At 35.6% G+C, this 57671-nt stretch carries 29 protein-coding genes and 1 tRNA gene (1 of these 30 running past the window's edge); 23 read left to right on the top strand and 7 right to left on the bottom strand.

The genetic code is table 11. From position 1 onward, the window contains the following. The 13 genes from KZH69_RS11590 to KZH69_RS11530 all read left to right on the top strand — a co-directional run. On the top strand, positions 1-1950 hold the 3' portion of the coding sequence (locus tag KZH69_RS11590; RefSeq protein WP_219317610.1) for a TonB-dependent receptor. The gene continues 888 nt to the left of window position 1, outside the view; the window shows 1950 of its 2838 coding nt (coding positions 889-2838); its start codon lies beyond the left edge, outside the window; the stop codon is at positions 1948-1950. Positions 1951-1986: 36 nt separating this feature from the next. After that, positions 1987-3525 carry an SGNH/GDSL hydrolase family protein gene (locus tag KZH69_RS11585; protein ID WP_219317609.1) on the top strand — a complete coding sequence of 513 codons (1539 nt, stop codon included), beginning with the start codon at positions 1987-1989 and terminating at the stop codon, positions 3523-3525. Between the two features lie 272 nt (positions 3526-3797). After that, positions 3798-5309, top strand: a complete 1512-nt coding sequence (gene atpD, locus KZH69_RS11580) for a F0F1 ATP synthase subunit beta (RefSeq protein ID WP_219317608.1) — start codon at positions 3798-3800, stop codon at positions 5307-5309. 76 nt (positions 5310-5385) lie between these two features. Continuing rightward, a complete protein-coding gene (locus KZH69_RS11575; protein WP_219317607.1) occupies positions 5386-5667 on the top strand; it encodes a FoF1 ATP synthase subunit delta/epsilon in 282 nt (93 codons plus the stop codon). Between the two features lie 111 nt (positions 5668-5778). After that, entirely contained in the window at positions 5779-7230 is a 1452-nt protein-coding gene (locus KZH69_RS11570; RefSeq protein WP_219317606.1) for an MBOAT family O-acyltransferase, read from the top strand. A 5-nt stretch (positions 7231-7235) separates the two neighbouring features. Next, positions 7236-8150: a hypothetical protein gene (locus tag KZH69_RS11565; protein ID WP_219317605.1), complete on the top strand. Its 915-nt coding sequence runs from the start codon at positions 7236-7238 to the stop codon at positions 8148-8150. Positions 8151-8595: 445 nt separating this feature from the next. Beyond that, the gene (locus tag KZH69_RS11560) at positions 8596-9717 is read left to right on the top strand and encodes a hypothetical protein (RefSeq protein ID WP_219317604.1); all 1122 of its coding nucleotides are present in this window, start codon (positions 8596-8598) and stop codon (positions 9715-9717) included. Between the two features lie 59 nt (positions 9718-9776). Further along, positions 9777-10529, top strand: a complete 753-nt coding sequence (locus tag KZH69_RS11555; protein WP_219317603.1) for a porin family protein — start codon at positions 9777-9779, stop codon at positions 10527-10529. 24 nt (positions 10530-10553) lie between these two features. Further along, entirely contained in the window at positions 10554-11690 is a 1137-nt protein-coding gene (locus KZH69_RS11550; protein ID WP_219317602.1) for an aminotransferase class I/II-fold pyridoxal phosphate-dependent enzyme, read from the top strand. Between the two features lie 23 nt (positions 11691-11713). Beyond that, complete coding sequence (locus tag KZH69_RS11545) at positions 11714-12097, top strand: GxxExxY protein (protein WP_219317601.1); 384 nt, start codon at positions 11714-11716, stop codon at positions 12095-12097. Positions 12098-12151: 54 nt separating this feature from the next. Beyond that, positions 12152-12772 (top strand): dethiobiotin synthase, encoded by a 621-nt coding sequence (gene bioD / locus KZH69_RS11540; protein WP_219317600.1) that lies wholly within the window; start codon positions 12152-12154, stop codon positions 12770-12772. Between the two features lie 53 nt (positions 12773-12825). Beyond that, on the top strand, positions 12826-14097 hold the full coding sequence (bioA, locus tag KZH69_RS11535; protein ID WP_219317599.1) for an adenosylmethionine--8-amino-7-oxononanoate transaminase: 1272 nt from the start codon (positions 12826-12828) through the stop codon (positions 14095-14097). Positions 14098-14262: 165 nt separating this feature from the next. Continuing rightward, positions 14263-15417 carry a beta-ketoacyl synthase N-terminal-like domain-containing protein gene (locus KZH69_RS11530; RefSeq protein WP_219317598.1) on the top strand — a complete coding sequence of 385 codons (1155 nt, stop codon included), beginning with the start codon at positions 14263-14265 and terminating at the stop codon, positions 15415-15417. Positions 15418-15583: 166 nt separating this feature from the next. On the opposite strand, the gene KZH69_RS11525 is transcribed toward KZH69_RS11530, so the two are convergent. Further along, entirely contained in the window at positions 15584-16063 is a 480-nt protein-coding gene (locus KZH69_RS11525) for a regulatory protein RecX (protein WP_219317597.1), read from the bottom strand. A 733-nt stretch (positions 16064-16796) separates the two neighbouring features. Between KZH69_RS11525 and KZH69_RS11520 the strand changes: the two genes are divergently transcribed. From KZH69_RS11520 to KZH69_RS11495, 6 genes are all read left to right on the top strand, one after another. Next, a complete protein-coding gene (locus KZH69_RS11520; RefSeq protein WP_219317596.1) occupies positions 16797-21668 on the top strand; it encodes a RemA C-terminal-like gliding motility protein in 4872 nt (1623 codons plus the stop codon). 499 nt (positions 21669-22167) lie between these two features. Continuing rightward, positions 22168-23562, top strand: a complete 1395-nt coding sequence (locus KZH69_RS11515; RefSeq protein WP_219317595.1) for a RemA C-terminal-like gliding motility protein — start codon at positions 22168-22170, stop codon at positions 23560-23562. Between the two features lie 749 nt (positions 23563-24311). Beyond that, positions 24312-27575 carry a RemA C-terminal-like gliding motility protein gene (locus KZH69_RS11510; protein ID WP_219317594.1) on the top strand — a complete coding sequence of 1088 codons (3264 nt, stop codon included), beginning with the start codon at positions 24312-24314 and terminating at the stop codon, positions 27573-27575. A gap of 666 nt (positions 27576-28241) precedes the next feature. Next, positions 28242-32336, top strand: coding sequence for a RemA C-terminal-like gliding motility protein (locus tag KZH69_RS11505; RefSeq protein ID WP_219317593.1), 4095 nt, complete (start codon positions 28242-28244; stop codon positions 32334-32336). A 286-nt stretch (positions 32337-32622) separates the two neighbouring features. Continuing rightward, entirely contained in the window at positions 32623-37788 is a 5166-nt protein-coding gene (locus tag KZH69_RS11500; protein ID WP_219317592.1) for a RemA C-terminal-like gliding motility protein, read from the top strand. 312 nt (positions 37789-38100) lie between these two features. Continuing rightward, entirely contained in the window at positions 38101-40575 is a 2475-nt protein-coding gene (locus KZH69_RS11495) for a RemA C-terminal-like gliding motility protein (RefSeq protein ID WP_219317591.1), read from the top strand. A 98-nt stretch (positions 40576-40673) separates the two neighbouring features. Here the strand turns inward: KZH69_RS11495 and bioB are convergent, their stop codons facing one another. From bioB to KZH69_RS11480, 3 genes are all read right to left on the bottom strand, one after another. Beyond that, positions 40674-41759, bottom strand: coding sequence for a biotin synthase BioB (bioB, locus tag KZH69_RS11490; RefSeq protein ID WP_219317590.1), 1086 nt, complete (start codon positions 41757-41759; stop codon positions 40674-40676). 99 nt (positions 41760-41858) lie between these two features. Beyond that, positions 41859-42296: a hypothetical protein gene (locus tag KZH69_RS11485; protein WP_219317589.1), complete on the bottom strand. Its 438-nt coding sequence runs from the start codon at positions 42294-42296 to the stop codon at positions 41859-41861. Between the two features lie 375 nt (positions 42297-42671). After that, positions 42672-43616, bottom strand: coding sequence for a bifunctional riboflavin kinase/FAD synthetase (locus KZH69_RS11480; protein ID WP_219317588.1), 945 nt, complete (start codon positions 43614-43616; stop codon positions 42672-42674). A gap of 220 nt (positions 43617-43836) precedes the next feature. Here KZH69_RS11480 and KZH69_RS11475 point away from each other — a divergent pair, with 220 nt between their 5' ends. After that, positions 43837-46521 (top strand): zinc-dependent metalloprotease, encoded by a 2685-nt coding sequence (locus KZH69_RS11475; RefSeq protein ID WP_219317587.1) that lies wholly within the window; start codon positions 43837-43839, stop codon positions 46519-46521. A 50-nt stretch (positions 46522-46571) separates the two neighbouring features. Here the strand turns inward: KZH69_RS11475 and pth are convergent, their stop codons facing one another. From pth to KZH69_RS11460, 3 genes are all read right to left on the bottom strand, one after another. After that, entirely contained in the window at positions 46572-47141 is a 570-nt protein-coding gene (pth, locus tag KZH69_RS11470) for an aminoacyl-tRNA hydrolase (RefSeq protein ID WP_219317586.1), read from the bottom strand. 439 nt (positions 47142-47580) lie between these two features. Next, on the bottom strand, positions 47581-48189 hold the full coding sequence (locus KZH69_RS11465) for a 50S ribosomal protein L25/general stress protein Ctc (protein ID WP_219317585.1): 609 nt from the start codon (positions 48187-48189) through the stop codon (positions 47581-47583). A gap of 78 nt (positions 48190-48267) precedes the next feature. Continuing rightward, positions 48268-49209 (bottom strand): ribose-phosphate pyrophosphokinase, encoded by a 942-nt coding sequence (locus tag KZH69_RS11460; RefSeq protein WP_219317584.1) that lies wholly within the window; start codon positions 49207-49209, stop codon positions 48268-48270. Between the two features lie 290 nt (positions 49210-49499). Between KZH69_RS11460 and KZH69_RS11455 the strand changes: the two genes are divergently transcribed. The 3 genes from KZH69_RS11455 to KZH69_RS11445 form a co-directional block, all read left to right on the top strand. Continuing rightward, a tRNA-Leu gene (locus KZH69_RS11455) sits at positions 49500-49579 on the top strand. Positions 49580-49758: 179 nt separating this feature from the next. Beyond that, positions 49759-51678, top strand: a complete 1920-nt coding sequence (locus KZH69_RS11450) for a glycoside hydrolase family 97 protein (RefSeq protein ID WP_219317583.1) — start codon at positions 49759-49761, stop codon at positions 51676-51678. Between the two features lie 421 nt (positions 51679-52099). Continuing rightward, on the top strand, positions 52100-57671 hold a 5572-nt coding region (locus KZH69_RS11445; RefSeq protein ID WP_219317582.1), incomplete at its 3' end, for an Ig-like domain-containing protein.

Below are 57671 nucleotides of genomic sequence, written 5' to 3'. Positions count from 1 at the left end.
TCAATCGGTCATGATGGAAATCAAAACTATGATGGTTTAAATATTTATGGGGATGAGGTAACTACTTTTATAAACAATGTTGGGCAGGTAAGTAGAACGGGTTACCGTGAAAAAGATTTGAATGATAATAAAGTAAATAGTGTAAAAGCAGATTTCTCTTTGCATATTAGGCCTTGGGCAGATGATACTGAAATTATGCTTCAGTATAAATTAGGTCTAGGAAATACTATTTATCAAGGAGCTAATAGATATGCTTTGAATGATTTCTTTATGAGTCAAACAAAAATTGAAATAAAAGGGAAAAACTTTTTTGCAAGAGCTTACCAATCTTCTGAAGATGCAGGTAACTCTTATGATATGCGTTTTGCAGGCTGGAATGTACAAAGAGCGGCTAAGTCAGATACGAACTGGTTTACAGATTATGCTACATCATTTCAACTGTCTTCTGCAATGTTGGGGCTTGATGCCAATGAAGCGGGTAATTATGCAAGAACTTTTGCTGATACTAACGTTTCTCCGGGGTTGAACTTGGTTCCTAATACAGACCCTAATAATCCATCAGCTCCAAGAGAGGCTAGGTTCGAGCCAGGAACTCCAGAATTTACAAATGCATTAAATGCAGTTAAGAGCAATCCTGACTTTACGCAAGGAGCAAAATTTACAGATAAATCTAAAATATACCATTCAGATGTTAATTACAATTTTAAAGACTTAATTAAGTTTGCTGAAATTCAAGTAGGAGGTTCTGCTCGACAATATGAAATGAATTCTAGTGGATCTATTTTTACAGATTATGATGGGCCAATTCGTTATAATGAATATGGAGTTTATACGCAAGGTTCCAAAATGTTTATGGATGATCGTTTGAAGTTGGTTGCATCTATACGTTATGATAAAAGTCAAAATTTTGATGGGAATGTATCCCCAAGAGTATCTTTAGTGTATTCGGCGGGTGCTCAAAAAACGCACAATTTTAGAGCTTCCTATCAAACGGGTTTTAGAAACCCTACTACACAAGATCAATACATCGGACTTGACTTAGGGCCTTTCGCATTAATTGGTTCTGCGCCTGAAAATTTAGTTCGTTATTCTGAAATTAGAAATGTAAGTGCTGCGGGTCAAGCTGCGGGCGCTGCTGCCACCGTTCCAATGGATGGCACAAATGCTTATAATAATTCGTATACTTTAACTTCTGCACAGGCTTTTGGTGCTGCTTTGTCTGCAAATCCTTCTGACATAGCCGGAGCTGCTGCTTTATTGAAAGCAGCCAATATTCAGTTAGTTCGCCCTGAGGAAGTGAAAGCGTATGAATTAGGATATCGTACAGTGATTAATAATGATTTGTCTGTGGATATTAATGGTTATTATAATCAATACAATAATTTCTTGAATACTTCAAGAGTAGCTGGTGTTTATTATGGTGATGTAAATAAAACCTTTAATCCATTAGAGCCATTAAGCCCAGTATACGCTTTGGCAAGAGGTGATAGAAGAATTTATCAAGTGTATTCGAATACGACTGCGGATGTTGCTTCATTAGGATTTGGAGTTGGATTGTCTAAAAAGGTGTATAAAGATTTTGAATTAGGAGTGAATTATAATTATTCTCAATTGGATTTTGATCAATCTGAAGATCCAGGATTTGTTACTGGATTCAACACACCAAAACACAGAGTAAAAGCGTCATTAGGGAATACGAGATTGTTTAAAAACTTCGGATTTAATACAAATGTAAGATGGAACTCTGAATATTTATGGCAATCTTCATTTGCAGACGGAATGGTTCCGGAAACGACTGTGTTTGATGCTCAAATTAATTATGCTATTCCAGCATATAAATTATTGTTCAAATTAGGAGGAACTAATATTGGAGGAAAAGATTATATTCAAGTAATAGGTGCGGGTTCAATTGGGCAACAATGGTTTGCTTCATTAACGATCAATCCTTAATTAAAAAGACAAGACAAAAACTTAAAAATATAGAGTATGATAAAAAATTTCAAATGGCTACTGTTAGTTTCTTTAAGCTTTGTAGCATGTAATAATAATGATGAGGACTCGGCCCCAGTAGAAATTCCTATAACACCAGGGTCAGCTTCTTTTGCAAAATATGTAGCGTTAGGAGATTCTTTTGCTGCAGGATATAGTGATGGAGCTCTTTTTAAAGAAGGTCAAGCAAATTCGTATGTAAATATATTGGCGCAACAATTAGCTCCTGCGGGAGGAGGAGCTTTTACAACTCCTTTAATGGCTGATAATATTGGAGGATTATTGTTGGGTGGTAATGTAATTGCTGGACCGCGTTTGTATTTTAATGGTAAAGGACCGGTTCCTGTTTCAGGGACTCCAACTACCGAAGTGACGAATCATTTAACTGGTCCTTTTAATAATTTAGGAATTCCTGGTGCAAAAAGTTACCACTTAATTGCGGCTGGATATGGTAATACTGCTGGAGTGGCTATTGGTAAGGCAAATCCATATTATGCTCGTTTTGCTACTTCGGGAACAACCACGGTATTAGCAGATGCACTAGTGCAAGCACCAAGTTTCTTTTCTTTGTTTATTGGAGGAAATGATGTTTTAGGATATGCTACATCAGGCGGTATTGGTGTGAATCAAACAGGAAACCTAGATCCTTCAACTTATGGAGCGAATGATATCACTGATCCAAATGTTTTTGCAAATGTTTATAGCGCTCTAGCTACTAATTTGACAGCTACTGGAGCAAAGGGCGTGGTGGCTAATTTACCTTACGTAACTACTTTGCCTTATTTTACTACTATTCCTTTTAATCCACTTACGTCAAGTTTATTAGGTGGAGGAAGTATTCCAGTTGGAGATGCTACAATCGCGGCTTTAAATGCACAATTATACGGTCCTTTAAAACAAGCTTTGACAGCTTTCGGAGCTGGCGACAGAATTAATTTATTGTCGACAACAGCGGCTAATCCATTGTTGATATCAGATGAAAAACTACCAAATTTATCGGCACAATTAACTGCTGCATTTACACCTACATTAGGTGCTGCAAAAGCTGCTGCCTATGGTCAGGTTTTTGGGCAAGCTAGACAGGCTACTAAAGCTGATTTGGTGCTGTTGACGACAAGGGGTGTTATTGGAGGTGCTACAGGATATCCAGCTCCACTTGATAAATTTGGAATTACTTTTCCATTATTGGATAAGCACGTTTTAATCGCTTCTGAAATTGCAGAGGTTAAAGTGGCTACAGATGCTTATAATGTCACTATTGCTACAATAGCTGAATCTAAAGGTTTGGCCTTTGTAGATTCCAAATCAGCGATGACTCAATTAGCAACTACAGGAGTTCGTTTTGGAAATTATCATATGTCTGCTGCCTATGTTACAGGAGGTGCTTTCTCATTAGATGGAGTTCATCCAAGTCCGAGAGGATATGCGTATATTGCTAATCTTTTCGTGAATGCAATAAACACAAAATATGGTGCAACATTAAGGACTGTTGATTTGGCTAGTTATCAAATCCAATATCCAGCAACAATACAATAAATTTAATTTACAATTGTTATTGAAACCACCCGTTTATGACGTGGTGGTTTTTTTTTGTTTTTAATGACATTTATAGTATTCAAAGGTGTGTTTTGATAGTTTGAAACAGCTTAATAATCAATTCGATAAAATTTTAGCTTTTTTTATAAAAAAAAATATTGATTTTATATTTTAAAAAATTATCTTTGCACTCTGAAAAAAGTATCCAATCGAGCTATTTCGATGGGCTGTATTTCATAAACCTAAATAGCTATTTAATAAACACATAAGTAATGTCAAAAGTAATAGGAAAAGTTGCCCAAATCATTGGACCAGTAGTCGATGTAGTTTTCAACGGAAAAGATGTTGAACTTCCAAAAATTTATGATTCATTAGAAATCACAAGAAAGGACGGTACGTTATTAGTACTTGAAGTACAATCTCACATTGGTGAAAACACAGTTCGTACCATTTCGATGGACTCAACAGATGGTTTGAGCAGAGGTTATGAAGTAGTTGGAACAGGAAATCCTATCCAGATGCCAATCGGTGCCGATGTTTACGGTCGTTTGTTTAACGTAATTGGTGATGCTATTGACGGTTTGCCAGCTTTACCAAAAACAGGTGAAAATGGGACTTCAATTCACAAACAAGCTCCAAAATTTGAAGATTTATCTACATCTTCTGAAGTTTTATTTACTGGTATTAAAGTAATCGATTTGATTGAACCTTACTCAAAAGGGGGGAAAATTGGATTATTTGGTGGTGCTGGAGTAGGTAAAACAGTATTGATTCAGGAGTTGATTAACAATATTGCAAAAGGACACGGTGGACTTTCTGTATTCGCAGGAGTAGGGGAAAGAACACGTGAAGGGAATGACTTACTTCGTGAGATGTTGGAGTCAGGAATTATTAAATATGGTGAAGATTTCATGCACTCTATGGAAAATGGAGGATGGGATTTATCTAAAGTAGATATGCCAGGAATGAGAGAGTCTAAAGCTACTTTCGTTTTTGGACAAATGAATGAGCCTCCAGGAGCTCGTGCTCGTGTGGCACTTTCTGGATTATCTATCGCTGAGTATTTCCGTGATGGAGCTGGTTCTGATCAAGGAAAAGATGTATTGTTCTTCGTGGATAACATCTTCCGTTTTACGCAAGCAGGTTCTGAGGTATCAGCACTTTTAGGACGTATGCCATCTGCGGTAGGTTACCAACCAACATTGGCTACTGAGATGGGTGCGATGCAAGAGCGTATTACTTCTACAAACAAAGGTTCTATTACATCTGTACAAGCGGTTTACGTTCCTGCGGATGACTTAACTGACCCTGCGCCAGCAACAACTTTTGCTCACTTAGATGCTACAACAGTATTGTCTCGTAAAATTGCTGAGTTAGGTATTTATCCTGCGGTAGATCCATTGGATTCTACTTCAAGAATTTTAGCTCCACATATTATTGGTGACGAGCATTATGATTGTGCACAAAGGGTAAAAGAAATTCTTCAAAAATACAAACAATTGCAAGATATCATCGCGATTCTTGGTATGGAAGAGCTTTCAGAAGAAGATAAATTATCTGTTTCAAGAGCTAGACGTGTTCAACGTTTCTTGTCTCAACCTTTCCATGTTGCTGAGCAATTTACAGGATTAAAAGGAGTTTTAGTAGATATCAAAGATACTATCAAAGGATTTAATATGATTATTGATGGTGAATTAGATCACTTGCCAGAATCAGCTTTCAACCTTAAAGGTACTATTGAAGAAGCTATTGAGGCTGGAGAAAAAATGTTGGCAGAGGCGTAATTGGTTGTTAGTTGTTAGTTGTCAGTTGTTAGAAACAACCACCAACCATCAACGATCAACTATTAACTAAATAATTATGATTTTAGAAATAGTATCACCAGAAGCGAAATTATTTGCAGGAGAAATCACTTCTATTTCTGTTCCAGGAGTAGACGGACGTTTTCAAATGTTGAATAACCACGCTCCAATAGTTTCATTGTTGCAAAAAGGAACGATTAATATTACTGCTCCAAGTTTTGATTTAAACGAAGAAACTGCCAGTTTGTTTACCAAAGTAAATGATCAAAACTATACTTTAGAAATTGCCTCAGGTACTCTGGAGTTAAAAGATAATAAAGTAATTGTTTTAGCTGACTAAAAGGATTATTATAATTAGCAAAGGCCAGACTTATTGTTTGGCTTTTTTTTGCTATATTGTTTAAAGGAAGATACCATAAAGAATATTTTTTTAAATTAACGATACCTTAAAATGCTTTTCAATTCACTAAGTTTTGCCGTTTTTCTACCTATTGTGTTTTTTTTGTACTGGTCTGTTGCCCATAAAGAACTTAAGTATCAGAATATTCTACTCCTTCTTTCTAGTTACTTTTTTTATGCTTGCTGGGATTGGAGGTTTTTGTTTTTGCTAATATTTTCTACTTTGTTGGATTATTTTTCTGGAATTAAAATCGCTGAATCAAAAAATAACACAACAAAAAAATTTTGGTTTTGGTTGAGTATTGGCATTAATCTTGGTTTCTTAGCTGTTTTTAAATACTATAATTTTTTTATAGATTCAACTGCATTAGCTTTATCTAAATTGGGATTTGTTATAAATCCTTGGACACTAAACGTTATTTTGCCAGTTGGTATTTCTTTTTATACTTTTCATGGATTGTCTTATGTTATTGATATATATAAAGAAAGAATTAAAGCTGAAAAAAATTTTATAGATTATTCTGTCTTTGTCAGTTTTTTTCCTTTGTTAGTTGCAGGTCCGATAGAGCGTGCGACACACCTGCTTCCTCAAATTCAAAGAAAGCGTATTTTTGATTATGCGAAACTGGTAAACGGTTTAAAGCAAATATTATGGGGTTTGTTTAAAAAGATTGTGATAGCAGATCAGTGCGCTAAATATGCAAATGAAATTTTTAACAATTCTGGGGACTATTCAGGAGGTAGCTTATTTTTAGGAGCGTTGTTTTTTACATTTCAGATTTATGGGGATTTTTCAGGATATTCCGATATTGCATTAGGAACAGCAAGACTCTTTGGTATTGAGCTTTTAAAGAATTTTTCATTTCCATACTTTTCGCGAAATATCGCTGAATTTTGGAGACGTTGGCATATTTCGCTTTCATCTTGGTTTAGAGATTATTTGTATATACCCTTAGGAGGAAGTAAAGGTGGAATTTGGTCGAAAGTTAGAAATACATTTATTATCTTTTTGGTAAGTGGTTTTTGGCATGGTGCAAATTGGACTTTTATTGTATGGGGGTTTCTACATGCTTTATACATTATGCCATCTATTATTTTTAATACGAATCGAAAAAGTCTGGATACGGTAGCAAAAGGTAAATTGATTCCAAGTTTTAAAGAGCTTTTAGAAATGTTGCTTACTTTTAATTTAACAGTTATAGCTTGGATTTTTTTTAGAGCTAAGGATATCGAATCCGCTTTAAGCTATATTTCAAAAATCTTTTCTAAATCATTTTTTACAATATCAGGTCTTGTAGATAAAGGAGGAGTTTTGATTTGTATTGTTTTCATTTTTGCTTTTATGTTTATTGAATGGTTGGGAAGGGAGAAAGAGTTTGCAATAGCTGGTTTGGATACTAGTTGGAAAAAATCTTACAGATATGTGATGTATTATTCTTTAGTATTAATCATATTATGGTTTAGTGCTGGCGGGGAACAACAGTTTATATATTTTCAATTTTAATTCATATGAATATATTTGTACGTAAAGTAATCGGGTTTTTATTGCCTGTTTTCGGTTTTATAGTATTAGCAATATTATTGCCAGCTACACCAAGGGCTACTAAATCTTTGCTTTTTTCCAGCATTAAAAAAGATTCATTATTAAAGTATACCAAGTCTCCTAGAATAATTTTTGTAGGTGGATCTAATCTGAGCTTTGGATTGAATAGTCAATTGATTAAAGATTCTTTAAGAAAAAATCCGATAAACACTGCAATACATGCATCTTTAACGCTGAAATTTATGTTAGATAATAGCATAAAGTTTGTTAAAAAAGGTGATGTTGTTGTACTAGTTCCTGAGTACTCTCATTTTTATTCAGATTATGACCGCGGAAGTGAAGAGTTGTTAAGAATTATATTTGATGTGAATCTTTCAAAAATATCGTTGTTAAGTTCTAAACAGCTTTTCAATATTATTCCGTATATGCCTAAACTTGCCATTACCAAATTAAAGCCTTCAGAGTATTTAAATATTATAGACAGTAAAGTTTATAGTGTTAACTCATTTAATGATTATGGTGATACTTTTTCACACTGGGGGATGAAGAGGGAAAACTTCAAATCTAAAGCGGTTAAAGGGGAATACAATACAGTTGTTTTGGAGAATATCAAAGCGTATGCTCTGGAGATTGAAAAAAAGGGGGCGCAGTTGTTTGTTTCATTTCCAGGATATCAAGATGTTTCTTTTATGAAGTCTATCAATTCTATTCATAGAGTGGAGATGGAATATAGAAAAAACGATTTTATTGTTTTAGGAACTGCTGAAAGATATAAAATTCCAGATGCAATGATGTTTAATACTCCTTACCATTTGAATAAAGACGGGGTGGATTATAGAACTCAATTGTTAATTGAGGATTTAAAAAAAGTATTACAATAGATTAAAGCCCGACATAAGTGTTTTGCTTTTTATTTTAATTGTGTTTTGTACTCAAATAAGTTGATATAAAAGTTCACTTATTATTGAAACTAAGATGTTAAAAGTGCTTTAAAACGTAGTCAAAAAGATTACATCTTAGAATATTACTTCCCCCGGTTTTAATTTAAACGAAGAAACTGCCAGTTTGTTTACCAAAGTAAATGATCAAAACTATACTTTAGAAATTGCCTCAGGTACTCTTGAGTTAAAAGACAATAAAGTAATTGTTTTAGCGGACTAAGACAATTCTATTTTAAATAAAAAGGCCTGACTTTTGTCAGGCTTTTTTTATGCTTAAATTTTAACTGGTGATTAAAATATATAGAGATAACAAAATTTGGCAGATTATTTTTTTTAACTTTACCTTATGATTTTTAAAGCGTATAAATAATTTAAATTTTGTACAATGAAAAATAATAAATTTTTAATATTTCTTTTTTTGTTAATAAGCGCTATAGGTTTTTCTCAGGTTTACACTAATAAAGTGGTAGGCAAAAAAAACACAGCTCTCTTGGATAGTCTTAAAGTAGAGGAGTATCCTTATTCTTTGCCTATATGGGGAGAAAAAGCAACTCAAAAAGGATATCAATTGCCCTATTCTGCGGGTCTTTCGATAAATTACTTTTGGCAAGAATCCGATTTAACCATAAAAAATTTGGAAGTTGGTTTCAATAATGGGCCAATGTACGATTTGGATCAAATTATACGCTTTAATAGTGCCGTAGCATCGGGATATGCAGTCAATGTTAGACCAGATATTTGGTTGTTCCCTTTTTTGAATGTTTATGGTATTTTCGGAAAAACTAGAATGTCTACCACTATTGATGCAGGAGTTTGGATTCCGGATGCGGACAATAATTGGTCAGAAGTCACTTCATTTAAATCAAAGGCTGATTTTGAAGGGACAACTTTTGGATTGGGAATGACTCCTACGATTGGAATTGGCGGAGGTTGGTTAGCCCTTGACATGAATGTGGCATGGACTGACATAAATGCTCTCGACAAACCAGCTCTTAGTTTTGTTTTTGGTCCAAGACTAGGAAAAACATTTAAATTAAATAAACCTGATACCAATATTGCGGTTTGGGCAGGTGCATTTAGGGTACATTTAAAGAGTGGTACAAATGGTTCATTGGCTTTATCTGATGTATTGTCTCTTGATGGCGCTCAGGCCAATGTGGATCAGGGTTTGGCTACGGTAAATGACAAGCAAACGCAAGTGAACGATTGGTGGAATAGTTTATCTAGTGCCGAACAAGCAAAACCATCCAATAAAGCGAAATACGAAACGGCTAATAGAGCATTAGATACAGCTGGGAATCTTTTGAATGGGATTGATGGGGCATTGAGTACTGCCGAAACTTCTACAGTACAGTATTCCCTTGAAAAAGCGCCTAAAGATATGTGGAATTTCATTTTAGGAACTCAATATCAATTCAGCAGACACTTCATGTTACGAGCCGAATGTGGTTTTTTAGGAACCCGTACCCAGTTCATGACAAGTTTTCAATACCGTTTCGGATTGTAATTTAATGATTCAGAAAAAAAGTAGAATTGAGTTTTAATAAAATTGATAAATATCAAAACATGAAAAAAGTTCTATTCTTCGTTGCATTGTTTTTTAATTTTCATGCTGCTCAATCGCAAGTTTTAATTTCGCTTATTTTTGGTGATAAATTGAATTCACCCAATATTGAATTTGGTTTGGAGGGAGGTGCTAATTTTTCTACTATTTCAAATCTGGATAATGCAGATTATAGAACCGATTTTAATTTGGGCTTTTATTTTGATTTTAATTTGAAAAATCCCTCTTGGATTTTCAATACAGGAGTTATCGTAAAGTCGACAATGGGTGCAGAAGGGATTGCTGTTTATTCATTGAATGACGAAAAATTGGATGCCGTATTTGCCGAAGGATCCGTTAAAAGAAAAATAAATTACTTTAATGTTCCTTTAATGATAAAATACAAGTTTGATAATAATATTTATGTCAAGGCTGGAACTCAATTAGGTTTGTTGTCAAGAGCGTTTGATGAGTTCCATCAAAATTACGATGGCGAAGATGTAGTTTATAAAAACAATATACGAGATAAAATTCATGTTGTTGATGCTGGTCTGGCTGTTGGTCTTGGGTATCGATTAAAAGTTGGTAGTGGCATCAATCTAGGATTGCAATACTATTATGGATTAGTGCCTCTTTTGAAGGGAGATATTAATCAAGACCAATACAATCGTTCGTTATATGTAACTGCTGGACTTCCTATTGGGAAAGGCAAAGCAGCTAAAAAAGCAGCAGAAAAGAAAGCATTAGAAGAGAAAGGCACTTTGCCTAAAAGTTAAGTTCGTTTTTATAACTTTGCTTTTATGAATTTTCCAAAAAAACTTAGCGACAAACTCGAAACACGAAAGCAAAATAAATCATTACGATTACTTCCGAAACAGAATGATTTGATCGATTTTGCATCGAATGATTATATTGGTTTTTCAAAGTGCGAAGCGATTTTTAGCGAGACCCATCAATTTTTATTAGATCGAGGTATGAAAAGCAATGGGGCTACTGGATCGCGTTTACTTTCAGGAAATCACTCTTTATATACAGAAACAGAGAATTATATTGCTCAATTCCATCAATCTGATTCGGCATTGATATTCAATTCCGGTTATGATGCAAACGTAGGCTTCTTTAGTGCAGTTCCGCAAAAAGGTGATTTGATTTTGTATGATGAGCTTTGTCATGCTTCCATTCGGGACGGAATTCAATTATCTAATGCTAAGGCTTACAAATTCAAACACAATGATTTTGAGGATTTGGAATTGTTGATTCAACGGAATCCTAACTCTTTAATTTACATCGTAACCGAATCGGTTTTTTCTATGGACGGAGATTGTCCAAATATGGAAGAACTGGCTGCTGTTTCTGTAAAATACAATTGCTATTTAGTAGTTGATGAAGCACATGCTTTGGGAGTTTTTGGAGAAAAAGGGGAAGGTTTAATTCAGCATTTGCTATTGCAAGACAAAATATTTGCCCGAATTATGACTTTTGGTAAAGGCTTGGGCTGTCATGGAGCAGTGGTTTTGGGTTCGAATGAATTAAAGTCCTACCTCATTAATTTTGCCCGAAGTTTCATTTATACCACAGGACTTTCTCCACATTCAGTAGCTACTATTTTATTGGGTTATCGGCATTTAGAAAAAGATAAAAACACTCTCGAATCTCTTCGGGAGAATATTGTCTTTTTTAATCAGATAAAAAAGATGTTGTATTTGAATCCGCTTTTTGTTCGTAGTAAATCGGCTATCCAAAGTGTGATTATTCCTGGAAATGAGAAAGTAAAAAGTATTGCTGCTGCATTGCAAGAAAATGGATTTGATGTTAAAGCGATACTTTCGCCAACCGTTCCCGAAGGGCAGGAAAGGTTGCGTTTTTGTTTGCATAGCTATAATACTAAAGAAGATATAAGCAAAGTATTGACGTTGTTGAGTAGCTTTGTATATTAGCCCATGGTTGACACAGATTTATTATGGGAGACTTACTTTATAAAAATGTAACAGATTCAATTTTGAAAGCTTATTATGTGGTTTATAATCAACTCGGTTATGGTTTTTTGGAGAAGGTGTATCAAAATGCGATGTATTTTGAACTAAGATCCCTAGGCTATAAAGTTGAAGCTCAAAAGCAAATTAAAGTTTATTTTAAGAATCAATTAGTTGGTGAATATTATGCTGATTTGTTAATTGAAGACAAAGTCATAGTTGAACTTAAAGCTTGTGAATTGCTTATGAATGTTCATGTGGCACAATTAATGAATTATTTGAAGGCAACAGAAATTGAAGTTGGATTAGTCTTAAATTTCGGAGAAGATCCAGAATTCAAACGGATTATATATACAAATGACAAAAAATAACAATTAAATAATCAGTGATAATCTGTTAAATCAGTGTTATCCGTGGGCTAATATATGAAACTATTTATTACAGGAATTTCTACCGATGTGGGCAAAACCGTTGCCTCGGCTATTATTGTTGAAGCTCTTGAAGCTGATTATTGGAAACCCATTCAAGCTGGAGATGTTGACCATTCCGATAGCCATAAAGTTAAATCTTTTGTATCTAACGAAAGGACAATAATTCATCCCAATAGTTATTTGCTAAATACTCCTGCAAGTCCACATCTTGCCGCTGAAATTGATGGAGTTACCATTGATTTGAAGCAAATAAAAGAGCCACAAATCCAAAATCATTTGGTAATAGAAGGAGCGGGAGGTGTTTTTGTGCCTTTGAATGGTACGGATTGTGTTATCGATTTAATTCAGCCCGATTATAAAGTAATTGTGGTTTCCAGACATTATTTGGGAAGTATTAATCATACGTTGCTTACCATTGAAGCCTTGATTAATCGCAAAATGATGATTGGAGGAATTATCTTTTCGGGCAATAAAAATCCTTCGACGGAATCTATTATTTTGAATAAGACAGGAATAAAGTGCATTGGACGAATCGATCAAGAGCCTTATTTTGACCAAAATGTAATCAAAGAATATGCAGATTTATTTCGAGAAAATCTGCTGGAACTTCAATAGCAATTTCAATATCAAAAATTAATTTCAATTTGGAATTTAAAAGTAAGAATCAAATGAGTTTAATAGAAAGAGACGGGCAACATCTTTGGCACCCTTATACACAACATAAAACAGCAGCGCTTCCTATAGCAATCACAAAAGGCGAAGGCGCTTTGCTTTGGGATGAAAATCAAAAAGAATACATAGATGCCATCGCCTCTTGGTGGGTCAATCCTTATGGCCATTCTAATAAATTTATAGCCGATGCCATTTATAAACAATTGACAACATTGGAGCATGTTCTTTTTGGAGGATTTACTCATGAACCTGCTATTATTTTGGCCGAAAAACTATTGGCTATTTTACCTGATAATCAAAAGAAAGTGTTCTTTTCGGATAATGGCTCGACTTCGGTTGAAGTGGCAATTAAAGTAGCTTTGCAGTATTTTTATAATAAAGGGGAAAAGAGAACCACCATTATTGCTTTTGAAAATGCTTTTCACGGCGATACTTTTGCCGCGATGGCAGCTAGTGGAATTTCGTTTTATACACAAGCTTTTCAAGGAATGTTTATTGATGTAGTTCGGATTCCTGTTCCTGTTAATGGAAAGGAGCAAGCTAGTTTTGATGCATTGCACGAAGTTATTAAAAACAATAATTGCGCTGGTTTTATATTTGAACCTTTGGTGCAAGGAGCCGCCGGAATGGTGATGTATGAACCTGAAGCGTTGGATCAATTGCTTCAAATTTGTCATGATAATAATGTACTCACCATCGCTGATGAAGTGATGACGGGCTTTGGAAAAACAGGTAAAGCATTTGCCTGCGATTATTTGACGCAAAAACCTGATATGATGTGTTTGTCTAAAGCGCTAACGGGAGGAACAATTCCTATGGCGATTACGACTTTTACCCAAGACCTTTTTGATGCTTTTTATGATGAGGATATCAATAAAGCACTTTTCCACGGCCATACCTTTACGGCTAATCCTACGGGTTGCGCAGCTGCATTGGCTAGTTTGACTTTGTTGGAAACATCAGCAATGCAGCATAATCTGATCCGAATCAATAAAAGCCATTTGGATTTCAAAAAACGTGTTGAAAATCATCCTATGGTTATAACAACTAGAGTTTTGGGCGTAATTTTTGCTTTGGAAATAAAAACTGAAACCTCTGCTAGCTATTACGGGACTTTACGAAATAGACTTTATGATTTTTTTATTGAAAAGGGAGTGATTCTGCGTCCTGTTGGGAATATCGTTTACATTTTGCCTCCTTATGTGATTACCGATGCACAATTGCAAAAAGTGTATGAAGTAGTGGAAAGCGCTTTGGAAATAGTTTAAAAGTTATTGCGCAAAGATTCTTGGAGAAAGCGCAAAGAACTGCAAAGGATTTTTTAGATTTATAATTATAACAATTCGTTCGTTTCTGTTGTTATAAAATTAAGATCCGTTGTGAACTTTGCGTAAAACTTTGCGACCTTTGCGGTTAAACCAGAATTGAATATTTTGTCACAAACAATCTCCATAACAGCCATAGCTTCGATTTCTTCATTAGGGAATTCACCTCAAACGATTTGGGAAAATTACCTTTCGGACATTCCTTGTTTCTCCAAACAATTTTTAGATCATAGTACTACCTTAGTGGCTGCTCTTGATAGTAATTCCAAAAATGAAGTTGAGGCTTTAAGGCAATCGGATATAAAGTACAAATCGTTGGATAAATCAGTTTTGTATGCGATGGTAGCTTCTCGCAAAGCAGTTCAAAAGGCGAGTTGGACAAAAGGAGATGAATTTGGAATCAACATTGGTTCCTCTCGTGGGGCAACCGATTTATTTGAAAAACATTTTCAGGAATACTTAGAAACAGGCAAAGCACAAACCTTGGCTTCGCCAACCACCACTTTGGGCAATATTTCCTCTTGGGTCGGTCATGATTTGCAAAGTACGGGACCCGAAATTTCACATTCCATAACCTGTTCAACAGCTTTGCATGCAGTACTTAATGGTGTGGCATGGTTGAGAGCAGGTATGGCCGATAAATTTCTCGTTGGTGGCAGTGAAGCACCTTTGACCGATTTTACGATTGGGCAAATGCGAGCTTTGAAAATTTATTCCAAAAGCGAAGAGCAATATCCTAATAGAGCTTTGGATTTGGATAAAAAGCAAAATACCATGATTTTGGGTGAAGGAGCAGGAGTGTGTTGCCTCGAAATGGGAAAGAAAGAAAATGCACTAGCTTTTATCGAAGGTGTTGGTTATGCTACTGAGATTTTAGAACACAATATTTCTATTTCGGCAGAAGCGACTTGTTTTCAGAAATCGATGAAAATGGCTTTGCAGAATATTGATATTTCCGATGTAGATGCCATCGTAATGCATGCTCCAGGAACTATAAAAGGTGATTTAACCGAGTATAAAGCAATTCAGAAGGTTTTCGGTGAAAACCTACCTTTATTAACAACCAATAAATGGAAAATAGGCCACACTTTTGGTGCTTCGGGAATTTTGAGCATGGAAATGGCTATTTTGATGATGCAACACAATAAGTTCATTGGTGTTCCTTTTGCGAAAGCACAAAAACAAAAGAAACCAATCAAGAAAGTTTTGGTTAATGCGGTTGGTTTTGGAGGAAATGCGGTAAGTCTGCTTTTGAGTTTATAAAAGTTGGGCTATTTAGTCAAGATTTGCGAAGGTTTTGCAGAGTAACAAAAAGTTTTTTTAATGTGTGAGTAGAAGAAATACGATGTATAGCTTTTACTCAAACAATTAATTTGTTATGTGTTTCCCTGTATTTTTTCTTTGTGAATCTTTGCGAAATCGAATTTGTTTAATTGGTGTTTCTATTCTCCAATTCTCGAACTTTATCATAAATTAAATTACTCTCAAATCCACGGCGAAGCATATAATCGCAAAATTTCTTTCTTTTTTTCAGGGCATTTTTTTCTGAAATGGAATCCCAATTTCTTTCGGCTAGATTTTCAAATGTTTCTAGATATTCTTCTGGTGTAATTTCTTTTAGTGCAAGATTAATCAAGGTTTGATTGATTTTGCGCATTTTCAATTCATTGGTAATTCGGATTTTCCCCCAATGTTTCATGCGGTGTTTTCCACGTGCAAAGCTACAGGCAAACCGTGCTTCGTTGAGAAAATTGTGCTCAATAAGATGCACAATAACTTCGCCTATTTCGTTTGTACCCAATTTCATACTCCACAGTTTAGACACCACTTCCTCGTGACAGCGCTCTTGATAAGCGCAAAAATGTTCTATTTTTAATTTGGCTTCTTTGAGGGAATAGACTTCTTTCATAGTAAAATGTCAATTTTGTATTGGATTAGCTAAAGCAAAAGTAGAACATTCCTTTGTGATGGAGAACTTGTTTTTTTTAATGCAGTTAGGGTTTGATATCCCAAATCTGATAAGATTAATTTGCCTGACACTTGTTAGTTATATAGAACTGTATTCTATCGTATAGATTGAGATTCATAACTTTTAAATCAATGGATTTTTACTATAAATTAAATTGTTTTGTAGTTGCATTAACTCTTCATTTCGACTTCTTGCTTTTGTTTCGATTGTTGTTTATTTATAGAACTTTTTCCTAGTTATATTTTATTTAAATTTTGTACGTTAAATATGATAATATTATATAAATAACGTATTTAATCGATAAAATGTGTTTTTTTTCGATTTATAAGGATTCATTCACTAGATTAGATATAGTTAGAGATATTTAGTTTAATGCTTAATATCAATTAATTAACTTTTTGTAGTAAAGTAGTATGAAATTATTTTTTTAACGAATTTTAGATTACTATAATTTGCTGTTTTCCTCACGAATATTGATAGGAAAATCAATATTCAACGGCATAACCTTGCAGAAGATATAATAGTGTTTTATCAATAATTATTAGACTAAATAGAATGAATAGTCATTTATTAATGACAGTTATAAATATCAATTTCAGTTCTTTTTTAACACTATTCGACGATTTTATGAGCCAATTCAAAAGTGAATATAAATTTTAATACCCAAATCAAAATGAAAAAAAATCTACTTTTAATTATTGTTTTGTTGTTTATTGCACAAAAATCTTTTGGGCAATCGGCAAGTAGTTATGCTTTTACCGCCGTGCAAGGAAGTTATATTTCCCTTACCGGAGTTCCGGGAGTAGTTGATTCTTCACTAGGGGCAACAGCAGATACGGGAGTGTCTACGAGTATTACGCTGCCGTTTGCATTCACTTTTGCTGGCACATCCTATTCTGCAATCAAAGTTTCGCCTAATGGGTGGCTGAGTTTTGGTGCAGCTGCGGTTACGGATGCCCAAAACAGTGTCAATTCACTGGTAAATGCAGGTGTTGCAAAACCTGTTTTATTCCCTTTGTGGGATGATTTGATGTGTACGGTAAAACCAAGATATGTAACAACAGGAATTTTTCCTCATAGAAGATTTAAAGTCGAATGGAGTCAGCAAAAATGGGACGCTCAATCTTCGGGGGATGTAGTTTCATTTCAAATTTGGTTTTTTGAAACTACAAATGTGATTGAGTTTTTGTATAATCAAGGCGCTACAGCTATAATGAATGGTTCGGGTGGTGCTTCAATAGGTATTTGTGATGCCAATGGGAAATATTTAACGCTTAACAATTCTGGATCAGCACCCACTGCGGATTATAATACTTTTACGTCCAACATTAGCACTAAACCAGCAACGGGTCAAATTTATCGATTTACTCCTCCTCCAGCCACAGGATTGGAAGCTAGTAAATATTGTTTTTCAACAACAACAGCAACGTATCAAATTTTGGCAGGTGCTACAGATGTTGTGGGAATTACGGCATCAGAAGATGATGCCATTTCAACAGCTGTCACCTTGCAATTTCCATTTGCATTTGGTGGAAACGTTTACACCGATGTAAGGGTTTCCAGTAATGGGTGGCTCAGTTTTGGATCTGCTACGGTTACAGCTGCTCAAAATTATACAAATACTGTTGCTAATGCATCAGTATCCAAACCAATTTTGATGCCTCTATGGGATGATTTGCGATGTACTGTAAAGCCGAGGTATAGTACAACAGGAGTTGCCCCCAATAGAATATTTAAATTAGAATGGTACAAACAAAAGTGGGATTATCAAAACATGGGTGATGTTATATCATTTCAAGTATGGCTTTATGAGGGATCTAATAGAATTGAATATATTTATAATCAAGGTGCAGCTGCAGTAACTAATGCTTCGGCCACTATTGGTATTTATGATGCCAATAGTAATTATTTAACGCTAAGCAATTCAGGTACAAGTCCTACTGCTCAAACAGGAACATTCACATCTAATATAGCTACTAAACCTGCTTCAGGACAAGTATATCAATTTACGCCACCTCCTATAATATCTTATCCAGGGAACGCATATATTGCCATTGGAAAAGTTGGAGTTACACAAACTGGAGCTACTGGAGGTACATATACTTCCTCGCCTCCTGGATTGATTTTGAATTCGTCAACTGGCGAAGTAAATTTAGCTACAAGTGCAGGAGGTACTTATACCATAGTTTATACTGTGGCTGGCTGTTCTAATGCAACAGCGGTTATGACTATTTTCCCTTTGTTGCCCGTGCCTACAGCTACGGTTACAGAGGCCTCATGTGCAAGTGGTACTGATGGTGCTATTACCGTCACAAATATGAACAATGCTGTAAAATTTATTAGAGCCGATAATGATTATATTGATTTGGGAAGCCCTTTGTTGTCTAATAAAAGTGCTTTCACTATTGAAGGATGGATAAAATTTAATATTGCTGATGTTACTGGAAGAATGAGCTTGTTTGGGCAAAATGATGCTATAGAGTTTGGTTTTGCCAATTCAACAACTATAGAGTTATGGACAGCGGCAACAGGAGTTGTTACAGCGGCGCTTCCTGCTTCCTTAGGGGATGGTGCTTGGCATCACATAGCGGTGGTGGGAAATGGATCTATTATCAAAATATATTTAAACGGAGCTAGTGTTGCTGTAACAGGAGGAGTTGTTACTACCGCAAATTATGGCAGTTCCAGTTCTAATGCTAAGATAGGAAGTGGTGTTTATAATGCTACTGGGGATTCATTTACGGGTCAAGTAATGAAACTGGGACTTTTTAGTACAGCACTTTCAGCTGTTGAAATAACCTATAAGGCTATTGGGCCTACTACATATTCAGGTTATGAAGCAGGAATCATTGCGGGTTATAATTTTTTTATAGGGTCTGGAACTACTCTTTTTTCCTACCCTTCTGGAAACAACGGTACTTTTCAAAACACACCAGAATGGATTGATCCATATAATTATTATTGGCAAAAAATAGGAGATGCAACTTTTTCCGCTACTACTAAGAATTTAACTAATTTATCTCCTGGTGATTATAAAGTTACAGTTTCTTTAATTGGAGTAAGCAGCCCTAATGCAGCTATTTTTACTGTTGGGTCTGCACCTGTAGTCACTGCATTGGCTGGCTCTGGAGCAAATTGCACCAATACTTTTACGGCAAATTGGACGGCATCTGCAGGTACAATAAGCTATTCATTAGATGTTGCAACAGATAATGGTTTTACAACTTTTGTTTCAGGTTTTAACGATTTTAGTGTAGGTAACGTAACTAGTTATGTGGTAACAGGATTGCCTCCAGGAAATATTTATTATAGAGTTCATAAACACAGTAGTTGTGGAGAGAGTGCGTACTCTAATGTTATTACATATGCAACTTTACAAATAAATTCACCAACTGCTATAGATGCAACTGCTGTGTTGTGCAATGGCTTTACGGCTAATTGGAATACAGTTTCAGGGGCAACAGCTTATTATTTGGATATATCTACAAATTCGGCATTTAGTACTTTTGTATCGGGTTTTAATAACTTAAGTGTTGGGAATGTTACATCTCTTACAGTTAGTTCATTAGCGTCGGGGTTTACTTATTATTATAGAGTGCGTTCTTACAATGTAACTTGTGGTACAGTTGCTGCGCCGTCAAATATAATAGCAGTAATTATTAGTACTGGACCAACTGGACCAATTGTAGGATCGATACAACAAATTACATGTGCTTTGCCTGGAGGAAGTGTTGCTTTAAGCGGATTGCCAACTGGGAGTTGGACATTAAATTTCAATTCAGGAGAATCGTATTCAGGTAGTGGAGGAACCATAACCATTCCTGGCTTAGCGTCTGGAACTTACACCTGTGCAGTTTCTGAAGGGGTTTGTTTTTCAGCAAATTCTTCTAACATTGTTGTCAATGCATCTCCTATTTCGACAACATCATGGGATGGGAGTGTATGGTCTAATGGAACTCCGACAGTTTTAAAACATGTAGTTTTTAATGGAGGTGTAAGTGATGTTTTTACTGTTGGTTCCGATTTGAATATGTGTTCTTGTCAAGTAAATACGGGTTCTATCATTATTAATTCGGGGGTTGTATTGTCTATACAGGAAAGTCTTGATATTTCGTCCGCAGCCAGTTTAACTTTTGAGAACAATTCGAGTTTAGTTCAGGTAGATGATGCTGTTGTAAATACGGGCATTATTACCTATAAACGCATTGCTAAACCAATGAAAAATTTTGATTTTACTTATTGGTCATCACCTGTAAAGGATCAAGTTCTGAATGTATTGTCTCCAAATACTTGGCCTGATAAATATTTTAGTTATGCTAATAACAAATGGGTCGCCGAAAACGGGAATAATACTATGAATTCTGCCGGGAAAGGATTTATAGTTCGGGTTCCTAAACCAGATGTTGTTTATCTTAACGGCGAATATTGGTCAGGTGCGACTTATGAACAGCCTGTTCAATTTAAAGGAATTCCTTATAATGGCATTGTAACGATTCCTGTTCAACCATCGCAAAATAATTTAATTGGGAATCCTTATCCATCAGCAGTAGATGCCAAATTGTTTATGCAAAAGAATAGCTCGGTACTATATGGTGCTTTGTATTTTTGGACTCACAATTCGACACCCACAAAAAGCGGTGGTGTTTATAAATATACGTCAAATGATTATGCCACCTACAATTTAACAGGAGGAACTGTTGCAAATTCGGGAGGAGATGTTCCATCTGGGAAAATAGCTGCAGGACAGTCGTTTTTTATTGGAAGTAATGCTTTAGGAAATTTTGAATTTAATAATTCAATGCGTGTTTTGGGAAGTAATAGCCAATTTTTTAAGATTTTTAATGCTAAAGAATCCCCATCCGTCGTTGAAAATCGGGTTTGGTTGAATTTAACTAACGATGATGGTGTTTTTAAGCAATTATTAGTCGGTTATGTTGAAGGAGCTACAAACGGTTTGGACAATTTATATGACGGTATTAGTTTTAATGGAAATGCTTATGCAGACTTTTACAGTTTTTGCGACTCAAAAGAACTTTCAATTCAGGGTCGTGCCTTGCCTTTTAATCAAACAGATGAAATTCCACTGGGATATAAAACGAGTTTAGAAGGAACTTTTACTATAAGTATTGATCATACTGATGGGGCATTTGTTAATAAAGCAGTTTATCTAGAAGATAAGGTTGCCAATGTAATTTATAATTTAAAAGATGGATCTTACTCTTTTGCTACACTAATAGGGGAATTCAAAGATCGTTTTGTTTTGCGATACACTGAAAAAGTTGTATTAGATACTGCAAGTTTTGATAGCAATGAGAAATTAGTTATCGTGTCAGTAAAGAATCATCAAATAAAAATTAATTCTTTTACTGAAATGATATCTGCTGTAAAAGTATATGACTTGAGAGGAAGGCTTTTATATGAAAATACGGATATATCCGGAACTGAATTTATTCTTCAAAATTTAGCAGCAGCTAATCAAGTTTTAATAATAAACACTCAGCTTGAAAAGGAAAAATGGGTGGGTAATAAAATTATTTTTAGATAATAAATTTTTTAATTTTATAAAAAACGTCTTGACAACAAGACGTTTTTTTTGTTGATATGAATAATTTTATTACGTTTTTTTGTTTTATGTTATTATTTGTAGTTAAAATTTTATAATTTTTATTTTTTGATGTAATTCATCGATAAAATGTGCTTTTATTCGATTTATTCGATTTCATTTTATAAATTTGATTTAGTTATGAAAATGTATTTAATGCTTAAAACCAATTGGTTAGCTTTTGTTGATAAAGTAAGATAAAAACATTTTTTAGGTTACCATAACTAGGCTATTAGTCATTTGGATTACTCTAATTTATTAATAGTAGCTGGGAAGATTAAATGAAATGTTCAGCCATATAATTTCAATATTGATTAGAATATAATGGATGATATTATGTGATTTGAGTATAGTTATAAATCTCATCACTCTTTTTTTTTTTGAATATCAATAAGCTTATTACAAACTCAATAGTGAATATAATATCTAATACTTTACTCAAATGAAAACAATTCTACTTTTAATTAATGGACTCTTTTTGATTTCACAAATGTCCTTCGGGAATGAGCTAAGCACTCATACCTTAAAAACGATACAAGGGAATGCTATTTCGTTTAATAATGTTCATACTCCTGCTTATGCACCAATTATCGATGGTGTATTCATCTTTAATAAACAGTCTTTCAAGATTGAGAGCGCCAAAAAAACTACAATAAGAGAAAAACATAGAGTTTGGTTAAATTTAACTAATGCAGGAGGCGTTTTTAAACAATTATTGGTTGGTTATATTACAGGAGCTACAAATGGGTGGGATGATTTGTATGATGGTATTAGCTATGATGCAAATATGTATGCTGATTTTTACAGCATCAATGACGGAAAAAATCTTACCATTCAGGGGAGAGCCTTACCATTTTTAAATACAGATGAAGTGCCATTAGGTTATAGAACTATAATAGAGGGTACTTTTCAAATCAGCATTGATCATGTTGATGGTCTTTTTATCAATCAGGATGTATTTATTGTTGATAAAACTACGGGTACATGCCATAATTTGAAAAACGGTTCTTATAGTTTCACAACTTTGCAAGGAAGGTTTGACGACCGTTTTGTATTAGTTTATGTTGATAAAACGGTTGCTCCAACATTACCTGTTGTCGATGAGCCTGTTGTGACGGAGCCAGTTGTTAGTAATCCAGTTGTTGATGAGCCAGTAGTAACTGATCCAGTTGTGACCGATCCAATAGTAGTTCCAATTGTTGATGATCCAGTAGTAACTGATCCAGTTGTGACCGATCCAATAGTAGTTCCAATTGTTGATGAACCTGTTGTAACAGTTCCAGTGGTAACCGATCCAGTAGTAGTTCCAATTGTTGATGAACCAGTAGTAACTGATCCAGTTGTGACCGATCCAGTAGTAGTTCCAATTGCTGATGAACCTGTTGTAACAGTTCCAGTGGTAACCGATCCAGTAGTAGTTCCAATTGCTGATGAACCTGTTGTAACAGTTCCAGTGGTAACCGATCCAGTAGCAGTTCCAATTGTTGATGAACCTGTTGTAACAGTTCCAGTGGTAACCGATCCAGTAGTAGTTCCAATTGTTGATGAACCTGTTGTATCCACTCCAATAGTTGCAGTTCCTCACGGAAATTTGGATAAAAATGGGAAGGCAGTAATAGTTTCTGTCAATAATCGTCAAATAAAAGTGAATTCTTTTGATGGAATGATTCAAATTGTGATGGTATATGATTTGAAAGGAACGTTACTTTATGAAATGAGAGCTATCAATAGTGTCGAATTTGTTATTCAAAATTTAGAAACAGCTAATAAAGTTTTGGTGGTCAAAACGCAAGTTAAAAATGAGAAATGGTCAGTTAACAAAATTGTTTTTAGGTAATAGAATAATATAAAGGTTTTAAAAATCCCATCTTGTTAGTTCAAGATGGGATTTTTTTTGCGATCAACATTTTTTTGATATTAATTTCTTTTAAACCAATAATTAATCAAGTTTTGATTGATTCACTACATTTTTATTTCCATCAGTAATTACTAGTTTTCAATGCTTGGTGAGGTATTTACTGCCTGTAATGCTACTTTCAAAATGCGCTTAATGCAATTTGCAATATTTTCGTTTATTTCTTATTAATTAAATTTTAGATATGGATTTTACAATTAGAGTTGGCATTTTTCAATACACGATTTATCCTAGGCGATACATAAGAATATATGATTTTTTGTTTTAAAGAAAAGTGACCTTATGTCGTTTATATTTAGCTTCTTACTATTAAAAACATATAGGAAGTCTGTTTATAATGAGTACTCCGAAAGCGCAATTGCTAATCAAAAAATATTTTCAATGATTTGGAGTTTACAATTTCTTGGACACAGAAATAGGTTTAGTATTTATTGTACTTTATAGATACTTAAAACGATATATTCTTACAGCTGTATTTCTATTTCGAAATCAATTTCTTTCTTTTTTACACAACACAAATTGCTGATAATCAGATGTTTTGTTTTTTAGCGAATATAAAAGTGTTTTGACGATTTAATTATTGATTTTTGATAAGAAGGCATAACTTTAATACAAGTTTTGTTTGTAATGATTTGTAAAATAGATGTTTTAATTTTTAATAATTGGATATCATGAAAAAAAATCTACTTTTTATATTCTTTTCTGTTTTAATTCAAAATGCGGTCTTTTCTCAAAATATAGGTGATTTTAAATCAGTAGGTACTGGAAATTGGACTACTCTTTCTAGTTGGCTGTATTATAATGGTTCAGTTTGGGTTACACCAACGGTTCTTGAAGGATATCCAGGACAGTATACAGGGACGGGTGCTGTGCTTATCCAAAATGGTAGTACTATAAATATCGGTACCTCGGGGATCGCCACCCAGCCTATGGGCACTATTACTATAAGTGGGTCTTTAGTGTTAACAGGAGTAAATACTGGAGGCACTGGTACGGATTACAATTTTAATACAACGTCTATTGTTGTTACTCCATTATTAGGGACTATTACATTTATTAACAAGGTTAATTTGAAATTGCCCGCTAATGCTATTTTACAGGTAACTACAGACGCTACTCCAAATCCCGATTATTTTGGACTTATAGGGGATTGTAATCATAATCAAGACATTTACATTGGTACAGATACATATGCATATTGTAATGGTGGTGGATCTACGGGACTTACCTTTATAGAGGTTATGAATGGAGGAGGTTCCTTAAATGCCATTGCTACTTCAAATTCTCCCATTTGTGAAGGAGAAACCATTAATTTAGTTGGAAATTCTACTGGTGTTTCAGGTGTTACTGTTACATATACGTGGTCAATTAAAGACCCAAATAACATTACTACAACTACAAGTGTTCAAAATCCTATAATAACAAATGCTATAGCAGGAACTTATGTGGCTAAACTTACCTGTAATGTAATTTATAATGGGAATCCATATTCCAATTTTGAAAGTATTAATGTAATTGTTAATGCAAAACCAACTACTCCATTAATTACTGCAGGTAGTTCTACAACTTTTTGTGAAGGAGGTAGTGTTGTGTTGACATCTAGTGTAGCAAGCAGTTATTTGTGGTCTACTGGTGAAGTTACCCAAAGTATTACTCCTACAGTAGCAGGTAATTATACTGTAATGGTGACTAATGCAAATGGTTGTCAGAGTTTATCATCATTGGGAACAGTAGTAACCGTTAATGCTTTGCCTTTACCTCCAACCGGCATAGCCTCGCAATCATTTTGTTCAGATCCTTCAACTACTGTTGCTAGTTTAAGCGCAACGGGTTCTGGAATTTTGTGGTATGCAGTATCGAGTGGTGGCACTGTTTTAACAACGTCTACAGCTTTGGTAAATGGGAATCATTATTATGCAAGTCAAACGGTAAATGGTTGTGAAAGTGCCTCTAGATTTGATGTTGCTGTAACTGTAACTGTAGGAGCCCCATCGATACCTTTGGTTCCTTCTACATTAAGTCTTGTTTGTTCGGCAACTTCTTTTTATGCCAATTGGTCTGCCTCTTCCAGTGCAACAAAATATTATATTGATGTGGCTACAGACGCAGCATTTTCCACTATTTTGCCACTATATAATAATAAAGATCTTGGGAATGTACTCTCCGAAAATGTGACTGGATTGACGACGTCTTCAACTTTTTATGTTCGTCTTCAGGCGGTAAATAGTTGCGGCTCAAGCGGCTATTCAAGCGCTATAGTGGTTTCGCTTCCTACTACAACGTACAGTAGTGGATCATGGAGCAATGGAGTTCCTAGTGCTTCTAATAATAGAAAAGCAATTTTTGCAAGCAATTATTCAATAACTACAGAACTAGATGCTTGTTCTTGTCAGATTAATTCAGGAGTAAATGTAGTAGTTGGAACTCCGGGAGGATTAAATGACACTGCTATTTTAAAGCTCGAGAATGGATTGGATGTTTTAGGAACAGCTACCTTAACTTTCGAGAACAATGCAAGTTTAGTTCAGGTAAATGATAATGCGATCAATACGGGTACTATTATCTATAAACGAATTTCTGCTCCAATGAAAAATTTTGATTTTACCTATTGGTCATCACCGGTAAAAGATCAAGTTTTGAATATTTTGTCGCCCAATACTTTTTGGGATAAGTATTATAGTTATGCTAGTAACAAATGGGTAACCGAAAACGGAAATAATAAAATGAATCCTGCTGGTAAAGGGTTTATCATTCGAGTTCCAAAGCCTAATGTTACTTATCCCAACGGGGAATATTGGACTGGTACTACTTATTCGCAACCTGTAAAGTTTGTGGGAGTGCCGAACAACGGTATTGTTTCGGTTCCGGTGCTAGCAGGACAGAATAATTTAATTGGGAATCCATATCCATCTGCTGTTGATGCTGAAACGTTTATGGAAGATAATGCTTCAGTGATATATGGAGCTTTGTATTTTTGGACACACAATTCGGCTCCAACACAAACTGGAACGGTTTATAGTTATGCCTCGAATGATTATGCTGTTTTTAATATATCTGGCGGTACTGCAGCAACAACGGGAGGTTCCGCTCCATCTGGACAAATAGCATCAGGTCAGTCCTTTTTTGTAGGCAGTAAAATTGCGGGAAATTTTGTATTTAATAATGCTATGCGTATTTCTGCCGCTGGATCTAACAGTCAATTTTTCAAAATGAACAAAACTAAAAGAGCAGCAAAAATAGAAAAAAATAGAGTTTGGTTGAACTTAACGAATTCAGGAGGTGTTTTCAAGCAATTATTGGTTGGTTATATAGCAGGAGCTACAAATGGTTTAGATAATTTGTATGATGGTATTAGTTTTAATGGGAATTCCTATGTAGACTTTTACAGTGTTGATAATGAAAAGATGCTTACAATACAAGGTCGCGCTTTGCCTTTTGATCAAACAGATGAGGTTCCACTAGGTTATAAAACAAGTATAGCAGGAATTTTTGAAATTAGTATTGATAAAGTAGATGGTGCTTTGGTAGATCAAAATATATTTATCGAAGACAAAGTTACAGGGGATATTGTAGATCTTAAAAAAAGGTCTTATTCTTTTTCTACTGCTATAGGTATTTTTAATGATCGTTTTGTCTTGCGTTATATTGATAACAATCTTAAGAAAAATGTATTAAGTACTAATAAGTCTGATTTAGTTAATCAGTCTCTACTCGTTTCTGTTAAAAAACATCAAATAAATATTAATTCCTCCTATGAAATTTTGGACAAAGTGATGGTTTATGATTTGAATGGAAGACTACTTTACAAAAAAGAAAATGTAAATGACAAAGAATTTACTATTCCTGAATTTAATTTCAGTGAACAATTTCTAGTTGTTTTGGTTCAATTAGCTAATGAAGAATGGGTTACCAAAGAAATCATATTTAGTGAATAAAGGAACTGAAATCTTTTTAAAAACTGTTCGAATTGTAATATTTGAGCAGTTTTTTTTTGGTTTACTATTTTTTTATCATTTGCTCAATATTCCCTCCAAAAAAACCAGCATGCAACGAAATTGTATAGTTTGTTATAAAAAAATTAAGCGCCTTCTTTATGTTTTTATGTTTAGGCTTTTATTTTTTTATTAAGATAAATACTATTTATATTTATAAGTAATGTTTTTAATCGATAAAAAATGTTTAGATCTAATTTAATTTATTTAAATTAGATGTGTTCAAGTTTTTGAGTGCTAAAAAGCATTTTATTTTTTTGATTGGTAAAGTGTTGCAAATCTCATTTCTCATTCTCGAAAAATAATTAAGTACGATTTCTCGTTAATTTTATTTTATGGATTCAAGATAAAATCATTTTTGTAAGTTTATAATTTCAAATAATATTGAAAATCAATGAAATTCAGTTATTTAACTAAAGTTTAAGTGCGTTTTTGGAATTTCTTAAAGGAAAATAATTTTTAATGTTTAATTTTGCCACGTAAAAATACGTGTTTTTCAGCCTCGCCATAAAAAAAATAGGCAAAAAATATTTTTTCATTTTTTAAATGCGTATAATATTCAATATTTTTTCGTCATAATTAGAATACCCCCAAATACCCCCAAACTCTATGAAAAAAAATTTACTTAAAACCAAATTGAATCTATTTATATTTTTGTTTTTTGTTTTTTCAGGTATTGTAAATGCTGCCAATTTTAATATTAATTCCGCCGTGACTTATAGTGCAACTTATGCGGGTGCTGATATTGTTGTTCAAAATGGAGGGACATTTACGATCAATAGTGATGCTCAAATAAATTCAATCACAGTTAATACCGGTGGAACTCTTATTATTAATTCTCCTTTTACGTTAACAGTTGGTGTTGTTGCTAATACCGCTACAACACAAGTGGTAGACTTTCAAAATGGTTCTAATGTCAATGTTAAATCTGGTGCTACTTTGATAGTTTATGGTTTAATGAATAACAGCAATAATAGTGCGGGTATTGTATTTGATGGCGCCGTAAGTGTTAATGGGAATGTTACTGGAGGGCAAGGTTCAGTAATTAGCGGTTCGGGTACGTTAAATACAACAGGATCAATTACAACTGCCAATAATGGACAACCTGGTATTATTTTTGGTTCAACTGGTGATTGTTCCACAGGTCCATGTTCAGGTGGTAACTTGTGTAATTTTACAGGCTCTATTTCAAGCAATCAAACTATTTGCTCAAATTCAACACCTTCGGTGTTAACTAGTAGTACATCGGCTTCTTCACCAACCTACCAATGGCAAAGCTCTACAACTTCTGGCGGTGGTTTTACTGATATTAGCCCAAATGGAACTAGTGCAACTTATACTTTTTCTTCAACGTTATCTCAAACGACCTATTATAGATTGAAAATAAAAAGTACGTGTACTGCAGTTACGTCTGAAATAGCAATAACAGTTACACCAGCACCAGCAGCTCCAACAGGAACAGCAGCACAATCTTTTTGTTCGGGATCTTCACCAACAGTTGCAAATTTAGCAGCAACAGGTACAGCTATTAAGTGGTACACTACATCAAGTGGTGGAAGTGCATTGGCTACAACCACAGCATTGGTAAATGGAACACATTATTTTGCCACTCAAACGGTAAGCGGTTGTGAGAGTACTTCAAGATTTGATGTAACCGCAACAGTAAATACCACGCCAGTAGCACCAACCGGAACAGCGGCTCAGTCATTTTGTTCAGGAGCTTCACCAACAGTTGTAAATTTAGCAGCAACAGGTACAGCTGTTCAATGGTACACTGCATCAAGTGGTGGAAGTGCATTGGCTACAACCACAGCATTGGTAAATGGAACACATTATTTTGCCACTCAAACGGTAAGTGGATGTGAAAGTACGTCAAGATTTGATGTAACCGCAACAGTAAATACCACGCCAGTAGCACCAACTGGAACAGCAGCCCAATCTTTTTGTTCGGGAGCTTCACCAACAGTTGCAAATTTAGCGGCTACAGGTACAGCTGTTCAATGGTATGCTGCATTAAGCGGAGGAAGTCCATTAGCAACAACCACTACATTGGTAAATGGAACACATTATTTTGCCACTCAAACGATAAGCGGTTGTGAGAGTACTTCAAGATTTGATGTAACCGCAACAGTAAATACCACGCCAGCAGCTCCAACAGGAACAGCAGCACAATCTTTTTGTTCGGGAGCTTCACCAACAGTTGCAAATTTAGCAGCAACAGGTACAGCTATTAAATGGTACACTGCATCAAGTGGAGGAAGTGCATTGGCTACAACCACAGCATTGGTAAATGGAACACATTATTTTGCCACTCAAACGATAAGCGGTTGTGAGAGTACTTCAAGATTTGATGTAACCGCAACAGTAAATACCACGCCAGCAGCTCCAACAGGAACAGCAGCACAATCTTTTTGTTCGGGAGCTTCACCAACAGTTGCAAATTTAGCAGCAACAGGTACAGCTATTAAGTGGTACACTGCATCAAGTGGTGGAAGTGCATTGGCTACAACCACAGCATTGGTAAATGGAACACATTATTTTGCCACTCAAACGGTAAGCGGTTGTGAGAGTACTTCAAGATTTGATGTAACCGCAACAGTAAATACTACTTCATCAGCACCAACCGGAACAGCGGCTCAGTCATTTTGTTCGGGAGCTTTACCAACAGTTGCAAATTTAGCGGCTACAGGTACAGCTGTTCAATGGTACGCTGCATTAAGTGGCGGAAGTCCATTAGCTACAACCACTGCATTGGTAAATGGAACGCATTATTTTGCAACGCAAACAGTAACTGGATGTGAAAGTACGTCAAGATTTGATGTAACCGCAACAGTAAATACTACTCCGGCATCTCCAATGGCATCAGCTACATCGCAGCCTACTTGTGCGTTGTCAACAGGAACCATTACGGTTTCATCTCCTATAGGATTGAATTATAGCATAGATGGAGTAGATTATTCGAACTCTGATGGGATTTTCTCTGGTCTTGCAGTAGGTTCTTATACGGTAATGGCTCGAAATGGATCCTGTATTTCACCAGCTTCTGCACCTATTTCAATAAATGCACCTATCACCAATACTTGGAATGGAGCCAAATGGTCAAAAACAAACAGTGCTGTGCCACCAACTATAGATGATATAGTTGTTTTTAATGGAAATTACAGTGAGAATGTGGATATAGAAGGTTGTTCGTGTCAAGTAAATGCAGGTTTTACTGTAACTATCCCAAGTGGGAAAACGATGACTATCACAAATGCAGTAACCAATGGGGGAACTTTAATTTTTGAGAACAATGCTAGTTTGGTTCAGCTGGATGATGCTGCTGTCAATACGGGGTCAATTACCTATAGACGAATTTCGGCACCAATGAAAAACTTTGATTTTACATATTGGTCATCCCCAGTAAAAGATCAGATTTTAAATGTGTTATCACCAAACACTTTTTGGGATAAGTATTATAGTTATGCCAATAACAAATGGGTAACCGAAAACGGAAACAATAAAATGAATGATGCAGGCAAAGGGTTTATTATCCGTGTTCCCAAGCCAAATTCTACTTATCCTAATGGTAAAGATTACTGGACTGGAACAACTTATTCACAACCAGTTGAGTTTACAGGAGTGCCGTACAATGGAGTCATTTCGGTTCCGGTGTTAGCAGGGCAGAATAATTTAATTGGAAATCCATATCCATCTGCTGTTGATGCAGAAACGTTTATGGAAGACAATGCTTCAGTGATATATGGTGGTTTGTATTTTTGGACACATAATTCGGCTCCTACTCAAACTGGTACGGTATATAGTTATGCGTCGAGTGATTATGCTGTTTTTACTTTGCTCGGAAGTACTGGTGTAGCAGGAATTGCTGCTCCTGTAGGTCAAATTGCATCGGGGCAATCCTTTTTTGTAGGAAGCAAAATTGCTGGAAATTTTGTATTTAATAATGGAATGCGAATTTCTGATCCTGGATCTAACAGTCAGTTTTTTAAAATCACCAAAACCAAAAAAACAGTTAAAAAGGAAAAGAACAGGGTTTGGCTTAATTTAAGCAATGCAGGAGGTGCTTTTAAACAATTATTGGTTGGTTATATGGATGGGGCAACAAATGGTTTAGATAATTTGTATGATGGTGTTAGTTTTAGCGGGAATTCGTATGTTGACTTTTACAGTATTAATAATGAAAAAACGCTAACAATACAAGGTCGTGCTTTGCCTTTTGACAAAACGGATGAAGTGCCACTAGGTTATAAAGCGACTATAGATGGTGCTTTTGAGATTAGTATCGATAAAGTGGATGGAGCTTTGGCAAATCAAGCGGTTTATATAGAAGATAAGGTTGCCAATGTTATTTATAACTTAAAGAATGGACCTTATTCTTTTACGACTCTAAAGGGGACTTTTAATGATCGTTTTGTGTTGCGATATGCCGATAAGACTACATTAGGGACAGATAGTTTTGACACAAGTGGGAAATCGGTTATCGTATCGGTTAAGAATCACCAGATAAAAATTAATTCTTTTGAGGAAACTATTGCAGCAGTTATGGTATATGATTTAAAAGGCAGCTTGATTTATGAAAATAGCAAGGTGAGTAAGAATGATTTCATTGCAGAGAATTTAACAGCTAGTGATCAATTTCTGATTGTTTTGATACAATTAGAAAATGGAAAATGGGTAACGCAAGAAATTATTTTTCAAAATTAATTTATAAGACTTATATCTATTATCCCATTCTTATCCCATTCTGTTTGTTCAGAATGGGATTTTTTATGAAAAAACATGTAAGAATCTAAAATTAAGTTGGTTATATTAAATTAATCCGCAATTCTTTACAGTTGTGGGAAAAATAATTTTTTAATGATTACTTTTGATACGTAAAAATACGTGTTTTTGCTTTGTCGAAACAAAAAAAATGCCTACAAACAAAAATATTCAAAAATAAAAGCATATAGTATTTAGTGTTTTTTACCAGGTTATATCCCCAAATAAAATGAATAAAATTTTACTTACAGTTGTTGCCTTTTTTTCTTCTCAGGAGGATAAGGTAAAAAGAAAATTGTCGCAATTATTTCAAATTGATAGTTATAGTTGTGATTTTTATCAGAATAAAACAAGACATAAAAGAACTAGTTTAAATAAGTATTTTGCTTTTTTATTAATGTTTTTCCTTTCGGTTTCGTTTGCAAATGCTACGACCTATACATCATCACAATCTGGAAATTGGAACAGTGCTGCTACTTGGGGTGGAGTTGGTGTTCCAGGTACTGGAGATGTTGTTGTAATAATGAGTCATGCGATTACTGTAACAGCTAATGCTACATGTACTTCTTTAGAATTTAACGGAAATACACCTTCCTTATCGGTAAATCTTGGTATTTCCTTAACGGTAGGGAATACTACTACTGGTTCAATTGTTGTTGATTCATCTAATGGCAGTAATAGGACAGTTGCAATATCAGGGTTAGGAACATTGTCGTGTTTTAGTTTAACAGTTGGTAATAACGCTGTGCCTAGTTCTAATGCGACTACAATATTGACTTCTACCATTTCTTATTTTAACATAATTGAAAATTTAGGAATTGTTAGTAGAACAATTACATCTCCTTCAACTAGAACTAATAACTCCACTTTTAATTTGGAGAGTGGGATTTTAAATGTCGACGGTCAAATTACTACAACCAATCAAAATTCTGCTAATACCTCCACTTTTTCTATGGCGACTGGAGTAGCAACAGGAACTCTTCTGTTGGGGAATGCAGCTCCTTTTAATTTGACGCCTACAGGAACAAGTACTATTGCTTTGAATGGGACAAGTTCAAATGTAAATTATGATGGCCTAGCTCAGGCCGTTCGAGCAACTACTTATACGAATCTCACTCTTTCAGGTTCTGGAATCAAAACTATTTCAGCAACAACAACTGTCAATAATAACTTAACTGTTTCGGGGACTGCTGTACTCGCACCGGATGCTACTAACCGAATTTCAGATGCTGCAAAGCTTGTGTTTAATGGAGGAAGTTATTCTACAGGTGGTTTTAGTGAAACAATGGGAACTTTGACTTTAAACGATAATTCAACAATCGCATTAGGAGCAGCAAATCATACAGTAAATTTGGCGAGTAGCAACGGAGCTACTTGGGTTTCGGGTAAAATACTTACTATTACAGGTTGGACAGGAGCGTTTGGTAGTGCAGGAAGAAGGATTTTCGTTGGGAATTCAGCAGCGGGTTTGACAGCAGCACAATTAGCACAGATAAAATTCCAGAACGGAGCTGAAAATAGAGATGCTATGATCTTGGCTACAGGAGAGGTTGTTCCTGCTTTTTGCCCATTTGCAAGTAATGTACAATCAGGGACAACTCAGTCTATTTGTTATAATAGTAATGTCTCAGGTGCTAATATTGGTGGAATAACTTTTTCTGCTGTTCCTGTTGATAGTTACATAGCAGTAAATGTTATTGAAGGGGTGCAATATCGTATTGCTAGTACTGGCACCAGTAAAACTTTTATAAAACGGTTAACATTATTTAATGGGAGTAGCACAACTACCGCCTTAGCTACAACAAATGCTGCTTCTGCTACTTCTGCAGCTACCATTGATTGGACTGCCACTTTTACTGGAGTTTTGTATGTAGTTTTTAATAGTGCAAATTGTCAGACCAGTGCGCAAACAGATAATATAACGGTTACATACATTGGAGGGAATAATATTGCAGACAGTCAAACAGCTTTCGGTGCAGATTTTTGGATTGGGCATGTCTATAATTTTTCTGACACAGCAACAGTTGAACCTTCAGATGCAGATGCATTTGGTAATTATCTAGGTTCTTTTACACAAGCTAATACTGTTTCAGGATCAACTACTTCATTTACTCAAAATTATAATACAAGTGTTTCAACTACGACTTGTTTCCCTTTTACCGCAGGTGGTACTTCACAATCAGTTTATACTGAAACTTTTGTAGTTCGATATAAAATGAGATCAACACTTCCAGCGGGATGTTACTTTGTTGGAGTAACAGGGGATGACGGGGTACGGTTATATGTTGACGGGGTTTTAGTTTTTGATGCATGGACTCAACAAAGTGCTACTGCTTATGCAAATGTTTTGGTCTCTTTAAATGGAAATAGTGAATTGATTTTTGATTATTACGAAAAGACCGGAAATAATGTTTCTAATTTTACAATTTATCCAGCATCTTCTACTATAAACGCTCTTAACACTATCGTGACGAGTGGGCCTATAGTACGTTGTGTAAATACCGCAACGACATTAGATGGTTCGAACATTTCTTATCAAGGCGGAAATGCTAATCCATCTATTAAGTTTCAATGGCAGTCATCTATTGATAACTCCAATTGGGGTGATATCATTGGTGCCACTTCGGAAGATTATACAGTTCTTGGTACAAATCCAGCTTCGGCAACCAAAATTTATTATAGAAGAAATGTGACTGGTTCTAGTGCCAATTCTTCGACTTGTATCTATAGTACATCTTCTATTGCGATTACTACGAGTCCTAGCACAGCTCCAACAGTTCCAATATTAACAGCTGCCACTTCCATTACTTGTTCTAGCTTTATTGTAAATTGGAATTCAGTACCTACAGCTACAAGCTATAAATTGGATGTTTCAACAAATAGTGGGTTTTCAAGTTTTGTTGCAGGATATGGTGGTTTGGACGTTGGGCTAGTTACTTCAAAGAATGTTGTTGGGTTGACTAATGGTACTACTTATTATTATAGGTTAAGAGCTTATAACGGATGTGGTCCTAATACTAGTGGCAACTCTGCTTACAGTTCAATAATCACTGTGTCTCCTGTAGTGCCAACCGCATCATCACAAAGTTTTTGCGGAAGTTCAACAGTTGCTTCACTGACAGGTGTTGCGCCGTCAGGAAGTGTTGTTGATTGGTATTCTGCAGCATCAGGAGGAACAGCACTTGCATCAGGTACAGTTTTGTCATCGACTACTTATTATGGTGAATCAAGAAATACAACCACAGGTTGTGTAAGCACAACAAGAACGTCGGTTGCAGTAACAATAAATGCATTGCCAGTAGTGCCAACTGCATCATCACAAAGTTTTTGCGGAAGTTCAACAGTTGCTTCATTGACAGGTACAGCACCATCAGGAAGTGTTGTTGATTGGTATGCCGCAGCATCAGGAGGAACAGCACTTGCATCAGGTACAGCTTTGTCATCGACGATTTATTATGGTGAATCAAGAAATACGACCACAGGTTGTGTAAGCACAACAAGAACGTCGGTTGCTGTAACAATGAATTCTACGCCAGTAGTTCCAATAGCATCAGCTACGTCTCAACCTACTTGTGTGGTGTCAACAGGAACCATTACTGTTACATCCCCAACGGGAATGAATTATAGCATAGATGGAGTAGATTATTCGAACTCTGATGGGATTTTCTCTGGTCTTGCAGTAGGTTCTTATACGGTAATGGCTCGAAATGGATCTTGTGTTTCATTAGCTTCGGCACCTATTTCAATAAATGCACCAATCACCAATACTTGGAATGGAATCAAATGGTCAAAAACAAACAATGCTGTGCCACCAACTATAGATGATATAGTTGTTTTTAATGGCAATTATGGTGAAAATGTGGATATACGAGGTTGTTCGTGTCAGGTAAATGCAGGTTTTACTGTAACTATTCCAGGTGGGAAAACAATGACTATCACAAATGCAGTAACCAATGGGGGAACTTTAATTTTTGAGAACAATGCGAGTTTGGTTCAGCTGGATGATGATGCTGTAAATACGGGGTCAATTACTTACAGACGAGTTTCGGCACCAATGAAAAACTTTGATTTTACATATTGGTCATCCCCAGTAAAAGATCAGATTTTGAATGTGTTATCACCAAACACTTTTTGGGATAAGTATTATAGTTATGCCAATAACAAATGGGTAACCGAAAATGGAAATAATAAAATGAATGATGCAGGTAAAGGATTTATTATCCGTGTTCCCAAGCCAAATTCTACTTACCCTAATGGTAAAGATTCCTGGACTGGAACAACTTATTCACAACCAGTTGAGTTTATAGGAGTGCCGTACAATGGAGTCATCTCGGTTCCGGTGTTAGCAGGGCAGAATAATTTAATAGGAAATCCATATCCATCTGCTGTTGATGCAGAAACGTTTATGGAAGATAATGTTTCAGTGATATATGGTGGTTTGTATTTTTGGACACATAATTCGGCTCCTACGCAAACCGGTACGGTATATAGTTATTCGTCAAATGATTATACTACTTTTACTTTAACGGGTTCAACTATAACTGTACCAGGAGTTGACCCTCCCGCAGGTAAAATTGCATCGGGGCAGTCCTTTTTTGTAGGAAGTAAAATTGCTGGAAATTTTGTATTTAATAATGGAATGCGAATTTCTGATCCTGGATCTAACAGTCAGTTTTTCAAAATTGCCAAAACCAAAAAAACAGTAACAAAGGAAAAGAATAGGGTTTGGCTTAATTTAAGCAATCCAGGAGGTGCTTTCAAGCAATTATTGGTTGGTTATATAGATGGGGCAACAAATGAGTATGATAATTTGTATGACGGTGTTAGTTTTAGCGGGAATTCGTATGTTGACTTTTACAGTATTAACAATGAAAAAACGCTAACAATACAAGGTCGTGCTTTGCCTTTTAATAAAACGGATGAAGTGCCACTAGGTTATAAAGCGACTATAGATGGTGCTTTTGATATCAGCATCGATAAAGTGGATGGTACTTTGACAAATCAAGCGGTTTATATAGAAGATAAGGTTGCCAATGTTATTTATAACTTAAAGAATGGACCTTATTCTTTTACGACTCTAAAGGGGACTTTTAATGATCGTTTTGTGTTGCGATATGCCGATAAGACTACATTGGGGACAGATAGTTTTGACACAAGTGGGAAATCGGTTATTGTATCGGTTAAGAATCACCAGATAAAAATTAATTCTTTTGAGGAAACTATTGCAGCGGTTAAGGTATATGATTTAAAAGGCAGCTTGATTTACGAAAATAACAAGGTGAGTAAGGATGAATTCATGATTGAGAATTTAACAGCTAGTGACCAATTTCTGATTGTCTTAACACAATTGGAAAATGGAAAATGGGTAACGCAAGAAATTATTTTTCAAAAATAATTTATAATACTTATTTATATTATCCCATTCTGTTTATTCAGAATGGGATTTTTTTTATGTCAAAATAAGGTTTTCAGTGATATGATCTATTGTTTTGCGTAGTTGCAGAATAATTTAAAAAGGGATAATTTTTTTTATGTGAGAATTTAACATTGTTAAAATCATTTTATTATAATATAATTCTTATTTTAGTTTTTTAATATGAGTTTAAATTATTTTAGATGAAAGAATCATGACCAAAAGATTGGTCGCAAGAATCAATTAAAATATGCAAATTACATATGGCTGTCAAAAATCAATAAATGTTTGCATATGAAACAATTTTTAAGAGTTTTATTGTTTTGTTTTTGTATTCCCAGTTTGTCGATCGGGCAATCTATATTCAGTAATCCTATAAATGGCGTTAACCCTAATGATTCGAATCCATATACATCGGGACAAATTGTTAGCTCAGATATAACCGTTTCTGGGATTGGAAGAGGAAGTGGTATATTTGGAATAAATGCCAATAACAGATACGACGCTAGAAGTTGGAAATCGGATGAGTTGGATTCTAATACTTATTTTGAATTTTCTTTAACTCCAAATCCCACTAAAGAGATTGATTTTGTAAGTTTTGTTTATACAGGACAAATTTCAGAGAATGGACCTACTCGTTTTGCTTTGCGTTCTAGTGTTGATGGATTTACATCAGATGTTGGTACGGTTTTAGCAACTGGGGCAACAGTATCTTTATCTAGTAGCAATTTTCAAAACATCAGTTCTCCTATTACATTCAGATTATACGGATGGGGAGCAAATGCTGGAACTGGTACTTTTAGTGTCAATGATTTTGAATTTAGAGGAATTGTTTCCTGTGTCATTTCTAGTGTGCCTATTTTGACAGAGATTGCACTTCCTTGTTTGGCGACTTCTTTCGAATTAAGTTGGAATGAATCTGAAGATGCGTTAGATTATTTTATTGATGTTGCTACCGATTCAGATTTTGTAAATAGCTTATCAGGCTATCAAAATAAAGAAATAGGGAATGTTCTCATGGAATCTATTCTTGGATTAAAACCAGGAGAAAGTTGCTTTGTTAGATTGCGTTCTGCTAATAGTTGTGGAGTAAGTGCCAACTCGAATACCATAAGAGTTTCTCCTGTTGAAACTATCTATAATCATGGCTGGTCTAATGGTATCCCTGATCGGAACAAAAAAGTACGTTTTTCGAGTGATTTTTTGATTGATTCAGCTCTAGAAGCTTGTTCGTGTCAAATAGACTCAGGCGTAGCTGTTAAGGTAGAGTCGGGTAGTGTTTTGCAATTGGAAAATGAGTTAAGTGTATTGGGAACTGCTTCTTTAACATTTGAAAATGATGCGAGTTTGGTTCAGGTGAATGATTTAGCTGTTAACACGGGTGATATTATCTACAGGCGAATTACTGCTCCGATGAAGAATTTTGATTTTACGTATTGGTCCTCGCCCGTAAAAAACCAAGTTTTGAATATATTGTCACCAAATACATTTTATGATAAATACTTTAGTTTTGCTGATAACAAGTGGGTGACAGAAAATGGAAATTCTACTATGAATCCAGCTGGAAAAGGATTTATTATTCGAGTTCCTAAACCTAATATTGCTTATGCGAACGGCGAATATTGGAATGGAGTAGATGTTTATTACAAACAACAGGTTCAGTTTGTGGGGATGCCATACAATGGAATTATTAATATTTCAGTTCTGGAGGGACAAAATAATTTAATTGGGAATCCTTATCCATCAGCTGTAGACGCCGATTCGTTTATACTGAAAAATGCATCAGTATTGTATGGTGCTTTGTATTTTTGGACACACAATTCAACTGCAACGAAAACGGGAAATCAATATTTTTATAATTCGGATGATTATGCTACATACAACTTGACTGGAGGTACAAGGACAGCGGTAGAAGCATCGACAGGAGGTGGATTTCCATCTGGTAAAATAGCGGCGGGCCAGTCATTTTTTGTAGGTAGTAAAGTAGCGGGTAGTTTTGAATTTAACAATGCGATGCGTATTTTTCAACCAGGATTAAATAATCAATTTTTTAAGAACGAAAAGACTAAAGAGAGAGAAAATGTAGCGAAAAATAGAATTTGGCTTAATTTTACTAGTGCTAAGGGTGTTTTTAAGCAATTATTGGTTGGTTATATAGATGGAGCTACAAATGATTTGGATGATTTGTATGACGGTATTAGTTTTAATGGGAATTCAGATGTTGATTTTTACAGTATAAACAAAATAAAAAAGCTTTCTATTCAAGGGCGTGCCTTGCCGTTTTACGAATTAGATAGTGTTCCGTTGGGATACAAAAGTAAGCTCGGAGATACTTTTACAATTAGTATTGATCAGGTTGATGGTTTGTTTAACAAACGTCAAATTTTTTTAGAAGACAAAAGCAATGGTGTTATTCATAATTTAGGAAAGAGCCCGTATGTTTTCTCTACGCAAAATGGCGAATATAATGAACGTTTTGTACTGCGTTATACTTCCGCTAAAGAATCAGTTCTTAAGAATGATGTTTTTGATAATTCTAAACAACAATTCGAGATTGCAATACAAGGGAATCAATTGAATTTTAAGTCTATAAATGTGGATTTATCTACAGTCTTTATTTATGATTTAAAAGGAGCACTTCTTTATCAAAGGACACGTATCGATAATCGTCAGATTGTAGTTTCTAATTTAATTTTGAAGCACCAAATTTTAATAGTTAAAACTGTTTTTGGAGATAATACTAGTAGGACGGATAAAGTATTTTTTTGATTAAATGTAAAACATTAGAGAAAGTAATTAGGATTGTTTAAACTAAAAAGCCCCATTTTCATAATGAAAAAGGGGCTTTACTATTTCTATAAAAAGTTTTATTTTCCTTTTATTGATGCTTCTAAATTTTTCTCAATCGTATGCCCTGGTCTAGTCCATTTTGGTTTTTCTCCTAGTGATTCAAATTGAGAATCAACTGCTTCAACAGTTGGTCTTTGTACTGCTTTTTTGAATGGTTTTTGTGGTTTTAAACCCAATAAATCAAACATTTTCATGTCTTCATTAACGTCTGGATTTGGTGTTGTAAGTAATTTGTCTCCAGCAAAAATAGAATTGGCTCCAGCAAAGAAACACATGGCTTGACCTTCGCGACTCATATTCATTCTTCCAGCCGATAAACGCACTTGAGTTTCTGGCATTACAATTCTAGTGGTGGCTACCATTCGAATCATTTCCCAAATTTCTACCGGTTTTTCATTTTCCATCGGTGTGCCTTCTACCGCTACTAAAGCATTGATTGGTACCGATTCCGGTTGTGGGTTCAAAGTGGACAGTGCTACTAACATTCCAGCTCTGTCTTCGATGCTTTCTCCCATTCCTATAATTCCACCACTACAAACGGTAACGCTGGTTTTGCGAACATTTTCTATAGTTTGTAAGCGATCTTCAAATCCACGAGTAGAGATTACTTCTTTATAATAATCTTCTGAAGTATCTAAGTTGTGATTGTAAGCGTAAAGACCTGCTTCTGCCAATCGTTGAGCTTGGTTTTCGGTAATCATACCTAAAGTACAGCAAACTTCCATGTCCATTTTGTTGATGGTACGAACCATTTCCAAAACTTGGTCAAATTCAGGGCCGTCTTTTACATTTCTCCAGGCTGCTCCCATACATACACGGGAAGAACCTCCTGATTTGGCCTGAAGGGCTTGTGCTTTTACTTGGTTTACAGACATTAGATTGTTTCCTTCAACACCTGTGTTGTATCTGGCAGCTTGTGGGCAATATCCGCAATCTTCAGAACAGCCACCTGTTTTAATGGAAACCAAAGTAGAAACCTGAACTACATTTGGGTCATGGTGTTCCCGGTGAATAGTAGCTGCTTCATAAAGCAAGTCCATCATCGGTTTATTATAAATAGCAATAATTTCTTCTTTCGTCCAGTTGTGTTTTGTGATACTCATTGATCCTTTATTTTGATGCCCCAAAAGTAATCAAATTGTTATAAAGAAGCAATGTATTGGGTTTAAAAAGACTTACTATGAATAGTTTAAAAGAGTGGTTTAATCTGCTATAAATTTATCATTATAGTACAACATTAATAAGAGGGTAACGATAACCGATGAAGCAATTCCTTCAAAAAATAAGCTAAAGCAATATATATTGATTGAAGGGTGTCCGCCGAATAAAAAGGTTTCCGATAAGTTATGAATGTAAGCATCGCCTCCTCTCAGATAACTATAAATCAATAGTCCTGCTATAGAGAGCGATACTCCTACCGCTGAAGTTACTAAAGCAGCCAAAGCATTGGGGACAAATTTTTTCTTGCCATGGGCAATTCTTGATTGTAAAGTATCATTAACAGCATAAATAATGAAAAACACATTCAGTAATCTTAAATAGAAAAGATGGGATAGTCCTAGAAATTCCATCAGCAGAAAATATGTTCCTATTGTTATAAAAATGAAATACCCATTTTTAATTTCTTTTTTTACTTTCATGTCATTCGTTTTTTAAAAGTTAGAAATGCAGTATATGTTTGGTAATCACGTAGGTTGATATAAATTTACGAAAAATAATTGATAGAATTACAAATATAGTGATATCGTAGTTTTTTATCCTTTTTATGGAAAAGGGAAACGGTAGCCTCCGTTTTTAAAATTATATAGGAAAGGCTACAGTAAGTGAAGTTGCCTATTTTTCTTTATGTCTGTTAGGTCACTTGTGTTAATCGGATTTGGATTTTCCATAGTTATCGGGATGGGCTACTTCAGTAGTTCCCTATTATCCCTCTCACGGATAATCAACAACTTCAGAGCAATATTGCCAATATTGTAAAAAAAGCTTTACCGAAAAGGATAATAGTATGAAAGATTCTATACATTTTTAAAATAAGCCAAAGCTGTATTTTTATCTTTTTCTAATTGCTCTTTTAAATGAGTTACTGAGTCAAATTTTTCTTCTGCTCGGATTCTTTCTAAAATATAAACTGTAATCTTTTGGTTGTATAAAACTTCATCAAAGTCAAAATAATTGATTTCGATTGTCTGATATTTGCCATCAACTGTGGGATTGAAGCCAATATTCATCATTCCTAAAACAGTTTTTGAGCGGATAACGCTCTTCACAATGTACACTCCGTTTTGAGGAATAAGCTTGAAGTTTTCGTCTAATTTCAAATTGGCAGTTGGAAAACCAATGGTTCTGCCCAATTGTTTCCCTTTGGTTACAATGCCCGTTAGAGAATAATCATAACCTAAATATTTATTAGCCAAAGCCACATTGCCTTCGATTAGTGCATGTCTAATTTTTGTTGAGCTTACAGACACTTCGTTGATTTCTTGTGCCGAAATTTCTTCTACCTCAAAATCATATTGTTTTCCAAAAGCTTTTAAATCATCGATATTAGCAGTTCTATTGCGCCCAAATCGGTGGTCATGACCAATTATTATTTTGTGAATATGAAATTGATCAACCAGTATGTTTTTTACAAATTCTTCGGCTGTCAATCTGGAGAAGCTCTCGTCAAAAGGATGAATAACTAAATTTTGAATCCCTATTTTGTCGAATAGATCTATTTTTTCTTCAATGGTATTGAGAAGTTTTATGTCTGAGTCCTCTTGTAAAACCATACGAGGATGTGGAAAAAAAGTAAGCACTAGGCTTTCGTATTTTTCGTTTTCTGTACTTTGGGTAAGTTTTTCCAGAATTTTTTTATGGCCAAAATGAACACCGTCAAAGGTTCCTAGTGTAAGGATCGTTTTTTTTATTGTTTCTCCAGTACCAATTTGGAAATCGTTTATAGAATGAAAAATCTTCAAAATACATAATTTTAATATTTTGCAAATTTATACTATCTATTTTAAAAAGAAGAATAAGAAGTTTCTATTTTAAGAGGGAAATGTTATTAATTACCAATATTATTATGTCACACTGGCGGTTGTATTGGATAGGGAGTACGTGAAATTTGTGAAATCATTTTTTAAATCGTTGTGTATTCCATTGCAAATGAATTAATTTTGTGAATTAATTTTTATAATTATGAGTAAATTACTATTTTGTTTTGGTTTATTTTGGGTTGTTTTTGTTGGATATTCTCAAGGGAAATCGTCTTGGACAGCGGTAGGTTATTCTCAAAAAACAGTTTCTGAAAGACAGGAAAGTAATTCTGAATTAGAGAGTAAATTATTGTACACTTTAAATGAAGCCGAATTTAAAAATTCTCTCGAAACATTGCGTTCACGCGCTCCGATCAATAAAGGAGTTGCAATTGCAATACCAAATAGTAATGGGCAAATTGAACAGTTTTTGGTTGTAGAGTCTTCTAATTTTGCTCCTGAATTGCAAGCGCTATATCCTGAAATCCGTGCCTATTCGGGAACAGGGATTACAGATCCTGGGGCTTCCATTAATTTTAGTGTTTCTCCGAGCGGAATTCAAACTATGGTTTTGAGAGGAGACAGCGGTTCGGAATTTATTGAGCCTTTAGCTAAAGATAAATCAATATATGCAATTACGACTTCTAAGAATCGAAGTAAAGGAGATTTGCCTTTAACTTGTAGGACGGTGGATGTTGCATTGAATAAGGATTTGGCAAAAGAAACGAGTAAATTAAGGTCTAATAATGGAGTGTTTAAAACTATGAGACTAGCATTGTCTTGCACTGGGGAATATACTGCTTATTTTGGAGGGACAGCAGCGAATGCCTTGGCTGCAATGAATACGACGATGACACGTGTAAATGGGGTGTTCAATAAAGATTTAGCTTTAAAACTGGAAATTATAGCCAACAATATCGCTTTAATTTACACCGATGCTGCAACAGATCCGTACTCCGATGCTACAGCTGGGGTTGGTGGGGATTGGACCTTGCAATTACAAAATACCTTGACTTCGGTGATTGGTAACGCGGGTTATGATATTGGACATTTGTTTGGGGCTTCAGGAGGGGGGGGAGATGCTGGCTGTATAGGTTGCGTTTGTGTTGATCCAACTGTTTCTGAGCCTGCAGGTAAAGGGAGTGCCTTTACATCGCCATCCAATGGTAAGCCAGAGGGTGATAGTTTTGATGTCGACTATGTGGCTCACGAAATGGGGCACCAACTAGGAGCTAATCATACTTTTTCGTATGACGTTGAAGGGACTGGCATAAGTGTAGAACCTGGAAGTGGTACTACTATTATGGGTTACGCCGGAATAACTGATTATAATGTTCAAAGTGAATCGGACGATTATTTTGCTTACGCAAGTGTTAAGCAAATTCAAGATAACTTGGCTACTAAAACATGTCCCTTAAGTACTCCAATGAGCAATCAAACTCCAACAGTAAATGCTGGGATGGATTATATTATTCCAAAAAGTACTGCTTTTGTTTTAAATGGTACAGCTTCAGATCCAAATGGAAATACGTTGACTTATTGTTGGGAGCAAAATGATTCGGCTACGACAAGTCAAAGTGGTGCGAATAGTTATGCTTATGCTACAAAATCCAATGGTCCTAATTTTAGATCTTTTTTGCCAAGTAGTGTGACCAATCGTTATTTTCCGGCTTTTGACAGAGTGTTGTCTAGTCAGTTAACTTCGGCCTGGGAATCTGTTTCGTCAGTGAGTAGGAAGTTGAATTTTGTATTTACCGGTAGAGATAATGCGAGTGAAGGACTAGGTCAAACTAATTCGGATGCGATGGTAGTTACGGTAGATGATACTAAAGGGCCATTTGCCGTTACTTCGCAAAACACAGCTGATTCAAGTTGGTTTTTAGGTTCTGTACAGACTATAACGTGGAGTGTAAATGGTACTGATTCTTTATCTGGTTCATCCAATGTGAATATTAGGTTGTCTACTGACGGTGGTTTGACTTTTCCTATATTTTTGGCAACGAATACTCCAAACGACGGCTCAGAGGTTGTTACGGCTCCAACTACTGCAGCCAAGAATTGTAGAATTTTGATAGAACCTACAGGTAATATTTTTTATGCGGTAAATAGTAAACCTTTTGCAATAGGTTATCGTGTTGTTTCGTCTTGTAATACCTATTCCTATGCAACGCCCTATTCAATACCCGATGCGCAAAGTACTTATACTGAGAAGACAATCGTGGTGCCGGCTGGTTCTCTAGAAATTAAAGACGTAAATGTCAACCTTAGTTTTACACATACTTATATATCGGATGTTCAAATTGATTTGGTTAGTCCAAAGGGAACTGTAGTGAAACTTTTTGATAGATCCTGTGGTGCCAGTAATACAAGTTTAGTTTTGACTTATGATGATTTGGGCGGGTTGTTAACATGTGGTTCAACAACCAGTCAAACGGTTGCTCCGGCAGCTCTTTTATCTGCCTTTAATGGAGAAAATCCTGGAGGAACATGGAAATTAAGATTTAGGGATATAGGAGTTGGTGATACAGGGACAATAAATTCGGCATCGATACAGATTTGTTCTAGCGCTTATGCAACTTTGGCAACACCAAGTTATGATGTTAAGGATTTCATTTTGTATCCGAATCCCAATAAAGGAAACTTTACTATCCTTTTTACGAGTCCTGATAAAACTGATGTTGAAGTATTTGTTACTGACATGTTGGGGCGTAAGATTTATCAAAAAACCTTCAAAAATACGGGTAATTTCAATGAGAATATTCAATTGATTAATGCTTCAGCCGGAACGTATATCGTTACGGTCGTAGATGGAGATCGAAAGGGAGTTTCTAAGATTATAGTGAACTAAAACTGTTTTAAATTTACAAAAAGGGAGACAAATTGCTTGTCTCCCTTTTTTTATTTACCGTTATAGGTTGTCATAGTATTTTCCAGTCCTGCTGTTCCAAAAGATTTTATGATTTCGGAAGCGAGTTCCAGTCTTTCGGGAAGTTTTGCTTTCTCGGTATCGTCCCAATCTCCCAAAACGTAATCAACTTGTTGGCCTTTTTTGAATTCATCACTGATGCCAAATCTAAAGCGGGTATATTCTTGTGTGTTTAGAACGAGATTGATGTTTTTGAGTCCGTTATGTCCTCCATCGCTGCCTTTTTTTCGGATGCGAATGGTTCCGAACGAAAGATTCAAATCATCGGTGATGACAAATAGGTTTTCCAGAGGAATGTTTTCTTTGTCCATCCAATATTTTACGGCCTTGCCGCTTAGATTCATATAAGTATTGGGTTTAAGTAGTAAAAAGGTTCTTCCTTTGAATTTGTATTCGGCGAGTGCGCCCAGTTTTACGGTTTCGAATGAGATTCCTTCTTTTTTTGCTAAAAAATCGACTACTTTAAAACCAATATTGTGTCGTGTATTTACGTATTCGGAGCCGATGTTACCAAGACCAACGATTAAAAATTTATTACTCACGTTTTTATATTTTTTTGGTGTTCGTGAACCTCTGGTTTCACATTATCTATGTTCTCTTCTGTTTTTGGTGATAAAAGCGTTTGTTCCCGATAGCTATCGGGACATTTTATCATGCTGCAAAAATAAACTTTATTCGATTATTGGGCGATATGAATTACGTCAAATTTAACCGCAAAACTCGCTAAGAATTATGCGAAGTTCGCAAAGCTTTGTGTTCCTTGCTTTTTTTTGCGCGTTTTGAAGTAGTATGATTGCAAAAATAAAACCATAAAATCCAACTAGCCCCGATTGCAGCGGTATCCCAGCTCGTTTTTTCTACGAGATGGAATATAGCGGAAAGCGGGAATCCATGCTTCCTGAAATGCCCAATCTTTCGCTTTTATTCAAAAAAAAAGCACCAGTCGTGAAACTGATGCTTTTGATATAGATTGAAAAAGTATTATTTTTTCTTTTTTGCAGGAGCTTTTGCTGCTTTTGCTGCTTCTTGCGCTGCTTTCATAGCCGCACGAGAGATCTTCACCTGACAAATTACTGTGTTGTCTGGGTGCATGATTTTGAAGTTTGGTGTTGGCACTTTAGTAACGTATAATTTGTTACCCATGTCAAGAGGTGTGATGTCAGCTTCAACGAAATCTGGAAGATTTTTTGGTAAAGCTTTAACTTTCAATTTACGAGTGTTCAAACGTAAATCTCCACCTGCCATAACTCCTTTTGATTTTCCAACTATTTTTACTGGAACTTCCATAGTGATTTCTTTGTCATCAAAGATTTGAAAGAAGTCAATATGTAAAATTTTGTCAGATACCGGGTGTACTTGAATGTCTTGTAAAACTGCATTGAAAGTTTTTCCTTCTCCAAGTTCAATCACAACTGTGTGCGCGTTTGGAGTGTAAACCAAGTTCTTGAAAGCTATAACTTCCGCTGAAAAATGAACTGCCTGACTTCCTCCGTATAATACGCAAGGAACCAATCCAGCATTACGTAAGGCTTTAGTAGCTACTTTGCCCACGCTTTCTCTTTCTGATCCTTTAATTGTAATCGATTTCATTGTAAATATTTATATAGTTATTAATTAAACTCTTGTTTATGGATTATTTGGCTGTTCGAACAATCTAATAATCAATTCTTACATTAAGAATTTTCCACTAATGGAATTGTTGTGATGCACCATGTGCATTACTTCGGCAAAAAGAGGTGCACAACTCACTACTCTTATTTTGTTGGATTGTTTTTTCAACGGAATAGAATCGGTTACGATTAGTTCCAACAATTTTGAATTCTCTATTTTTTCGTATGCACCGCCCGATAAGATGGCGTGTGTACAAATGGCTCTTACACTTAAGGCTCCTTTTTCGATCATTAAATCGGCAGCTTTCGCCAAAGTTCCTCCTGTGTCAATCATGTCATCCACTAAGATTACATTTTTGCCTTTTACTTCTCCGATAAGCTCCATTGTTTCAATAACATTGGCCGCTTTTCTTTGTTTATAGCAAATTACTACTTCAGAATTTAAGAATTTAGAATAAGCGTAAGCTCTTTTCGATCCTCCCATATCTGGCGAAGCAATCATTAAATTATCTAGACCTAGGCTTTCTACGTATGGTAAAAAGATAGTGGATGCAAAAAGATGATCTACTGGTTTCTCGAAGAATCCTTGTATTTGATCAGCATGCAAATCCATAGTCATTATTCTTGTGGCTCCCGCAGCATCTAGTAAATTAGCTACTAGTTTTGCTCCAATCGGCACTCGTGGCTTGTCTTTTCTGTCTTGTCTTGCCCAACCGAAGTAAGGTATAACAGCTGTAATGTGTCTTGCTGATGCACGTTTTGCAGCGTCAATCATCAATAGTAATTCCATTAAATTATCGGCAGTAGGAAACGTTGAGCAAACGATAAAAACACGTAACCCTCTGATTGATTCTTCGTAAGAAGGTTGAAACTCACCATCACTGTAAGTAGACATGGTAACTTTCCCCATAGGGATTCCGTATTCTTTTGCAATTTTCTCTGCAAGATACTCACTTTTTGAACAAGCAAAAATTTTAGCTTCTGGTTCTAGGTGTGACATTTAATTTGTTGTTTTTATTTCGCTGCGTTTAATACAGTTCGGCTTCATCATTATGTCTAAAGCCAGAAGAATATAAATGCCTCGAGTGTAGTTAGTTGTGATTTCCTTTTTTTAGGAGGTGCAAATTTAGAAAATAAAATCAACTCTGAAAGGAAAAATTTAAGTATTTTTATTAGAATGTTTAAAAATATTTTTTACATTTGCACCGTGTTAAAGGAAAAGATAATTGTTGAAACACATTATCTCTTTATTGCGTTGAAATAATTGTTAATTGTTTCATGTCTAGCTAAGCCCGGATGGCGGAATTGGTAGACGCGCTGGTCTCAAACACCTGTGGGAAACCGTGCCGGTTCGACTCCGGCTCCGGGTACAAAAACCGCTTCGAAAGAAGCGGTTTTTTTGGTTTTACGAGGTTTTTAATTCTTTCAAATTCCTTCTTTTTTATAAATTCTAAGTATTTTACAATCAGAATCGTAATTTTTTACGTGTATCATAATTTATAAATATTTTTGTCGTAAACTTGTAAGTGTAAATTAAACACTTATAATTATGAACAAAATATGCAGTATCCTTTTATTGGTTTTTTCACTATATTCATTTGCTGAAAACCCTGTCAATTACTCGTTTGTCAATGCTGATAAAACCATAAAAGTTGAATTTAATCTGACCTCGAAGAAAACACCTTCTTATAAAGTTTTCTTCAAAAATAAATTGGTTATCAATACTTCTGAGCTTGGGATTGTTCGTGAGGATGCCAATTTCTATACTGACATGAAGATTGTAAAGGTTTCTGAAGCGAAAGCTGTTCAAGATGATTACAATATGCTTCAGGGGAAACGAAAAAACATTCACTATGCAGCCAATCAATATATAGTGAGATTACAAAACAAAACCGGAGAAGATATGGAAATTATTTTTCAACTTTCCTATGATGGAATCGCTTTGCGGTATCATTTTCCTAAAACGTCTGACGTTATCAAGAAAATAACGGAAGAGAAAACCACTTATAATTTTGATGCTCCCGCAAAAGCGTGGTTGCAACCAATGTCAAAAGCTAAAACGGGTTGGAAAGAAACCAATCCGTCTTACGAAGAGCATTATGCGATGGGTGTTCCCGTAAATGCCAAGCCAGCGATTGGAGAAGGGTGGGTATATCCGGCTTTGTTCAATGCGAATGATGCTTGGGTTTTAATTACTGAATCCGGATTGCAGGATAATTACTGCGGTAGCCGATTGGTATATAATGATGCCTCAAAAGCATTACAAGTTACTTTTCCGCAAAAGGAAGAAATTTTCCCAAACGGCGCTCTAAATCCCGAATCGCAATTGCCTTGGTACACGCCTTGGCGAATCATTACTGTTGGCACTTTAAAAACGATTACCGAAAGTACACTAGGAACCGATTTGGCCGATCCAGCGATTCCTATGGACGCTTCTTTTATTAAAAGTGGCTTGTCTTCTTGGAGTTGGGTTTTGCTAAAGGATGAATCAGTTAATTTTGAAACCACCTTACAATTTATTGATTATGCCTCCAGTATGAATTGGCCGTATTGTTTGATTGATGCCGATTGGGATACTCGAATCGGCGATGCCAAAATGAAAGAGTTGGTAGCTCATGCCGCAGCAAAAAACGTTAAACTATTGGTTTGGTACAATTCATCAGGGTCATGGAATAGTACGGAATACCATCCGAAAGGGAAATTACTAACCCACGCCGACAGAGATAAAGAATTCTCAAAATTACAAGAAATGGGAATTGCGGGTGTTAAAGTTGATTTTTTTGGTGGTGATGGACAGTCGATGATTGCCTATTATCACGCCATGTTGAAAGATGCTGCGGAACATAAATTATTGGTTAATTTTCATGGGGCTACTTTGCCAAGAGGGTTGCAGCGTACTTTTCCCAATTTAATCTCTACCGAGGCAGTGAAAGGACAAGAGTATATTACGTTTTTTCAGGATATTGCCGATTTGCAACCTAGTCATTGCTCGATGCTTCCTTTTGCAAGAAATGTTTTTGACCCAATGGATTTCACACCTATGGTATTGGATTCTATTCCTAATATCAAGCGTAAAACAACACCTGCTTTTGAATTGGCTTTGCCTGTTTTATTCTTGTCAGGGATTCAACACATTGCCGAAACGCCTGTTGGGATGGCCAAAATGCCTAAATATGTGGTGGATTATCTAAAAGATATTCCGACGAATTGGGATGATTCCAAATTTATAGATGGATACCCAGGAAAATATATTGTTATGGCCAGAAAAAAAGACAACGTTTGGCATATAGTGGGTATTAATGGTGAAAACAAAGCCAAAGAAATAGAACTTGATTTGTCATTTGTGACCAATGAATCCGGTTATGTCATACTGGAAAATGAGAAAGGTTTTCAACAACAGATGATTTCAAAAAACAAAAAGCTTAAAGTAACGATGAAGCCCAATGGTGGTTTTGTGGTGAAAATGTAGTGAGAAGAAATAGTTGAAGTTTAGTTAGGTTGGTAATGTCAGTGTAGCAGAATAATAAAGCTATTATTTTGGTATGCTGGCATTTTGTTTTAAATTGAAGGACAAGGTGTTGGTTTGTAGTTTGCTTATTTATTTGTTTATCCGTCTTGCTGCTTTTTTCTTTTAATTAGAGCATTGAATTCGTCTTCTTGTTTAAATGAATAAAGTGTTAAAAAATCGATATAACATGTTTTTTAATCGATTAAAGTACAATTTATTAAGAAATTGGAGTATTAATTTATTAAATTATGAACATTAGTTAATACTACATCGTTGTAGTCTTATTGTGAAAAAAATGATGCTGTTATAAAAGTAATTAAAGTTTTACTTTTAAAATCTTAAAGTTACCAAATCGTTATTTTTTAACAATAAACATAGATTGATGAAAATAAAATTACGTTTAATTTTACTAATTGTTATTATATTAAGCAATAAATTAATTGCTGCAAATTTTAAGAATTTAGCATTTTTATCTAAGACTAAGGAGGAAGTATTACTTTTTAAATGTTCAAAAAGCATAAAAGGTTTGCATCTGACTTCTTTTGGAAAGTATGATCTTTCAGCAATAGTTACTCCACCTACAACAACTGCAGGAAGTTCTTGTGGTCCAGGAATAATTAATCTTTCGGCTACAGGAGCAAGCGGAGATGTGATTGAATGGTTTTCTAGCCAAACGAGTGTAACCGTTTTGGCTACAGGGAATAATTATAGTCCTAATGTATCAACTACAACCACTTTTTATGTGTCTGCTCGATCAAGTTTAGGGACTAGTACTCGTGTTCCTGTGGTAGCGTCTGTATATAATGTTCCACCAGTGGTTACTTTGTCGTCAAATCCAATAAATAATGCTTCCAATCCATTATGTTTAGGGTCTTCGGTAACCTTTACTGCTAATGGTGGAGCTGATTTATTTGAATTTTCGGTTGATGGTGTTGTCAAACAAGCGATGTCTAGCAGTAGAACATATACTACAAATGCATTGGCCAATGGGCAAATAGTAAGTGTTCGATCTCGATATGCAGTAACATTGGATGGTTCTCTTACCGAAAATGCTTGGGGAACAGCTCCTTTAGAGGATAATGTTCTTTCTGCTTCATTATCTGGTCTTGCAACAAATGGATATATTAATGCCCTAAAAATAAGCCCAACAGAAGACAAATTGGTTTTTGGAATTGCAGGTAAAGCTTTAAATTATAGAAGAATTATGGTTTTTTTGGATACCAAACCTGGGGGATTTAATGTTTCTAATTATGGGGATGAAAATGGATCGCTTCCAGTAAGGGCATTTAACTATTTTAACAACAATCCAAGTACTTTTGATTCCTATTTTTTTGCTGATTATTGCTTGGCCATTGCAACAGATGGCGGTGAAACAAATTATTACGCCGATGTAATCGAATTGAAAACAGGGAATTCTACAAAAACCTATTTGGGTACAGCAGCTACAGGTGTTCCAACATCTGTAATGGGAGTCAATAAAAACAACACAGGTACTTCCGATTATAATTTGGGATTCGAAGTCGAAGTTTCAAAAGCATTAGTTGGATACACTAGTGGCGATGTTAAGTTTTTTGCCTTTACAATGCAGGATAATACATCATCCAATTATAATGTTACCAACTCGTTTTTGAGTCCGGCAACAAGAACTAGTGATTACGGTAGTGGAGCTATTGATTATAATTTGGAATCACCAAATCCGGTTGTTGTGTCAGGATCTGCTTTGACTCCTTGTTATTCTACTGACAGTATGACTATGAATTTTGCTTCTAATCCAACTGTTGCGACAGTAGGAGGAAATCAATCCAGATGTTCTTTAACCAGTGCAGTTCTTGGGGGAAATACGCCATCAATAGGAGTGGGAGTTTGGTCTAAAAAATCGGGACCAGGGACTGTTATTTTTAGTGATAGTTCACTTGGGAATGCGACAGCGACTGTTAGTGCTACTGGAACCTATGTTTTTACATGGACAATTTCAAGTGGTCAGTGTTCTGTTTCATCTGCTGATATTACTGTTGTTTATAACGTTACTGATGCTCCGACAGGTTCGGCTAATCAAAATTTTTGTGAAATAAACAATCCAAAAGTTAGCGATTTGGTTGCAACTGGAAATAATATAGAATGGTTTACAACGGCTAATGGAGGAACAGCGCTTCCTGTTAGTACAGATCTAGCAACAGGTCTCTATTTTGCAGAACAAACGAATGCAACAACTTCCTGTAAAAGTATTTCTCGTTTACAAGTAGATGTTATTGTAGATAATCCTGCAGGACCAACGGTGGCATCAACACAAACATTTTGTAATACCGCAATAGTATCCGATTTATCAGCAAGCGGTGTAGCTATAAAATGGTACGCGGCTCCTACAGGCGGAGTACCATTAGATCCTAATACAGTTTTAGTAAATGGAGAAACATATTATGCGACTCAAACGGTGACAGGAACACTTTCATGTGAAAGTTTTCCAAGAACTCCAACTACAGTTAGTATTAATACTACACCTGTGCCAACTGGTTCTGGTTCGCAAACGATCTGTAATTCCGGAACAATTTCCGATTTAATAGCGTCAGGATTAGGTACTATCAAATGGTATGCAAATCTAACTGGAGGGAGCGCACTTTCTGCTTCGACGACTTTGGTTTCAGGAACTACTTATTATGCTTCTCAAACTATCGGTACCTGTGAAAGTGCCACGAGATATGCACATGCGGTTATTATAAATAATCCTCAAATTCCTGTGAGCGGTGGAGATCAATTGAATGTTTGTGCAACAAACCCTTTACAAACGCTTACTGCAACAGCGACAGTTTCATCTGGGACTATTGTTTGGTATGATTCCATGACAAATGGAAATGTAGTTACGAGTCCAGTCTGGAATTCAGTTGGCTCAATTACTTATTATGCCCAAAACAATATAGGGTCTTGTTCTAGTATTTCTAGAATGGCAGTTGCACTTGAAATAAAAGATTCACCATTTTTGAATGTGACGGCAAAAACGTGTTCCCCTGATTTATTGACCTATACTGTCGATTTTACTGCTGCAAGCGGGAGCATAATTACAAGAGTGCCAGCTGTTGGTGTGATAATAGGGAATTCAATAAGTAATGTTCCAGCTGGAACAAATATTACTATTAGTGCAGATAAAGGAAATGGTTGTGTTGAAACATTTGCTGTAACAGCTCCAAATTGCGCATGTGCAGTTATAAATAATCCAATCAGTAGTGGAGATAAATCAATATGCGAAGGACAAGCGAACCCAACTTTGTCTGCCTCAGTTAATAGCGGAGAAACAGTTGATTGGTATAGTACTAGCAGTGGTGGTGCTTTGATAATTAATAATTTAAATTATATACCTACAGTTACTTTGCCTGGAGTCTATACCTATTATGCTGAAGCCAGAAAAACGGTTGATGGATGTTTGAGCTCTAGTAGAACTGCGGTATCGTTAACTATTAATTCGCAATCAAAACCAACTGGTGCAGCTACTCAGGCATTTTGTGAATCTCAAAATGCAACTATTGGAGATTTAATGGCTGTTGGAACTGGAATAAAATGGTATGCGAATGCTGTTGGCGGTTCACCATTGCTGGCTACAGCTGTTTTAGTGGATTCAGAAGATTATTATGCTTCTCAAACCGCAACAACAGGTTTACTTTGCGAGAGTGTAGAAAGGCTAAAAGTTATCGTTACAATTAATAAACCTGCTGCTCCAACAACAACGGATTCGAATCCCATTTTTTGTAATTCGGCCACTGTAGCTGATTTAATAGTTACAGGTAGCAATGTAAAATGGTATGATTCTCTAGGGACTTTATTGACGCCAAGTTCAGTTTTGGTAAATGGTGTTTATTCTGCAACACAGACCATATCTGGTTGTGAAAGTGTATCTAAATTGAATGTAACGGTTACCATTAATAAGCCTTCAGTAATAACTTTATCGGATATGGCACCCATTTTTTGTGAGTCTGCAAATGCTTCTGTTGCTTCTCTTACAGCCACAGCAACTTCTGGGGTAAACATAAAATGGTATTCGTCGTCTACAGGAAATACTCCATTACCGGATTCAACTCCTTTGATAAGTGCTTTATATTATGGTTCCCAAACTGTATCGGGTTGTGAAAGTTCACCTAGAGTTGTTGCTAATGTCACCATAAATGCGCCTTCTAGTCCTACGGGTAATGGAATACAGTCGTTTTGTTCTAGTAAATTTGCAAAAATTTCGGACTTAATAGTAACGGGAAGTGCCCCGATTGTATGGTATGATGCAACGGTTTCTGGAAGTTCTTTACTTGGAACCACTCCTTTAGTTGATGGAACAAAGTATTATGCTACGCAAAATGTTTCGGGATGTGAAAGTGTGAATCGCCTTGAGGTTTTAGCCGTAATTGTTGATCCGTTGACTCCAACTGCTGATTCTGTGACACCTCTTTTTTGTGAATCTCAAAACGCAACATTAAATTCGATTGTTTTAAAAGGAATCATAAACAATTCAAATGTAATTTGGTATGATGCTGCAACTGGGGGAACTATTTTATCTTCAAATACCATGATTGCAGTTGGAGCAAACTATTATGCATCGCAACAATCGACTACACCTTTGATTGGTTGTGAAAGCATTAATAGATTGATGGTAAGTCCTGTTTTAGATAAACAACAAGCTCCTATTATAGATAGTGTAACGCAACCAACATGTGGAGTAAATACGGGCGTTGTTTTATTTAGCGGATTGCCAGCCGGAAGTTGGACTATAATTCCGTCAATAGGTAGCGCGGTTATTGGTTCGGGTATTAATTATTTATTTACTGGTCTAGTAGCAGACAATGATTATACTTTTAAAATTTCGAATGCCAATGGATGTACTTCAGTGGCTTCGACTCCTGTTGTGAAAATAAATGCTGTTCCAACTGCTCCAATAGTTCCAACAGTTTCTTATAGCATTCAGCCTACATGTTCAATTCCAACAGGTACAATTGTAATAACTCCTCAAACAGGGATGGAGTACAGTTTGGATGCAACAAACTATCAATCCTTAAATGAGTTTGCTGGACTTGTTCCAAATAATTATACGTTGTCTGTTAGAAATGTTTTGGACGCTAGTTGTTCCGCTGTATCAGCTACTACTACCAAGATCAATGCAGTCCCAACAGCTCCGGTTGTTCCGACCGCTTTGAGTGTTGTTCAACCAACTTGCGGAACACCATCGGGAACAATTACTGTTGTTTCCCAAACAGGAATGGAATACAGTTTGGACGGAGCAACCTATCAATCATCAAATGTGTTTGCCGGACTTAGTCCAAATAATTATACGTTGTCTGTTCGAAATGTTTTGGATGCTACTTGTTTAGCTGTATCAGGTACTACCACTAAAATCAATGCTGTTCCAACAGCTCCGGTTGTTCCGACAGCTTTGAGTGTTGTTCAGCCTACTTGCGGAACACCATCGGGTACGATTACCATTGTTTCTCAAACAGGGATGGAATACAGTTTGGACGGAACTACCTATCAATCGTCAAATGTATTTGCTGGACTTGTGCCAAATAATTATACGTTGTCTGTTCGAAATGTTTTGGATGCTACTTGTTTAGCTGTATCAGGCACTGCCACCAAAATCAATGCTGTTCCAACAGCTCCGGTTGTTCCGACCGCTTTGAGTGTTGTTCAGCCTACCTGCGGAATACCATCGGGTACGATTACCATTGTTTCTCAAACAGGGATGGAATACAGTTTAGATGCAACAAACTATCAATCGTTAAATGTGTTTGCCGGACTTACTCCAAATAATTATACATTATCTGTTCGAAATGTTTTGGATGCTACTTGTTTAGCGGTTTCAGGTACTACCACTAAAATCAATGCTGTTCCAACAGCTCCGGTCGTTCCAACAGCTTTGAGTGTTGTTCAGCCTACCTGCGGAACACCATCGGGAACAATTACTGTTGTTTCCCAAACAGGAATGG

Origin of the sequence: Flavobacterium taihuense, from assembly GCF_019351435.1 — a bacterium.
Classification (GTDB): Bacteria; Bacteroidota; Bacteroidia; order Flavobacteriales; family Flavobacteriaceae; genus Flavobacterium; species Flavobacterium taihuense.
Note: the sequence above shows the minus strand (reverse complement) of the source record. Positions and strands in the feature narration are given on the sequence as shown.

What these genes read in the sequence shown, in the direction of transcription:
- KZH69_RS11520 (WP_219317596.1), top strand. Translation starts at nt 16,797, where the DNA reads ATGAAAAAAAATCTACTTTTAATTATTGTTTTGTTGTTTATTGCACAA.
- bioB (WP_219317590.1), bottom strand. Translation starts at nt 41,759, where the DNA reads ATGAGTATCACAAAACACAACTGGACGAAAGAAGAAATTATTGCTATT.
- KZH69_RS11495 (WP_219317591.1), top strand. Translation starts at nt 38,101, where the DNA reads ATGAAACAATTTTTAAGAGTTTTATTGTTTTGTTTTTGTATTCCCAGT.
- KZH69_RS11465 (WP_219317585.1), bottom strand. Translation starts at nt 48,189, where the DNA reads ATGAAATCGATTACAATTAAAGGATCAGAAAGAGAAAGCGTGGGCAAA.
- KZH69_RS11505 (WP_219317593.1), top strand. Translation starts at nt 28,242, where the DNA reads ATGAAAAAAAATTTACTTAAAACCAAATTGAATCTATTTATATTTTTG.
- KZH69_RS11485 (WP_219317589.1), bottom strand. Translation starts at nt 42,296, where the DNA reads ATGAAAGTAAAAAAAGAAATTAAAAATGGGTATTTCATTTTTATAACA.
- KZH69_RS11450 (WP_219317583.1), top strand. Translation starts at nt 49,759, where the DNA reads ATGAACAAAATATGCAGTATCCTTTTATTGGTTTTTTCACTATATTCA.
- KZH69_RS11475 (WP_219317587.1), top strand. Translation starts at nt 43,837, where the DNA reads ATGAGTAAATTACTATTTTGTTTTGGTTTATTTTGGGTTGTTTTTGTT.
- KZH69_RS11510 (WP_219317594.1), top strand. Translation starts at nt 24,312, where the DNA reads ATGAAAAAAAATCTACTTTTTATATTCTTTTCTGTTTTAATTCAAAAT.
- KZH69_RS11515 (WP_219317595.1), top strand. Translation starts at nt 22,168, where the DNA reads ATGAAAACAATTCTACTTTTAATTAATGGACTCTTTTTGATTTCACAA.
- bioD (WP_219317600.1), top strand. Translation starts at nt 12,152, where the DNA reads ATGAAACTATTTATTACAGGAATTTCTACCGATGTGGGCAAAACCGTT.
- KZH69_RS11560 (WP_219317604.1), top strand. Translation starts at nt 8,596, where the DNA reads ATGAAAAATAATAAATTTTTAATATTTCTTTTTTTGTTAATAAGCGCT.
- KZH69_RS11500 (WP_219317592.1), top strand. Translation starts at nt 32,623, where the DNA reads ATGAATAAAATTTTACTTACAGTTGTTGCCTTTTTTTCTTCTCAGGAG.
- atpD (WP_219317608.1), top strand. Translation starts at nt 3,798, where the DNA reads ATGTCAAAAGTAATAGGAAAAGTTGCCCAAATCATTGGACCAGTAGTC.
- KZH69_RS11555 (WP_219317603.1), top strand. Translation starts at nt 9,777, where the DNA reads ATGAAAAAAGTTCTATTCTTCGTTGCATTGTTTTTTAATTTTCATGCT.
- KZH69_RS11570 (WP_219317606.1), top strand. Translation starts at nt 5,779, where the DNA reads ATGCTTTTCAATTCACTAAGTTTTGCCGTTTTTCTACCTATTGTGTTT.
- KZH69_RS11525 (WP_219317597.1), bottom strand. Translation starts at nt 16,063, where the DNA reads ATGAAAGAAGTCTATTCCCTCAAAGAAGCCAAATTAAAAATAGAACAT.
- bioA (WP_219317599.1), top strand. Translation starts at nt 12,826, where the DNA reads ATGAGTTTAATAGAAAGAGACGGGCAACATCTTTGGCACCCTTATACA.
- KZH69_RS11585 (WP_219317609.1), top strand. Translation starts at nt 1,987, where the DNA reads ATGATAAAAAATTTCAAATGGCTACTGTTAGTTTCTTTAAGCTTTGTA.
- KZH69_RS11550 (WP_219317602.1), top strand. Translation starts at nt 10,554, where the DNA reads ATGAATTTTCCAAAAAAACTTAGCGACAAACTCGAAACACGAAAGCAA.
- KZH69_RS11575 (WP_219317607.1), top strand. Translation starts at nt 5,386, where the DNA reads ATGATTTTAGAAATAGTATCACCAGAAGCGAAATTATTTGCAGGAGAA.
- KZH69_RS11460 (WP_219317584.1), bottom strand. Translation starts at nt 49,209, where the DNA reads ATGTCACACCTAGAACCAGAAGCTAAAATTTTTGCTTGTTCAAAAAGT.
- KZH69_RS11545 (WP_219317601.1), top strand. Translation starts at nt 11,714, where the DNA reads ATGGGAGACTTACTTTATAAAAATGTAACAGATTCAATTTTGAAAGCT.
- KZH69_RS11565 (WP_219317605.1), top strand. Translation starts at nt 7,236, where the DNA reads ATGAATATATTTGTACGTAAAGTAATCGGGTTTTTATTGCCTGTTTTC.